General features: G+C 30.4%; 43 protein-coding genes and 2 other annotated features (1 of these 45 only partly in view). Of the genes, 8 read left to right on the top strand and 35 right to left on the bottom strand.

Annotated features, from left to right (window positions below; genetic code table 11):
• From RR561_RS06815 to RR561_RS06780, 8 genes are all read right to left on the bottom strand, one after another.
• Positions 1-142, bottom strand: the 5' portion of a protein-coding gene (locus RR561_RS06815) for a YebC/PmpR family DNA-binding transcriptional regulator (RefSeq protein WP_332506807.1). Its footprint begins 581 nt before the window's first position; only the first 142 of its 723 coding nucleotides appear in the window; the start codon lies at positions 140-142; the stop codon falls past the left edge of the window.
• 450 nt (positions 143-592) lie between these two features.
• Positions 593-1351: an NAD(+) synthase gene (nadE, locus tag RR561_RS06810; RefSeq protein WP_332506806.1), complete on the bottom strand. Its 759-nt coding sequence runs from the start codon at positions 1349-1351 to the stop codon at positions 593-595.
• 113 nt (positions 1352-1464) lie between these two features.
• On the bottom strand, positions 1465-2109 hold the full coding sequence (locus RR561_RS06805; protein ID WP_332506805.1) for a YigZ family protein: 645 nt from the start codon (positions 2107-2109) through the stop codon (positions 1465-1467).
• A 385-nt stretch (positions 2110-2494) separates the two neighbouring features.
• Positions 2495-2917, bottom strand: a complete 423-nt coding sequence (locus RR561_RS06800; protein ID WP_332506804.1) for an NUDIX hydrolase — start codon at positions 2915-2917, stop codon at positions 2495-2497.
• Between the two features lie 50 nt (positions 2918-2967).
• Positions 2968-3645, bottom strand: coding sequence for a HEAT repeat domain-containing protein (locus tag RR561_RS06795; protein ID WP_332506802.1), 678 nt, complete (start codon positions 3643-3645; stop codon positions 2968-2970).
• A 234-nt stretch (positions 3646-3879) separates the two neighbouring features.
• Positions 3880-4485 carry a 30S ribosomal protein S4 gene (rpsD, locus tag RR561_RS06790; RefSeq protein WP_332506801.1) on the bottom strand — a complete coding sequence of 202 codons (606 nt, stop codon included), beginning with the start codon at positions 4483-4485 and terminating at the stop codon, positions 3880-3882.
• Positions 4486-5025: 540 nt separating this feature from the next.
• Positions 5026-6570, bottom strand: a complete 1545-nt coding sequence (gene cls, locus RR561_RS06785) for a cardiolipin synthase (protein ID WP_332506800.1) — start codon at positions 6568-6570, stop codon at positions 5026-5028.
• A 39-nt stretch (positions 6571-6609) separates the two neighbouring features.
• A complete protein-coding gene (locus RR561_RS06780; RefSeq protein ID WP_332506799.1) occupies positions 6610-6873 on the bottom strand; it encodes a cysteine-rich small domain-containing protein in 264 nt (87 codons plus the stop codon).
• 393 nt (positions 6874-7266) lie between these two features.
• Between RR561_RS06780 and hflX (RR561_RS06775) the strand changes: the two genes are divergently transcribed.
• Both hflX (RR561_RS06775) and hflX (RR561_RS06770) read left to right on the top strand, forming a co-directional pair.
• Positions 7267-8580: a GTPase HflX gene (gene hflX, locus RR561_RS06775; RefSeq protein ID WP_334309597.1), complete on the top strand. Its 1314-nt coding sequence runs from the start codon at positions 7267-7269 to the stop codon at positions 8578-8580.
• A 31-nt stretch (positions 8581-8611) separates the two neighbouring features.
• Positions 8612-9904 carry a GTPase HflX gene (gene hflX / locus RR561_RS06770; protein WP_332506797.1) on the top strand — a complete coding sequence of 431 codons (1293 nt, stop codon included), beginning with the start codon at positions 8612-8614 and terminating at the stop codon, positions 9902-9904.
• Between the two features lie 279 nt (positions 9905-10183).
• Here the strand turns inward: hflX (RR561_RS06770) and RR561_RS06765 are convergent, their stop codons facing one another.
• Positions 10184-10714 (bottom strand): DUF4364 family protein, encoded by a 531-nt coding sequence (locus RR561_RS06765; RefSeq protein WP_332506796.1) that lies wholly within the window; start codon positions 10712-10714, stop codon positions 10184-10186.
• 362 nt (positions 10715-11076) lie between these two features.
• On the opposite strand from RR561_RS06765, the gene RR561_RS06760 reads away from it, so the two are divergent.
• Positions 11077-12315 (top strand): D-alanyl-D-alanine carboxypeptidase family protein, encoded by a 1239-nt coding sequence (locus RR561_RS06760; protein WP_332506795.1) that lies wholly within the window; start codon positions 11077-11079, stop codon positions 12313-12315.
• Between the two features lie 235 nt (positions 12316-12550).
• On the opposite strand, the gene RR561_RS06755 is transcribed toward RR561_RS06760, so the two are convergent.
• The 3 genes from RR561_RS06755 to RR561_RS06745 form a co-directional block, all read right to left on the bottom strand.
• Positions 12551-13159, bottom strand: a complete 609-nt coding sequence (locus RR561_RS06755; protein WP_332506794.1) for a hypothetical protein — start codon at positions 13157-13159, stop codon at positions 12551-12553.
• 378 nt (positions 13160-13537) lie between these two features.
• Positions 13538-15175, bottom strand: a complete 1638-nt coding sequence (gene hcp / locus RR561_RS06750; RefSeq protein WP_332506793.1) for a hydroxylamine reductase — start codon at positions 15173-15175, stop codon at positions 13538-13540.
• Between the two features lie 432 nt (positions 15176-15607).
• Positions 15608-17017, bottom strand: a complete 1410-nt coding sequence (locus tag RR561_RS06745) for a bifunctional folylpolyglutamate synthase/dihydrofolate synthase (RefSeq protein ID WP_332506792.1) — start codon at positions 17015-17017, stop codon at positions 15608-15610.
• 829 nt (positions 17018-17846) lie between these two features.
• Here RR561_RS06745 and RR561_RS06740 point away from each other — a divergent pair.
• Both RR561_RS06740 and RR561_RS06735 read left to right on the top strand, forming a co-directional pair.
• Positions 17847-18473 carry a GntR family transcriptional regulator gene (locus RR561_RS06740; RefSeq protein ID WP_332506791.1) on the top strand — a complete coding sequence of 209 codons (627 nt, stop codon included), beginning with the start codon at positions 17847-17849 and terminating at the stop codon, positions 18471-18473.
• A gap of 400 nt (positions 18474-18873) precedes the next feature.
• Entirely contained in the window at positions 18874-20304 is a 1431-nt protein-coding gene (locus tag RR561_RS06735; protein ID WP_332506790.1) for an aminoacyl-histidine dipeptidase, read from the top strand.
• Positions 20305-20425: 121 nt separating this feature from the next.
• On the opposite strand, the gene RR561_RS06730 is transcribed toward RR561_RS06735, so the two are convergent.
• The 3 genes from RR561_RS06730 to RR561_RS06720 form a co-directional block, all read right to left on the bottom strand.
• Complete coding sequence (locus tag RR561_RS06730; RefSeq protein ID WP_332506789.1) at positions 20426-20617, bottom strand: helix-turn-helix transcriptional regulator; 192 nt, start codon at positions 20615-20617, stop codon at positions 20426-20428.
• A complete protein-coding gene (locus tag RR561_RS06725) occupies positions 20617-21156 on the bottom strand; it encodes a DUF6442 family protein (RefSeq protein ID WP_332506788.1) in 540 nt (179 codons plus the stop codon). Before RR561_RS06725 ends, RR561_RS06730 begins: the two co-directional genes overlap by 1 nt.
• A gap of 314 nt (positions 21157-21470) precedes the next feature.
• Complete coding sequence (locus RR561_RS06720) at positions 21471-23003, bottom strand: cell wall-binding repeat-containing protein (RefSeq protein ID WP_332506787.1); 1533 nt, start codon at positions 23001-23003, stop codon at positions 21471-21473.
• A 272-nt stretch (positions 23004-23275) separates the two neighbouring features.
• Here RR561_RS06720 and RR561_RS06715 point away from each other — a divergent pair, with 272 nt between their 5' ends.
• The gene (locus RR561_RS06715; RefSeq protein ID WP_332506786.1) at positions 23276-23482 is read left to right on the top strand and encodes a hypothetical protein; all 207 of its coding nucleotides are present in this window, start codon (positions 23276-23278) and stop codon (positions 23480-23482) included.
• A 167-nt stretch (positions 23483-23649) separates the two neighbouring features.
• On the opposite strand, the gene RR561_RS06710 is transcribed toward RR561_RS06715, so the two are convergent.
• The 6 genes from RR561_RS06710 to RR561_RS06685 all read right to left on the bottom strand — a co-directional run bounded on the left by RR561_RS06710 (position 23650) and on the right by RR561_RS06685 (position 33015).
• Positions 23650-26304 carry a valine--tRNA ligase gene (locus tag RR561_RS06710; protein ID WP_332506785.1) on the bottom strand — a complete coding sequence of 885 codons (2655 nt, stop codon included), beginning with the start codon at positions 26302-26304 and terminating at the stop codon, positions 23650-23652.
• 117 nt (positions 26305-26421) lie between these two features.
• Positions 26422-26634: a binding site (T-box leader), on the bottom strand.
• A gap of 281 nt (positions 26635-26915) precedes the next feature.
• Positions 26916-27917, bottom strand: a complete 1002-nt coding sequence (locus tag RR561_RS06705; RefSeq protein ID WP_332506784.1) for a nucleoside hydrolase — start codon at positions 27915-27917, stop codon at positions 26916-26918.
• 662 nt (positions 27918-28579) lie between these two features.
• Positions 28580-29758, bottom strand: coding sequence for an ABC transporter ATP-binding protein (locus RR561_RS06700; protein WP_332506783.1), 1179 nt, complete (start codon positions 29756-29758; stop codon positions 28580-28582).
• A 130-nt stretch (positions 29759-29888) separates the two neighbouring features.
• A complete protein-coding gene (locus tag RR561_RS06695; RefSeq protein ID WP_332506782.1) occupies positions 29889-30704 on the bottom strand; it encodes an ABC transporter permease in 816 nt (271 codons plus the stop codon).
• Between the two features lie 147 nt (positions 30705-30851).
• Complete coding sequence (locus tag RR561_RS06690) at positions 30852-31751, bottom strand: ABC transporter permease (protein ID WP_332506781.1); 900 nt, start codon at positions 31749-31751, stop codon at positions 30852-30854.
• A 10-nt stretch (positions 31752-31761) separates the two neighbouring features.
• Positions 31762-33015, bottom strand: coding sequence for an ABC transporter substrate-binding protein (locus RR561_RS06685; RefSeq protein ID WP_332506780.1), 1254 nt, complete (start codon positions 33013-33015; stop codon positions 31762-31764).
• Between the two features lie 459 nt (positions 33016-33474).
• On the opposite strand from RR561_RS06685, the gene RR561_RS06680 reads away from it, so the two are divergent.
• Entirely contained in the window at positions 33475-35022 is a 1548-nt protein-coding gene (locus RR561_RS06680) for a 4Fe-4S dicluster domain-containing protein (protein ID WP_332506779.1), read from the top strand.
• 384 nt (positions 35023-35406) lie between these two features.
• Here RR561_RS06680 and RR561_RS06675 read toward each other — a convergent pair whose 3' ends face one another.
• Entirely contained in the window at positions 35407-36957 is a 1551-nt protein-coding gene (locus RR561_RS06675) for an ABC-F family ATP-binding cassette domain-containing protein (RefSeq protein WP_332506778.1), read from the bottom strand.
• 443 nt (positions 36958-37400) lie between these two features.
• On the opposite strand from RR561_RS06675, the gene RR561_RS06670 reads away from it, so the two are divergent.
• Entirely contained in the window at positions 37401-40214 is a 2814-nt protein-coding gene (locus tag RR561_RS06670) for a transglycosylase domain-containing protein (protein WP_332506777.1), read from the top strand.
• A gap of 185 nt (positions 40215-40399) precedes the next feature.
• Here the strand turns inward: RR561_RS06670 and RR561_RS06665 are convergent, their stop codons facing one another.
• From RR561_RS06665 to RR561_RS06605, 13 genes are all read right to left on the bottom strand, one after another.
• A complete protein-coding gene (locus RR561_RS06665; RefSeq protein ID WP_332506776.1) occupies positions 40400-42028 on the bottom strand; it encodes a DEAD/DEAH box helicase in 1629 nt (542 codons plus the stop codon).
• A gap of 370 nt (positions 42029-42398) precedes the next feature.
• On the bottom strand, positions 42399-43277 hold the full coding sequence (locus tag RR561_RS06660; RefSeq protein ID WP_332506775.1) for a patatin-like phospholipase family protein: 879 nt from the start codon (positions 43275-43277) through the stop codon (positions 42399-42401).
• 77 nt (positions 43278-43354) lie between these two features.
• Positions 43355-44533, bottom strand: coding sequence for a tRNA uracil 4-sulfurtransferase ThiI (gene thiI / locus RR561_RS06655; RefSeq protein ID WP_332506774.1), 1179 nt, complete (start codon positions 44531-44533; stop codon positions 43355-43357).
• 57 nt (positions 44534-44590) lie between these two features.
• The gene (locus tag RR561_RS06650; RefSeq protein WP_332506773.1) at positions 44591-45751 is read right to left on the bottom strand and encodes a cysteine desulfurase family protein; all 1161 of its coding nucleotides are present in this window, start codon (positions 45749-45751) and stop codon (positions 44591-44593) included.
• 201 nt (positions 45752-45952) lie between these two features.
• On the bottom strand, positions 45953-47011 hold the full coding sequence (locus RR561_RS06645) for an AEC family transporter (protein WP_334309596.1): 1059 nt from the start codon (positions 47009-47011) through the stop codon (positions 45953-45955).
• Positions 47012-47096: 85 nt separating this feature from the next.
• Positions 47097-47702, bottom strand: coding sequence for a hypothetical protein (locus RR561_RS06640; RefSeq protein ID WP_332506771.1), 606 nt, complete (start codon positions 47700-47702; stop codon positions 47097-47099).
• Positions 47703-48092: 390 nt separating this feature from the next.
• On the bottom strand, positions 48093-48833 hold the full coding sequence (locus RR561_RS06635) for an amino acid ABC transporter ATP-binding protein (protein WP_332506770.1): 741 nt from the start codon (positions 48831-48833) through the stop codon (positions 48093-48095).
• A 29-nt stretch (positions 48834-48862) separates the two neighbouring features.
• Complete coding sequence (locus RR561_RS06630; protein WP_332506769.1) at positions 48863-49528, bottom strand: amino acid ABC transporter permease; 666 nt, start codon at positions 49526-49528, stop codon at positions 48863-48865.
• A 157-nt stretch (positions 49529-49685) separates the two neighbouring features.
• A complete protein-coding gene (locus tag RR561_RS06625; protein WP_332506768.1) occupies positions 49686-50519 on the bottom strand; it encodes a transporter substrate-binding domain-containing protein in 834 nt (277 codons plus the stop codon).
• 286 nt (positions 50520-50805) lie between these two features.
• Positions 50806-51009: a binding site (T-box leader), on the bottom strand.
• 165 nt (positions 51010-51174) lie between these two features.
• The gene (locus tag RR561_RS06620; RefSeq protein ID WP_332506767.1) at positions 51175-53100 is read right to left on the bottom strand and encodes an ATP-dependent helicase; all 1926 of its coding nucleotides are present in this window, start codon (positions 53098-53100) and stop codon (positions 51175-51177) included.
• 380 nt (positions 53101-53480) lie between these two features.
• Entirely contained in the window at positions 53481-55067 is a 1587-nt protein-coding gene (locus RR561_RS06615; protein ID WP_332506766.1) for a ClC family H(+)/Cl(-) exchange transporter, read from the bottom strand.
• A 398-nt stretch (positions 55068-55465) separates the two neighbouring features.
• Complete coding sequence (locus tag RR561_RS06610; RefSeq protein ID WP_332506765.1) at positions 55466-56326, bottom strand: bifunctional 5,10-methylenetetrahydrofolate dehydrogenase/5,10-methenyltetrahydrofolate cyclohydrolase; 861 nt, start codon at positions 56324-56326, stop codon at positions 55466-55468.
• Positions 56316-56951, bottom strand: coding sequence for a cyclodeaminase/cyclohydrolase family protein (locus RR561_RS06605; protein WP_332506764.1), 636 nt, complete (start codon positions 56949-56951; stop codon positions 56316-56318). Before RR561_RS06605 ends, RR561_RS06610 begins: the two co-directional genes overlap by 11 nt.
• Positions 56952-57671: the final 720 nt, after the last annotated feature.

Below are 57671 nucleotides of genomic sequence, written 5' to 3'. Positions count from 1 at the left end.
CCTTCAATGCTGCGTTATATTCAGGATCTCCGCCACCTTCTCTTGCTGCTACTGTGATAGCTCTTGCATGCTTTGTAAACACATTTGCTCTAGCTGCATCCTGCTTACCTTTTCTTCCTTCAATATTGTGTATACGACCCATTATTTTCACTCCTTAATATTTTAATCATCTAGTGACTTTTGCACCGTTTCTTAAATATTTAATACTCTATGCATATCATACATATTTAAATAGACTATGTAAATAATTTTTCTCAAAATTAGTCTCTAATCTCCCTGTGACTTTAATTTTGACGTCACAACAGTATATTTTATCATATATCCATTTATAAGTAAATATTCAAGGATATTCAGTTGCAACTTTTTATTCATTTTTTAAGCTTTAATATTTCTTTTTAAAATTCCATTATTTTTTTAAACTTTTTGTTATTTTTTTAAACTCACTATAAATTTTATCATTTAGTAAATTTTGTCAAAAGTACTAATAAATTCAAAAGTACTAACAGATATAGTTATTTAAAATCTACCTTTAAGTAACTATACCTAACTTATGTATATTTACTATAATGAATATATTTTCATATTCATAAACTTACTTAAATATAGGAGGCTTTGGTACTGGCACTCTCTTGTGCTCACTCACTCTATGAAGTCTTTCTATAATTTCTAAATCTTTTTCTGGTACATTTTCTCTATTACCTGACACTACCATATCTATATAATTATATGTTGTTCCCATTTCATTTTCATCTGTTTGACCTTCCCACAGGCCTGCTGATGGTGCTTTATTTATTAGGTCATCATGTATTCCTAGCTCTTTTGCCCACTCATAGACTTCACTCTTAGGAAGGTTTGCTATAGGAAGCATATCTACTCCACCATCTCCATATTTAGTAAAGTAACCTGTATACATTTCAGCTGCATTATCAGTTCCAGCTACTAGGTAGCCAAGATTGTTAGCCACTGCATATAAAGCTCCCATTCTTACTCTTGCTCTTAGATTGGCATCTGTCATCTTAAGTGAATCTTCGCTGTATATATTTTTTTCTTTTAACTGATCTGTTACTTGATCTAATATTAATTTTTCTGGTTCATCCAGTGTAAGCTCCAAATGTTCTATATTACATCCATTTATAACTTTCATTCCGTCTTCTTTATCCTGAGGGTTACTCTTAATATTCATTATTACTCCAACAGAGTTATCTGGAAATGCTTCTTTTATCAAGTAAGCAACTACAGCAGAATCTATTCCTCCTGACACACCTACAGCTACACCTTTACAGTGAGCTTTTGCTGTCATTTCCTTTATCCATTCTATAGTTTTATCGATCTGTTCTCTTCTAGTCAACATCTAGTTTCCCCTTTTCTTATTGTATTACTAAATTATTTTTATATCTCTACCTTAATTCTAAGACATGCTTATGTCTAGCATTATATCATAGTATTTATGATTTGAATTATCTTCTATAGCAGTATCTCACCATCTAATACAGATAAATAGAACTCTTCCCCTTCTACTATTTCTGCACTTCCACTGCTAAACTCTGTAGCCAGTGACTTTAAATCGTCTATTCTCTCTTCTTCACAATATACAATTATTTTTACATCATCTGTATATTCTATATCCTTGACTTTGTAGGACCTATTTGCTAGTTCGTTTTGCATTTTTCCTAAAAGTGTATATTCTATAGAAATATCAATTTCTATAAATGGTTTTTTTTCAACAATTTTGCCCGCCTCTAGACCTATTTTTGCTCCCTTTGTGTATGCTCTGACCAATCCTCCCGCGCCAAGTTTTGTTCCACCAAAATATCTAGTGACTACTAGCACTACATTTCTTAGGTCTTCTTTTTTTATAATCTCTAGGCTTGGTATCCCCGCAGTACCCTGTGGCTCTCCATCATCACTATACCTTTGAATATTCATATTTTCCCCAACAGTATATGCCCATACATTATGAGTTGCATCCTTATATTTGGACTTCATTTCATCTATAAAGGCTCTTGCCTCTTCTTCACTTTCTATAGGTTTCGCTTGACCTATAAAAACTGACTTTTCTATCGTGAATTCATCTATACCGTATTTATGGAGCGTTCTATATGGCTTCACAAATTCACCTCCATTTCCATATTTATGTCAATTCATTATTTACTGGCAAATATCTTTTCCTCATATATTATTTTACATTATATATACACAGCTTTGCAACTTTATCACCGATATTATACATATTATCTGCAATAGTTTTCCTATAATATAGATTATGAAAAGATTTCATTTTATTTTTTTATTTATTCTAATATATTTTTTTACCAGTCTTTAGTTTTTTATTTTATTTTTATGTTTACGTTCCATCTATTTTTTTTAATTATAAACTATATTTTATATCCAAGCTTTTAATTTATAATTTTATTTTCAACTTATATTTTATGAAAATAAAAAACATGGTGCTATTAAAGCACCATGTATATAAACTTAATTCATATCTTCTTATTTAACCCTGATCAGCTATCTTATAGTTTTTGTATTTCTTATATGATACATCTACCAAAGATTTTTCTTTACTATGAGTTAACATCTCCAAAGCCTCAGAAATCTTATAGAAGCCACCATCTAAAAATTCACCACTCACATCAGATAAATCAGAATCCGATTCCATTACATACCACATGATAGCATTACAAACTCTCTGATTTCTACTTCTTGAGAAGAATTCATATATAGTGTCACCCGCAATATCTAGTATCCTTGCCTGAGATCCTGTCTCAAGTTTTACTCTCTGAATCGCACTTTCATGAGGAAGACTATCTCCAACTATTTTCCCCTTGGGTAGAGTCCACTCACCTCTATCATTCTTAACTAATAAAACCTTATTTGCATAAAATACAACACCGCCAGAACAACGTCTTACTATCATTTAGAATCCCTCCATTTTCATAAATACTCTTCTCTGCGCACCTACGCGAGTTATTTGTTGATACTGAATTTAGAATAGAGCTTTTCAATGGATGCTTCACATGCCCTAATAACATACTCTTTCTCAAATCCAGCCTTGTTCTTAACAAGATTTTCAAGAATTCTTATACTTTCCCTACTACCGATGTTACCAAGATATTTTGCACAATACTGTCTAACTTGAGGATTTTGATCAGAAAGACCAAGCTCAAGAATGTGACTGCTATCATCTGATCCAATCTTTCCTATTGCTGAATAAGAAATTCTTCTCAGATTAGAGTGATACCTCTCTGTTAATGGATATATTATATTTAAAAATCTATTATCCTTCAACTCTCCAGCTGCCCAAACTAACACCATCAAATCGTCAACATTCTCTATATTTAGAATGCCTCTATAGATTTTTCTTTTAAAATCAATTAGCGCCTTATCCTCTAACTGACTCAAAAATACTAGCCTCTCTTCTTTGGATAAAGATAAAAATAATTCCATCGTATCCTTTTCCTTAGACTGGCTCCCTCTATTGTACTTTCTTATCGATAGCTTTGCTTTTATCAAGTCATCATTGACATCCTCAAGGGATTTATTTCTGATTCTTGATATTTGTGGAACTGTAAGAGACTTCTTATAAAGGAGATATGTAATAAAGTAATCTTCAAGGTTATCTATATTTTCCCATCCTATTACCATCTTTCCCCCCTACAACTATTGTTATAACAAGCTTCATATCAAATGAATTTGCTATATACAAAACCCATAAACAATTTTTTGAATTTTTGTACTTCTTAATCTTATTATATCACTTAACAAGTATAAAATCACCTTTTTTACAAAAAACTATTATTTAAATAATAAAAAAACCGTTGCAAAATTTGCAACGGTTTATAATCTTCTTTAGTTCTAATTTTACAATTAGAGTTTTTATTAAAGAGATGACTTAGAGTAGAATTCGACTACTAGTGCATCATTAATTTCGATTGGCACTTCTTCTCTTTCAGGCATTCTTGTTAATACAGCTGAGAAATTATCCTGATTCTTAGTTATATAAGAATATTCATTTAAAGCTGCAGCTTCAAAGTTAGCCTTGAAAAGTTCATTTGTTCTGTACTTTTCTCTTAGTGATATTTCGTCTCCAACACTTACTATAAATGATGGTATATCAACTTTCTTTCCGTTTACATGAACGTGTCCGTGTCCTACCATCTGTCTAGCCTGTCTTACTGAGTTAGCTAGTCCCATTCTGTATACTAGGTTGTCTAGTCTACATTCTAAAGTAGTAACAAGTGCTGTACCAGTAGGTCCCTGAACCTTCTGAGCCTTTCTTACGTAGATTCTCATCTGCTTTTCACCTACACCATAGTAAGCTCTTAGTCTTTGCTTTTCAAGTAACTGCTGTCCATATGGTGAAAGCTTCTTATCACTTCTTGCAGTTCCTCTTCCAGCTCTATCCATAGCCTTTGGATGGCCACATACGTTTAGTCCTAGTCTTCTAGATAACTTGAACTTTGGTCCTCTTGTAATTGATGACATAATTCTTCTCCTTTTTAATTTAAAAATATTTTGTGGATGTGCACATGCACATTGTCCGCTTTAAGATGGATGTGTGAAGCAAACAACCCATATAAAAAATTCATCATTTCTTATATACACACCTTGCTTTACTACATTGTCCATTTAAAGGATTTTGTCATATTGGGTTTATACGACTGTTCTATTATACTATCTGTTTTTGATTTTGTAAAGTCTTTTTAAATTTTAATAATATCTTTTATATATTTTTCTATCAATAATATGTAATATATTCTATCTATCAAAACACATCAATCTATATTATATGTGTAGCTGTTTACCCTATATCTGCATATAAAAAAATATATAAATATGATTTTCTTCATAAAAGTTTGACAGTCGCTATATTTATTTTTTCTTGTCCATTTATATTTTCTCTGTAATGTTTATTATCAACTTCTTAAATACTTTATTCTTTATAAGCTACTTCATAATCTTTGTTTCTTAATAGTTGATATAGTTGATTTATAATATGGTTTATAAAAAATCAGAAATTCACTCCTATAAAAGTGGTGCAAAGAATCTCAATAAACACTGAATAATTCTTTTAGACAAGCTTCTCTTATCGTTAAGATAATCTTTAGTGACTTCTTTACTTTCAGATAGAACATCATCAAAATCTTCTTTTATTTTAGCAATTTCTCCCATATTATACATCAAGACACCATTTTCAAAATGAAGATACAAACTTCTGTAGTCCATATTTATAGTACCCAAAGCTGCCACACTATCATCACATATATACTGTTTAGCATGCATAAATCCAGGAGTATACTCATATATTTTGACTCCTCCACGTGCTAAGGCATTGTAATAAGATCTAGTCATTTTGTATATAAGTTTCTTGTCTGGTATACCTGGCGTAATAATTCTTACGTCTACACCCCTTTTGGCTGCAAGTACAAGTTCATCATTTGTACTATCATCTATTAATAGATATGGAGTCATAATATATAAATATTTTTTTGCATTTTTTGCCATGTTTAAATATACATTTTCTGCCAAGAGTTCTTCTATCAAAGGATTCTCTCCATATGGCTGTACAATACCACCATTGTCTGCATAATTTTCTTTTGTTATATTTATATAATCTCTTATATTTTCTTCTTCCATTTCTTGTGGATTTATTGCATACCACATTTCTAGAAACATCACTGTAAAGCTATCAACCGCTCTACCCTTGATCATCATTCCAGTATCTTTCCAATAGCCATATGGACTATCTATGTTGAAGTATCTATCGGCTAGGTTATATCCACCTGTAAAACCAACTTTACCATCTATTACAGTTATTTTTCTGTGATCTCTATTGTTCATAAATACATTTAAAAACGGAAGCATAGGATTAAATACCAAACACTTTATACCCTTTTCCTTAAGTCTTTGTCTAAAGCTTTTTCCGATAAACCCAACACTGCCCATATCGTCATATATAATTCTTACATCTACACCCTCTTTAACCTTTTTTTCAAGTATGTCCTCTATATTACGAAATGATACTGAGTCTTCTATCGCATGATATTCCATAAATATGAAATTTTTTGCTTTCTTTAACTCCCTTTTCTGTGCTTCTATTCCTATATCTGCATCTTTATGATACTCAACTTGACATCCCCTATATGCAGGATATCCTCCTGTTTTTGATATGTAATGACTCTGCCCATACAAGCTTAGATCCATATTATATATATCATCTAGAAGTTCATCATCAGATTCTAGATTGCTTCCCAACTTACCAACAATTGACCTAAATTTTTTCTTTGTAAAATACAAGGATGCATTTCCTTGAAATAATATATAAAATACTAATCCAGCAACTGGAAACACCAATAATAATACCATCCATGGAATTTTAATGTCAGACTTGGTATGTTTTCCATATATTCTAAGAACTACCAATATTGCTATTGCCTTGGTTATACCTGCAGTAACAGGATAGTAATCATGTATCTTATGCACCTGAAACAAAATCCAAACTACCTGAAGTAAAAAACCTAGGGCGGCTATCGCAGCACGTCCAATACTATTTCTGCCTCTCTCTTCCAAGCTAATCACTCCCTTCGTACAGTATAATCTAACACCTTACTATTTATTTTGTCTAGCTATTTCTGATATTTCTCCAAATTTTTTTATTATATATTCATAATTTTCCCTCTTATGTGGCAAAATACAATCTGTACAGTCTTTTACCCCCTTTTCATTGTATTTATATTTTCCACCACATTTACTTCCTAGAGCATATAATGGACAATAACAAAATAGACAATTAAAATTATCTATATCCTCTGTCTCGTGACATGGAAAATATTCGCATTTTTTATGACTAAAAAACTTATACTCCTTATTCATATAATCACTTCCTTTAAATTATTTTTGTTAAAAATACCTCATAAGTTTGTGTTCATTATTATTAAAAAATTTTCTATTTTTTAATAATTTGCTTTGCACTTTATAAAAAACGCATAAATTGCTTAAAAAACTCTATTTTCTTTATAAATTATTTTATTCTATCATTTTTATCATTTTATTATACCATACAAAGTAGTTCACAAACAGCATATATGTGTTGAATTTAGATTATTATTTGTCAAAGTATGTTTATTTAACTGCTAATAAAAACATTGAAAATATGATATAATTATAGTATATAGAAAGAAAATAACGAATTTTTAGAAAGGAGATATTCTATATTGAGATAGGTGTAGGTTTTATCTTGATACTAAGAATAAATTTTATAATTTAATGAGTGATTTGAATATTAGTAATGAAGAGCTTATGAATCTTCGAGAGAAAGCACTCTGTGTAGGTCTAAACCTTACATCATCAAGCAGAGACACTGAACGAATATCTATAGAAGAATCTATGGATGAGTTAAAGGAGCTTGTAAGAGCTGCTGGTGCCCAAGTTGTAGGTGAAATAGTACAAAACCGTTCGTCTGTAGATACTGCTACCTATCTGGGTAGTGGTAAAATTGATGAAATAAAAAACTATGCTGAAGGATTAGATGCTACAATGGTAGTGTTTAACGATGAATTATCTGGAGCTCAAATAAAAAACATAGAAAATATTGTCGGTAAAAAAATAATCGACAGAACTACTTTAATACTAGACATATTTGCACAAAGAGCTAGAAGTAAAGAGGGTAAATTACAAGTAGAGCTTGCTCAATTAAAATATAGACTTCCTAGACTATATGGTATGGGAGGACAGATGAGCAAAACCGGAGCTGGTATAGGTACTAGAGGTCCTGGTGAACAAAAGCTTGAAAAAGATAAAAGGCACATTCTAAACCGTGCAAACAATATTAGAAGAGAATTAAAAGAAGTTGCCAAAAATAGAGAGGTTCAAAGAGCACAAAGACAAAAAAATCAAATTCCAATAGTAGCATTAGTCGGCTATACAAATTCTGGCAAGTCTACTCTACTAAATGAACTGATAAAAACTCATCCTGATTACGAAAATGAAAAAGAAGTTTTTGTTAAGGATATGCTTTTTGCGACACTTGATGTAACTCTAAGAAAGGCACTACTTCCAAATAAAAAGGAATTCTTACTTGTAGATACTGTTGGTTTTGTCAGTAAGTTACCTCATGATTTGATAGAAGCTTTTAAGGCTACTTTAGAAGAGGTTCAATACGCTGATTTAATAATCCACGTAATAGATGCTACTAACGAAAGTTCTGATATACAGAAGTTCACAACAGAGAGCGTTTTAAAAGATTTAAAAGCAGATGAAAAAAAGACAATAACAGTCTACAATAAGATTGATCAATTAAACTTAGATGTCTACCCAAAGAATCAAGATGATGTTGTATATATTTCCGCAAAAAAAGGAATCAACATGGACAAACTAGTCAATCAGATTCAAAACTTTCTTATGGAAGACAGCTATGAAGTCAACCTATTAATACCTTTTGATAAGGGATATATCTTTAGCAATATTAAGGATAAATACCCTATTGATACATTTGAATATACAGACCAAGGAATTGATTTGGTCGTATCTCTTGATGAAGTTGACTACAATATATATAAAGAATATGTTAAAGAAATTTAGTATAAGTGTACAGTTTATTTAGGAGGTTAATATGGAAAGACTAATAATATCAAATAAAAATGTAAATAGCTTTGATGAGGTGGCAGTGACAATAGCTGTGGCTGAAGGCGAAAAAATACATGCTACAAGCGTTGAAGACTCTATGATTGAACTGAAAGAATTGGTTCAAGCTGCTGGAGCAGAAGTAAAAGCTGAAATTACACTTCACCAAAAAATAGATAAGGACTACTATTTAGATAAAGAAGCACTAGACTATTTAATGGTTGAAATAGAAAACCTAGATGTTAATATGCTAGTATTCATAGACGAGCTAACAGGAAGTCAAATTAAAAACCTTGAAGATTTAACAGGTAAGAAAATTGTAGACAGAACAATGCTTCTACTAGATATCTTATCTACTAGATCAAACAGAAGAGAAACTAAGCTTGAAATTGAAAAGGCTCAGCTAAGATATCGTCTTACTAGACTTGAAGGATTCCAAGGAATTTATAAATATGGAAATGGAATCTGTGTCAATAATCCAAATGGCAGAAGACTTCTTACAGATGAAGAAAAAATCAGAGAAAAATTGGATTCACTGGAAGTTGAACTTGCTATCACTGTTAAAAATAGATTCGTACAAAGATCAAAGAAAGTTGGAAATGAACTTCCTTTAGTTGCTTTCATAGGATATACAAATTCAGGTAAGTCTTCAATTATGAATAAACTTCTTGAGTTAGATCCTGATCATACAGAAGAAAGTGCTGTTATTGTAAAAGATAAGATGCTTTCTACACTTGATATGTCTTTGAGAAAGTCTACTCTACCAAATGGTAAAGAATATTTACTTGTGGATACAGTTGGATTTGTGAGTGATCTACCAGGTATTATGAGAGCTGCTTTTAGATCTACATTTGAAGAGTTAAGCTACGCAGACCTTATACTTACTGTATACGATGCGAGCTCATATGACTTAGACATTCAGAAAAATATTATGAATTATACAATGCAAAGAATAGGAATAACAAAGAAGAAAAATGTCAGCGTACTAAATAAAGTTGATAGAATCGAAAATATTCCTGAAAGCAGCGATGAAAAGATATATGTTTCTGCCAAATCTGGATACAACTTTGATCGTTTAATAAATGTTATTGAGCAAAACCTTTTTGAAAGTGAAGAAGAAGTTACTCTTTTGATACCATATTCAAGATTTGATGTATTTAATGAAATAAAAGAAAAAAGAGTTATAGAAATAGAAGATTTTGTTTTAAATGATATCGGTGTAGAACTTAATATTGTTTTAAACAATGGTGAGTTTGAAAAGTACAGAGATTTTATAAAATAGTATAAAACTAATTTATAAGATAATTTAATATAATATAAAAATGTGATGGCCAATTTGACCATCACATTTTTATTGGATAACACAGCAAATAGCAATATAAACAATAGTGTTTAAATCACCAAGTAAATAAATACTTTGCTATTAGCTTACTTTATAATCTATATTTTTGAAAATATAATCTTTATATATTAGCTTAGAAAAGCTTTCTTTTATTTTGTATAAAGATTCACCACTATGTAAGTTGCTAAAAGCAATTTTATAGTCTAGTATAACACAAGTTTAAGAATTAAGTATATCTAATATCATAGAATATCTATCTATGTAAGAGTGATTCCATTTTCTACATAATTCTTTTGCCTCTACTTCTGTTTCTACATTTAGATTTAGAGTCATGATATTTTTACGACCCTCTGTAACAATCAAAGTCACTACATAGGATGAATCTCCTTGAACAGAATAACTTGATTGTCTCTTTATTTCAGATGAAAATAATTCATCACTATTATCTCTAAGGTACTCATCTATTTTCTCTATGAAGAATTCTGGTATTCTATTTTGAAAGTTTATAAGAACCTCCAAACCACTTTGAGTTACTGCGTAAAGTGATGTATTATTTTTATTGTACTTCATTATCAGCTTTGATTCTATCATCTTTGGTAATAATGCCATAAGAGTAAAATAATTCATTACATCATTTTTCAGTATTATATGTGTAAGTTGCGACTCTGTAACATCTCTTTCCAGATTATTTAAAGTGTACAATACAACTAGTTTTTCAAGTATCAAATCATCTGTACCGTTTTCAAACATAGCTTTCTCCCATCTATATTATAAATAATGTATCTCTCCAACACAAAGTAAGAGATTTTATTTTATATTCCAATAATAATTTTAGATGAAATTTCTAAATATGTCAAAGTTTTTAAAATTAATTTTTTTTAATGATAGCTTCTCTTTTTCCAAACAATTAATGACAAATAGTTCATTTTCAACATCAAAACATTAACAAATTATAACAATAACGCAAAATAAATTGAAGTTTCATAAAAAAGTGCTAAAATAAGAGTGGGCGTTGAGAAAAAATTAAAATTAAATATGTACTAAAAATATGAACTACTAGGATAATTTTAATTTAAAATTTTAATATATTATATTTTAAGGAGTTATTTGTGATGATTATTAAATTTATAAAAAAGGTAATTGCTATAGGACTTTCTGTGGTTATGCTTTTACCAAATGTTGCATTCGGAGCTTCCCAAAGATTTAGTGATGGATTTTCAAAGTCTTCTATCATTTCTGACTTTGACACAGGAAGAGTTATATACGAAAAGAATCCAGACGAAAAATCAGCCATGGCAAGTATGTCAAAGATTATGACCTTACTTTTGACATTTGATGCTATAAAAGATAAAAAAGTTAGCCCAGATGATGTAATTACTATCAAAGCTAGTGATGTAAACAGAGAAGGTACAAACATAAAGCTAGAAGAAGGGGAAAAAATTACATTAAAAAATTTGATGGACGGTATGATGATTGTATCTGCAAATGATGCAGCACTTGCTATAGCTGGTCATGTTGGCGGTAGTTACAAAAATTTCAACGACATGATGAATAAAAAAGCAAAAGATATTGGAATGAAAAATACTACTTTTTACAATCCAAATGGACTTCCATATAAGATAAATCCAGATGGCAGTTCTGTAGAGAACACTACTACAGCTAGAGATGTCTTGACTCTTTCTAGATGGATGTATACTCACTATCCAGAAGAACTAACACAAATTACAGATCAAGAAAAATTAGTAGACACTAAAAAACATATAGATGAAAAAAGTACCAATCCCCTACTTCCTTTGATCAAAAATGTCGATGGCCTAAAAACAGGCTTCACAAGCAAGGCTGGCTATTGTCTTGCCTATTCAATGAAAGTTGATAAGGGTAACGGTAATGACGCCGCAAACAGGCTATTAGGCGTTACTATGGGTGCTGGAACAGAGAAAGATAGAGAAAAATCTGCATACAACTCTCTTATCTTTATAAATCAATATTATAAGACTAAAATTCTTTATGCAAAAGATAAGGAAATCACTACTGCGAAGATTAATAATTCCGATGCACTTAGCACAAAAGTATTTGCAAAAGAGGATGTTAAGACTTTAAAAAGAGTAGATGAGAATTTTAAAGAATCAATAAAGTATAAAAAAATAAGCATAAAAGATGCTAAGAAAAAACCAATAGGAGAATTAACAGTAACAGATAAGTATGATAATATAGTTACAAAATCCGACATATATATGAATATATCAGACCTATCTTTTACTTCTAAGATTAAACTGTATCTTGGTGCCTTTAAAAATCAAATTAAAAAACCAACCTACACTGGCGAATACCCAGTATTTACATTGAAATAAAGTATTTATAAATTTGAAAAGAAAAATGGTCGTTAGCATAAGCTAACGACCATTTTAAAATATCATAACATAACACTCTTTTTAATGAGATAATCTATAATAAAAAATTTATAGTTATTAAAAATTTCTACAAATTCTCCATCGCTATTTCTAAATACTCAAATCTATCAATAATTCCCCTACAAAATTATTAACAAAAACTTACTTTGAATACTGATGTACAATATTGGAAATATTATCTTCTAGCAAGTACAAAAATTGTATCATCTAATGTGCTAAACTTTATATCTGTTTTTTCTAATAATCCATATATAAAACTTCTTCTTAAAGGTATGTAATATTTGTTAAAATCTACATCTAGATAAGTCCAGTATTTCTGTGTTGTTGGTCTATTTCTTGTCCAAACTACCTCATCAAAGCTTTCACTCATTATTTTATTGAACTCTTCAGTAACCCCACCATCCAATAATAAGTTTCTGATTACATAATACATATAAATTACTGGGCGATTTTCATATTCTATGTTAATCTCTTTGCCCAGCTTATATAGTTCTTCTTTTAAATGATCCAGTAGGCCTTCATCCGCTCCAACTACCACCTTTACTGAATAGGCAAATCTATTTTCTACCTTACCTAAAGTCTTTTCCCACCACTTAATATCGCCATCGTGAGTTATTGCCACACTACAATCTTCTATTTTGCCATATTTTTCATCAATAACTTCGCCTAAATTCATATCTGGTAATTGTTCATTTGCCACCTTTACTACCGCCTGAACAAACTGTTCTTGTTGAAGTATTCTTCTATAGCTCTTTTTGAATTCATTGTTGTTTTTCTCTGTCATTTAATCCACACCCCTATATCTCAATATTTCAAACTGCATTTTTTACCTACATCAGTTTGTACACGATAATATCTTCACAACCTTTATATTCCTATACTTTATTATTAAAATCATTAGACTTTTTAAAAATTAATTTATATATCATAATACTGTTTTTTACAAATGTTTTATGTATTTATTTTTTCTAATTCGCATTGTATGTGAAAATATTTTCTCTTCTTAATTCTATTATACAATATTTAACAATATTTTTATAGCCTTTTATTGAATATTTTCAAAACTTTTTTACTATTCTTTTTTTTACTTTACTTTTTAAATAAAGAAAGGCGACCAATGGCCGCCTACTTTATTTAAAAATAAAATCTTTTTATCAACTTGTTATTTTATTAATAATTCTATATCATCTTCCACAGTACCGATTCCTGCTATACCGAAGTTTTCTACCAAAACATTTACAACGTTTGGAGATAAAAATGCTGGTAAAGTTGGTCCAAGGTGAATATTTTTTACACCTAGAGCTAGTAAAGCTAACAATACTATTACTGCTTTTTGTTCATACCAAGCTATATTATAAACTATTGGAAGATCATTTATATCATCTAGTCCAAATACTTCCTGAAGCTTCATAGCTATTACAGCTAGAGAATATGAGTCATTACACTGTCCAGCATCAAGTACTCTTGGTATTCCACCTATATCTCCTAGATTTAATTTGTTATATCTATATTTTGCACATCCTGCAGTAAGTATTACTGTATCAGATGGAAGAGCCTCTGCAAATTCAGTATAATAGTTTCTACCCTTCTGTCTACCGTCACATCCTGCCATTACTACAAACTTCTTGATGTCTCCATTTTCTACAGCTTCTACAATCTTGTCTGCTAGTGAGATTACCTGATTATGAGCAAATCCACCAACTATGCTTCCGTCTTCAATCTGAGTTGGAGACTGACATTTCTTTGCGTGTTCAATTATTTCACTAAAATCTTTTTCTGTTCCTATTGAACCTTCTATATGCTTACATCCAGGGAAACCTGCTGATCCTGTAGTATATATCTTATCCTTATAACTATCCTTTGGAGGAACTATACAGTTTGTAGTCATAAGTATTGGTCCATTAAAACTTTCAAACTCTTCTTTTTGCTTCCACCAAGCATTTCCGTAGTTACCTACTAGATTGTCATACTTCTTAAGTTCTGGATAATAGTTTGCTGGTAACATTTCAGAATGAGTATATATATCCACTCCTGTTCCCTTAGTTTGTTCTAGTAACTGCTTTAAATCACATAGGTCATGACCTGATATTAATATTCCAGGATTATTTCTTACGCCTATATTTACTTCTGTTATTTCAGGATTTCCGTATGTTGAAGTATTGGCATTATCTAATAATTCCATGCCCTTAACCCCTGCAGCACCTGTATCTAATACAAGAGCAATCAATTCATCTACACTCAAAGCAAGTGTTGTCTTGTACATTGCTTCTTGTAAGAATATATCTACTTCTTCATTATCAAAACCTAAAACATTTGCATGCTTAGAATATGCTGATAATCCTTTTAATCCATATATTACTAACTCTCTAAGACTTCTTACATCCTCATTTTCAGTTGCAAGAACTCCTACTATTCTAGATTTTTCGTCCATCTTATCTAGATCTCTCTCGTCCCAAAGAACAGCTTCTCCAAGATTTTCTTTATTATCAAGTCTAACCAACAAATCCTTCTTTATGTCTAGTGTCTGATACACTCTATTTACAAATATATCAAAATCGAAGTTTGCATTTGTTATAGTAGTAAATAAATTTAGAGTGATGTGATGATTTATTTCCTTAGGAACTTCTTTTCCCTCTGCTCTTAGCTTAGTTGTAACTTCTGAAAGTCCCTTTGTTACAAACATTAATAAATCCTGCATTCTTGCAACCTCTGAAGGTTTTCCACATACTCCCTTTACTGTACATCCTGAATTTCCTGCTGTTTCCTGACATTGAAAACAAAACATATTTAAATCTTTCATAACCATTCTCCTTTTCTTTTTTATATTTTCTAGTCACCATTTTGACTAATTGAATCATGAATACATTACTATTTATAGGCTTACAAATAGTTTTTTCTAAATTTTCCATATATTCTTATAATATACCATTTATGCTTTTTCTAAACATTAATAGATCTTTTTTCACATAAAATTCAATTAGCAACTTAAGTGTTTACTTCATTTCTTTATCTTGATTATTATTATATTCTATATAATTAAAAAAGTCCGTTGCAGATGCAACGAACTTAATGTTTTTTTCAAAATAACTTAATTAAATTTTTTATTGAGTTTTTAGCTATAATTTTTAAAATCTAGATTTATAAAAAAATATTCTCTAGAAAATTTTTATTAAAATATCACTAAATATTTAAGTAATTAAAATTTAAAAATAGCCTAGACCTGTAATTAATTTTATTTTAAGTCATCATTATTTTTTATGAATGTTCTTATATGTCCTACTAGGTATAGTGAACCTGCAGCAAATATTGCTTTTTTCTTTGCCTTAATGTTTTTTGCTTCTTTAGAACCTTTTTTGCTTCCCTTTTTCTTCGCTTTCAGCTTAGTATTTGTTTTTTCCTCATTAGATAGACTAACTATCTTATCTAATGAATGCTGCACTGCAGAATCAACATTTTCTATACAAACTATATCATCACAGTACATTCCTACCCTATATGCAAGTTCATCCACCTTCATAGCCCTTGGATTATCTGGCAAAGTAATAACTACTCTATCAAATTTTGGAACTAATATTTTTACTATAGCATCTACTTCCTTATCAGCCAAAACTCCTAAAATAAGAGTTTTATCCCATTCTTCGTCAAATAGCCTATCTATTTCGTCAGCTAAAAGTTGTGCAGCTTCAACATTATGTGCCCCATCTATCACAAATACTGGCTTTTCAGATATTAATTCCAATCTACCTGCCCATCGAGTATCTAACAAACCCTTTCTTAAACTTTCATCAGTGATATTAGAAAATATTGAATGCTCTCTCAAATACGATATCGTATTTACTGCCAAAACAGCATTTCTTATCTGATGTTCACCGATCATTCTAATCTTTATATCTTCAAAATTATTACCTAAATAATCTGTAAAACTAAATACCTGATTATTTAAGTTTGATTTCTTTATCTCTATTTTGTTATTATCAGTAACTATTACATTGGCATTTCTTTCATTGGCAATATTTTTAATTACTTCTTCTATATTTTTTTCCTGACCATATAGTATTACTTGACCATTTTCTTTTATAATTCCTGCTTTCTCAAATGCAATCTTTTCAACTGTATCTCCCAAAACTCCTATATGATCCTTGCTAATAGAGGCAATTACACTTAATAGTGATTTTTCAATGACATTTGTAGCATCAAATCTTCCTCCAAGGCCAACTTCTAGTACTAAAGCATCTACCTTTTCTCTATTATAGAAATAAAATGCTGTAGCAGTTACAATTTCAAACTCAGTTGGATGATTACAACCATCTTCCAGCATTTCATCTACCTTTTCTCTAACTTCACTAACACATTCAGCCAGATCTTCATCTTTGATTTCTTCACCGTCAATCCTTATTCTTTCGTTAAAACGCTCCAAAAAAGGAGATGTATAAAGACCAGTTTTATAACCACTTTCTACTAGCACACTTGATATAAAAGATGCTGTTGATCCCTTACCATTTGTACCTGCTATATGAATAATATTTAAATTATCCTGAGGATTATCTAATCTCCTCAAGAGTTCTCTAATACTATCTAATCCCAAAATCATTCCAAATCTATCTACACCATGTATATAATTTATTGCTTCTGTATAATTCATTTAAAAACAGATAAAAATCTGTACTCCCTTCAATTTATTTATACTTATATTATACATGTAATATACAATATTAAAAGTTTATTATTTCTTACAAAATCTATACTTTTATAGTTTTCTATTGCAAACTATACGGGCTATACTTTTGCTTAATAATAATGCATATCAAAAAATACACAAAAGTTGATTTTTATTTATAGATATGTTTTATAGTCTAGTCATATTTCCATATTAAAATCTATAGATATTTTAATATGCTTTTTTACCTTAAAAAAAAACTTGTTTTTGATATTTTATTTTGATTTTTGAACACATTTTTTGAATTGATTTAATAAATAATTCGCTAGACAATAGTATTTACATAATATTCCTTATAATTGAATGATTTTTTATCATTATTTCATTCTTGTGTTGTATTTTAGTGAAAAACTGGGTATAATCATAATGTTAGATATAATATATTAATTTTAATTGAATAACTATTAAAGTTTTTTTACTAAATATAAATACATCTACAATCATAATATTATTCTAAAATTGTATAAAAGATATATATTTTGTATCTTATTATTGATATTTTAAAATGTTGCTATGTTTTTCTAATGATTGTTTATGTTTATTTTTATAAATATTAATAAAATACAATTTTATATCTATATGAAGTTATTATAACTTTAAAATAGCTTTAATAATTGCTTCAATATAAACAAACTGCTAGTGCTCTGTGATAATGATTCTATATCTACTTTGAAGTTTCGAATCAAGTATCTATGTGCACAATTACAAATAAATTTAAACACTTTAATTGACAGATTAACGGTAGGAGGTAGAAATGAAAAAAATTGATATTTACGAAGAATTGAAGAAAAGAATAGTTAGAAATGAATATAAGCCTGGAGATGTTTTAAATGAAATAGAGATTTCTAAAGAATTTAATATCAGTAGAACTCCTGTCAGAAGCGCATTCCAAAGATTAGAGATGGACAAATTATTGAATATTGTCCCTAGATATGGAGTACAGGTATCATTTATAGATTTTACAAATATGAAAGCTCTCTTTGAGCTTACAAGTGTACTTGATCCTATGGCTACAAAACTAGCTGTAAAAAATATTACACCAAAAAAACTCGAAAGATTAAAAGAAGTTACGGCAGAGCTTGAAACTTTCTGTGCAGCGGACAATTACCAAAAGGCAATAGATCTTGATGAAGAGTTCCACTCTATTATTATGGATGCCTGTGGTAATTCTTGGCTAACATCAACACTTCAATCCCTTCATCTTCATACAGAAAGACTATGGCACTACTGTAATGAATATTTTACAGATATGACAATATTTACCAAAAGATTTAACGGAATTATAACTGCTATAGAAAACCAAGATGAACTTGCTGCAGAAGAAAGTTCTCGTCAACATATAAATGATTTTGTTTCAAAGGTAAAAGAGGCTCTTTTTTAGAGAGTAAGCTTTTATTTTATATAAAATATTAAAAGATAAAATAATAAATATAAAATAAGAAAATTAAAATTTTAAAGTATCAAAAATATTTTTAATTTTATATACTAAGAAGTTTTTACAATATTTATAACTTTTTTTATTTATATACATTTATTTTTATTCTTTTTTTGTTAATAGATAATATAAACCATTATTACTTATATATAGTAATTTATTAAAAAGCTGCAATTAAAAAAATAATAAATTAATTCAATATTATTGTAATTTTTGCACAAATATTGTATGATAAATAAGGGACAAAGTATATTTTAGTCCTTTAATATAAAATAAAGCCTTAATATTTTTGGGCTATACAGTATTAAGATTTTTTTAATCTTATTTATTTTAGGAGGTTTGGAAAATGAACAATATTAGCAATCTTGAACCTAAGGAAGTTTTTAAGTGGTTTTATGAAATAAACCAACATCCAAGAAGTTCAGGCAACGAAAAAGAAGTAAGTGATTTCTTAGTAAAATTTGCAAAGGATAGAGGACTTGAAGTTTATCAGGACGATATCTTAAATGTAATAATAAAGAAACCAGGTACTCCAGGATATGAAAACTCTGAAACACTTATAATTCAGGGACATATGGACATGGTTTGTGTTAAGACTGATGATTCTAATCATAACTTTGACACAGATCCTATAGAAATGGTAGTTAATGGCGATATAATGACAGCTAACAACACTACATTAGGTGGAGATGACGGTATTGCTGTTGCTTACGGACTAGCAATATTAGATGCTGACGATATTCCACATCCTCCACTAGAATTATTGATTACAACAAACGAAGAAACTGGTATGGATGGTGCTATGGCTCTAACTGCTGATCACCTAACTGGTACTCGTTTAATAAACATCGATACTGAAGAAGAGAAGGAATTCCTAGTAAGTTGCTCAGGTGGCTCTAACATAGATATGGTATTTGACGTTAAGAGAGAAGCTGCTAGCGGAAAGGCTTATGAAATAGTTGTTTCTGGCCTTAAGGGTGGACACTCAGGTGGAGAAATACATAAGCAAAGAGCAAATGCTATAAAGATGGCTACAAGAGTATTAAATTCTGTAAAGAATGATATTGTTTTAGCTTCTATAGAAGGTGGAATCAAGCACAATGCTGTTCCTAGTTATGCAAAGGCTGTAATATTTACTGATGATTTTGCAAAGATAGAAGGAACTATCAATTCTATAATTGCTGATCTTAAGGAAGAATACAGAGTTGAAGATCCAGGTCTTACAATAGCTGTAAAAGAAACTGAAGCAAAGGATGCTTATGAAAAGAATTTAAGTAATGATATTATTGAATTCTTAATGGCTCTTCCTGATGGTGTTCAGTATATGAGTAAGGATATAGAAAACCTTGTTCAGACATCTCTAAACAACGCTATAATAGGAGAAGAAAATGGTAAGCTTAAGCTTATAACTTCTGTTCGTTCTGCATCTACTAGTTCTCTAAGAGAAATATTAGATCAACTTGCTATAATAGCAAATAGATTTGGTGCTACTTCTAGAGAATATGCAGCTTACCCAGCTTGGCAGTATGAAGCTGACTCTAAGTTAAGAGACATAGCTGTTGAAACTTTTGTTAAGCAGTATGGTGAAGAACCTAAGGTTCATTCAATACATGCAGGACTTGAGTGTGGATTACTTAAGGGTATCCTTCCAAACACTGATATGTTAAGCTACGGACCTCAGATAAGAGATGCTCATACTCCTAAGGAAAACATGAGTATATCTTCTGTTCAGAGAGTTTGGGAATTTACAAAGAGCTTACTTGCTAACTTAAAGTAATAAAGTAATAAAATAATATATTTATAAATAAAAAGGTTGCTACAGAGTAGCAACCTTTTTGTATATTTGTATTTATTCTAAATTAATAGTTTTAAACTTATACATTTAATTTTCTTCTAGATTAAATCCAAAATAGCTCATCGAGGGTTTTATCCAAAACCTTACATATTGATACACAAAGATTAATAGTGGGATTATAATCGCCCTTTTCAATAGCAATAATTGTCTGTCTAGATACCCCTACCAAGTCCGCTAATGCTTTCTGAGACAAGCCTTTTGCTGCCCTAGCTGACTTCATCTTTAGATTTTTCATTAATCTTCATCCTCTCTTTTAGCAAGTTGAGCATCAATTTTTGCCCTGAAATTGATGGCAGCTATTACAACTAAAAGCATCAAGGTAACAAAAATATTTATTGATTTCACAGTCAGTATCCCATTTGTAATCACACCGCCACTAATTATCATTAATACCGCACAGACTAGATTAATAACCGCTGCAATCATTAAAATTGTTATATATTTTTTTCTGTCCATAGATATATAGAAATATGCATCAAATACAATTGTATATACAACAAATACACTTGATCCCACTATTATAATTATAAGTGAATACATCCACTTGTCCAGAAACGGTCTTCCAAATAAGAACTCTGCAAAAAGTAATAAAATAATTGTTATAAGCATAGATTTAAATCCATGCTTATATGCTCTTCCTCTAATTAATTCTTGGCGTTCATCGTATTTTTTAACTTCCCCTCTCGAAAACTTTTTTCTAAAGAGTAATCCAAATACTACAACTATAAATATACCTAAAAACATACCCACATTAAAAGCATTATTATCTCCCATATTACACCTCCATTTATTATAGCAGTTAATTAAACGTATTTTTTTATTATTAAAAATATCTGCTATATTCAAATCTATATAATATATAGTAATTTATAACTTGCTCTTTGTCAACTATATTTTACATTCATATTTTAATTATGCTTTTTATTATAAATTTTTAGATTCTTCATAGAAAATATTCATAGGAAATATTTATAAAATAAAAAAACACCCATTAGTCAACAGGTGCTTTTTCAAACTTATAGCTTTAAAGAGAAGTGGCAAATTTTATTTAAAGGTTTTGATTTATTTTTTAATTATATTTACATAGATTATTTATTCCAAGTTTCTTTTTTTACTTCACCACTATATACATTTATAGCAAAACTCATCAGAGGATTTGTTGAGCTACCTTCTGCTCCATTTTCATCTTCCTTAAACTTCGTATAATCTTTCGTTTTGGATATATAGAATCTATCGAAGAATCCAGCATGTCCATATCCAGCACCAAACATAGTATATTCATTTGTCTTTATTTTTTGGTAAACTTCAGATTCATTTTTTTCTATATATTCTAAGACCTTTTTTCTTCCAACTTCTCTATCCACCAATACGGATACACCATCTTCAGTTGTACCCCAATCACCCTCTATATGCCATTGAGGTGCCAAAGTTCCATCTTTTAATACAAAGTATCTACTATCGTGAATTCTTCCCCCACCGTCTCCAAAATATTTGTCATAAATCCAACCTGTTTGCATGACACCATCATTATTGAAATAATATCTATTACCATCTATATTATTCCAACCTTTTTTCTTATTTCCATTTACAAAATAATATCTATTAGAGTTTGATTCTATCCAACCATTTACTGAGCTATCTATATTTTCTTCTATGTTTTTTCCAGATAGTTCCTTCTCAACCGATTTGGATATAGAGTTTTGTCCACCTACTATTATTACATTTTTTATATTATTTTCTTTTATGTATTTTTCTGTATGCTCATTTAGTTTTTCTGACTCGCTAAGAAGTATTGCTGCATTATTCATTGTTGATACAAGAGCCGAAGATAGGGCATCTGGATAGTCTTGACCATTTACTAATATTACAGTGTCTATATTTTTGCCCAGTATATTTTTATACTGATCTGCTACTTTTACAGCTGTTTCATATCTATCTTCTCCTGATATTCTCAAAGTATAATCTTTTTCTTCTATATTCACGGATGATTTACCGCCAAACACCAAAGCTACAGGTGAGCTATATGAATAATTAGGATCATTTCTAGCAAATTCAACCTTAGAATGTCTATTCACTATCATAGGAGTAGCTACTAAGGCATCAGCAAATACTTTAGAACTCACTACTGATGTTACATTTGATATTGGATAATAAATATCACCATAACTTAGATCTAGCCTTTTTCCTTGAACTTTTTCTGCTGTTTCAAATCTATCTTTTCCTGAGATTCTCTCTACTGAAATCCCCATATTTGATAAGCTGGATTCTACATTGCTAGATATACTGTTTTTTCCACCTAATAAAAATATTTGTTTGACATTTATACGTTTTAGTTCTTCTTTAAGCTCTGCTTTTACAGAGTTTTTAGATACAAGATACAAGGGAAACTCACCTTGAGCTGACAAAGTTCCTCCCATAAGTGCATCCGCAAAACTTTCTCCACTAGCTACTATAGCTATATCTGATTGATTAAAGTACTCTTGACTAATCTTGATAGGAGTTTGATATCTATCTGCTCCTGAGATCCTTCTAACGCTCAAATCCTCACTTGCCGATGATATCAATGTTGCTGAAGATACCATTATTGCCAACGATAAAAATAGAGCAAATAACCTTCTCATAATATCCCTCCTTTTAATTTGAATTTTAGTTTATATTTTAATTGTACCATAGTAAGAGCTAAATTATTGATTTTTCTAAAAATTCGATATATTATTCTCCACATATGAGCGCCTTTTCTAAAAATATATATATTATTCTATACCCATAAAAGTGACAATTTATTTTTTAAATTATATGTTAATATAGTATAATAGTCATTAATTGGATATTTAAATCTACTTAATATAGTTTTATTACTTGTAAAATATAATTGGTTTTTCGGAGGTAAATTATGGACAGTACTATTTTATTTGGAATTGTATTATTTATTATAGGCTTTATTTTTTTAGCAAAATCTAATAACTTTTTCAAAGCTAAAGACTCAAAAGATAAAGAATCTTGGAATGGAGTACCAATTCCAAAAACAATAATATCTAGTTTTTTTATTTTTATAGGGCTTTTAATTATAGTTTATAGAATTTATCTAAATATTCATTAAGAATATTTAGGATTTAGATAAAAAATTAGACAAAAAATACTGCCACTAATGTAGCAGTATTTTTATTTATTTGCTATTAATTAATATCTAATATCTAATATCTAATATCTAATATCTAATATCTAATATCTAATATCTAGATTTTAACCTCTACAAATACAAAGTGATTAGTTAAATTTAGCTAATCTTTCTTCTATCGTCTTTAGAATCTCTTCATATTTTTCTTTCTTTTGCTTTTCTTCTTCAACTAATTTATCTGGAGCCTTATTCATAAATCCAGGATTGTTTAGCTTTCCTTCAACCCTCTTGATTTCAGAAATAGCCTTCTTCTTTTCTTTATTTAATCTTTCTTTTTCCTTCTCAAAATCAACTAATTCGTCAAGTGGTATAAATATCTCTACTCCATCTATTACTACTGATACAGCGTCTTCAGGTATACCTATCTTGTCATCTTTGATCTCTACGTCTGAAGCTGATGCAAGAGATTTGAAGTATTCTTTTCCATCTTCCATAGCTTGCTTTTTATCAACAGTTGGAACTATTATTGTCTTTGCTTTCTTTGATGGAGGAACATTCATTTCAGTTCTTACATTTCTTACACTTCTGATACCATTCATTATTAGGTCCATTTTTTCTTCTTCTATCTGCATATTGTCATTTTCATCATAATGAGGATATTCTGCCCTTATAATATATCCTTCAACAGTTGGAAGATATGAATATATTTCTTCTGTGATAAATGGTATAAATGGATGAAGAAGCTTTAATATCTTTTCAAGAACATAAGTTAGAGTATAAAGTGCAGCTCTTTTTGCATCCCTATCTTCACCGTATAATCTAGGTTTTACCATTTCTATATACCAGTCACAATACTCTGACCAAGTAAATTCATACGCCTTTTGAAGTGCCATTCCAAGCTCAAACTTGTCCATATTGTGAGTTACTTCTTTTACAACTCCATTTGCTCTAGATATTATCCACTTATCTGCAAGAGTGAAATCTTTTTCTACAGCTTCTCTTGTCAAGTTTTCTAACAAGGATTCATCTTCAAGATTCATAAATACAAATCTAGATGCATTCCATAATTTATTATTGAAGTTACGAGCAAACTCTACTCTTTCTGTATAGAATCTCATATCATTTCCCGGTGAGTTTCCTGTTGCAAGAGTAAATCTAAGCGCATCTGCTCCATACTGATCTATTATTACTAGTGGGTCGATACCATTTCCTAGAGATTTTGACATCTTTTTACCCTCTGCATCTCTCACCAAACCATGAACTAGTACATGACTAAATGGCTTTTCATTCATACAGAACATAGCACTAAACACCATTCTTACTACCCAGAAAAATATTATGTCATAACCTGTTACCAAAACACTTGTTGGGTAATAATAATCTAGTTCTTCAGTTTTTTCTGGCCATCCTAGAGTTTCAAAAGGCCATAGTCCTGATGAAAACCAAGTATCCAAAACATCTTCGTCTTGCTCAATATTTGTAGAGTTACACTTACTACAATGAGTAGGTGCCTTCTCCGCTACTATTATTTCTCCACAGTCCTGGCAGTAATATGCTGGTATTTGATGTCCCCACCATAACTGTCTAGATATACACCAATCTCTAATATTTTCAAGCCACTGAAGATAAGTCTTGTCAAATTTATCAGGAACAAATTCAAGATCTCCTTTTTTTAATACATCTATAGCAGGCTTTGAAAGTTCATCCATCTTTACAAACCACTGAAGTGATAGTCTAGGTTCTACAACAGAATGACATCTGTAGCAAGTACCTACAGCATGATCATGCTTTTTGATGTGCATTAGATAGCCTTCTTCTCTTAGATCATCTACAATAGCTTTTCTGCACTCATATCTGTCCATACCTTCATATTTTCCAGCCAAAGAATTCATTGTTGCATCATCATTCATTACATTTATTTCTTCAAGATTATGTCTTTTTCCTACCTCAAAGTCATTAGGATCATGTGCTGGAGTCATCTTTACGGCACCAGTTCCAAAGTCTTTGTCAACATAATCATCTGCTACTATTATCAACTCTCTGCCTACTAGAGGTAGTATTGCCGTCTTACCTACAAGGTGAGCGTATCTTTCATCTTCTGGATGTACAGCTACACCAGAATCTCCTAGCATTGTTTCTGGTCTAGTTGTGGCAATTTCCAAAAACTCATCACTATCCTTGATAGGATATTTAATATGCCAAAAATTTCCTTCTTGATCTTCATGCTCTACCTCAGCATCAGAAAGTGTAGTCTTACAGTCTGGACACCAGTTTATTATTCTATTTCCTCTATATATATGACCTTGATTATAAAGTTCTACAAAGAATTTAGTTACTGCCTTGTTGCAGCCTGCATCCATTGTAAATCTTTCCTTTTCCCAGTCACATGATGCTCCAAGTTTTTTTACTTGATTAACTATCTTGCCACCAAACTCATCTTTCCAGTCCCAAGCACGTCTTAGGAACTCTTCTCTTCCTACTTCATACTTAGTCTTTCCTGTTTCGCTCTTTATTCTATCTACTACCTTTACTTCTGTAGCTATAGATGCATGGTCTGTTCCAGGTATCCAAAGAGCTTCGAATCCATCCATTCTCTTCCATCTAATCAATATATCTTGTAGTGTATCATCAAGTGCATGCCCCATATGAAGCTGACCTGTGATATTTGGAGGAGGCATTACTATTGTAAATGACTCTTTATCTTTGTTTACTTCTGATTTAAAGCAATCATTATCCTGCCACTCCTGATACAGTCTGTCTTCAAAATCTTTCGGATCGTAATTTTTTGGTAAATTTCTTTCCATAATTTCCTCCTTGTAAAATACTCTTAAATATTACATATAATATTTACTAATCAATTTAAATTTTTTATAGATTTAAATCTATAACTTTTTATTATATAAAAAAAGAGCCTTTCATCCACAAAGGACGAAAAGCTCGCGTTACCACCTTAATTCCAGACGAATCTGGCTCTTTGAAGTCTTTAACGAAACTACCCGTATCGCACTACACATCTGGACTTCATGCGACAAACTACAAAGCTACCTTCAAAATACATTCATTGAAAATCTCGCACCTTCGATTTTCTCTCTGAAAAATCCTGTAAATTTACTCCTCTTTGTCTGAGTCTTTAAATTTAAACTTGTTCAATGTATAGATTATATAATAAAAGTATTAAGTTTGCAATATCTATGTATAATATAATTTATAGCAATTCAAAATCAAGGTAAAATATTTCATCTATTATATTATTTTTCTCCTTTATTTAATATCAAAAATATCTTGTCTAATTAAAGATATAATTTTTTATTATAAATAAACTGTACATATCATATTCTCTATAGATACATATAAAATAAAAGCAAATAATAATATTAAATTGCATTTACCTATATATTTTCTAATTTGCTATATTTTAACCATGAACAATTTCTATCATTTTTTTATTTATTTTACTAGCATCAAGTGCACTTGGTATGCTAATCACATTACTTCTTATTTCTTCAAATGAATTATCCTGTATTTCTATCATTTTGAATATATCTTCACTTGTTATTCTCTTATTTTCTATTATCTTTTCAGCAATATTTATAAAACCACTATCAAAATCACTTAGCTTTGACTTGATTCCAACAAAATGGTCGTCAAATAACTCTGGATTTGTAAGATAGATTGCAGCTATTACATCCCAGAGAACTATTGAGTCTTGATTATATTCTGTTTTAAATTCATTCATCCATTTTTCTATTTTTTTGATTACAAATTCATTTTTAAGATTATGATTTTCTACAGTAAATTTTTGCTTCAAATCACTCAGCTCATCAAAAGAAAACTCTATTTCCATACACCTGTTTCCTGTTAAAACAGAAACATTTGAATACTGTGTCAAAACTTCAAAAGCTCCTTCTGGACAAACTGAAAAATTTAATTCTTTCATTATTTTATCCCCAAATTCAAGAGGCCCTGTAATACCGCCCATCAAGACAACTTGCTTTATATGCGCTATTATACTAGTGTCTATTATTCCAGCGTCCAATATATTTTGCATAGATCCAGTAGCTAGGACATGTACCTCACCTGGATACTTGTTTACCATTGATACTATAAAGTTAGCGGCATCATTTTTCTTTACTTCTTCTTTTTCCATGCTGGTATTATTTTCATATTTTGAAGCATAATAATCTTGCATAAGATATCCGCCTCTACCCTTATATACATCTACATCCGCCCCTATTTCTTTGATCAAATCGACTGTTTGATTATAAACATAATCTAATTTCTCATTTCCATAAGTACAAGTTACTCCCAAAAGCTCTACATCTGGATTATTGATGAGATAAAGCAATGCTAGACCATCATCAATATCTCTATTGTCTATACCCATTGTATTATCACAATCAAATATTACTTTTTTCATTTTTACACCTTTCTATGTATAAACACCTATCTATCATATAGGCTCATATTTTATTTTATTCTGATATATTATTCATATTTTCATAATTAATATATTAATTAAATATATTAAGCTATTTACTCATTATATTTAATATATTTTTGCCTCTTATTTTTAAGTACATATAAATTTTTATAAGTATAAAATTAATCTTATAATTTATATCTTTAAGACTAAGCTTACACTTAAAAATCAACATATCAAAATTATCTATAGCCTTAAATACGTTAAAATTTTTATTTAAATTAAAAATTAAATTCCTTATAGTAACGTATTCCCCTATATATTATATATTATTTATAAATAAATCTCCACAAAGTTTCTAATTAACATATTATATTTCAAAATTTGTTTGTAATCTATATATTTATATCTTTTTACGACTTTAAAACCTTGTTTTTTTAATAATATAAAGTGCTTTATTTTCACTTTGCGAATGATAATTTATTTAATTATATTTTTTAATTTAAATTTTTATGTTTTATTCTTTCAATTTTTATGTTTTTTTATTCTTAAATAGTGTGTTTTTTTATATAATTTTATAAATACTAAGCTTTTCAATATCTCTAAAAAAAGATAAGTATAAAAGTTTATACTTATCTCAAGTCAAATATCATAAATATTTAATATACAATGAAATCCTTTATTTTCAATACTATCTTTGATCCATTTTCATATATTTTTTTGGAGAAATCTTCTACCTTTAACCTTATAAACTCATCTAACAAATACTCATCCTTATTTGAATCCTCTGGATTGTCAATTACTATATCACTGAAAGCATTATTTATATCTTTGTACAACAATCTAGATAAATCTTTTCTTTTTACCTTTATAATATGTTTTATACTTACTCCTGAATAATTTGAACTCTCCATTATTCCCTCAATATATTCAATATTTCTATACTTATTTTTATCTGTATTTCCATACTGATTTATGTCTATATTTTCTTGTTTTTTTATTTTCTCAGATTCTAGCACTCTATCTAAAACTTCTGATTTTTTTTCGTCATTTTTTCTATTTTTTTCAAGTATTTCAACCTGCTCAGGTTTAATAAAAAGAACCCGATCTTTTATATCTATAAAATTATCATCTAACATAAATTTGGCGATATCAACATTATTTGGCTTCTCGTAAATATTTTGTGGAGTATCAATTTGTTTGATCTCTCCATCCAACATTACTCCCACTCTATTACTAAAAAGAAGTGCCTCTTGCTTGTCATGAGTAACTAATATTGTTGTAATACTGTGTTTTTTCTGGAGTTTTATTGTTAGATCTCTCATTTTTTCACGTAAATGTGTATCTAGACTTGAATAAGCTTCGTCCAATAGCAATATTTCTGGCTCTACTGCCAATGCCCTAGCCAATGCCACTCTTTGTTTTTCTCCACCTGAGAGTTTGTTTACTTTCTTATTTTCGTAACCCTTTAAACCGATTTCTTCAAGCAATACTTTTACTTTTTTTTCTACAAAACTCTTTTCTTTCTTTCTAACTTTAAGCCCAAAACCTATATTATCATACACATTCATATGTGGAAATAAGAGATTTTCTTGACTTACAATTACTATATTTCTCTTATTACTGGGAAGATTACTTATATTGATTCCATCTAGAAAAATATCACCTTCAAAATCATCTACAATACCTGCCATTATTCCCAACATTGTACTCTTTCCGCATCCAGAAGGTCCCAATATACTCAATCTTTCTCCACTAGTTACTGATATGTTCATTTTATTCAACACTATATTGTTTCTATATTTTTTATTTATTGATTTCATCTCTAACTTATACACTATTTTCTCCTTTACCCACACCTAAACACACGGTTTTAGCTCTTTTTAAACATATATGTAGCCCTATATATATCCAAACACCTAGTCTTAGCTCTTTTTAAACCCTAACGCCAAGCACTAACTCCTAGACCTACATAAACATGTAGTCTTCTAACTCTTTTTTGTAAATTTTCTTTAAGAGTACTTCCATAATAAACAACAATAACACCGTAGTTGACACAAATATTACTCCATATACAGATCCCATCATTCTATCACCGGACTGTATAAATGGAAACATATCCATGGTAAATGTTATAATTTTTCCTCCACCTATTAAGTACACCAAGAAATACTGACTAAAAGAAACTATATAGCACATTATTGCTGCTGATATTACACCCGGCAAGATCATTGGAAATACTATAGATTTTGTGATTTCTAGACTACTTGCTCCAAGAGTGTGGGCTTGATCTATGTATCCTCTTCCAGTTATTAAAAATACATCCTTTATCATATTAACAGCATAGGGTATACACGGAACTATACTTACGAGAATTACTCCTAGATATGTTCTGGCAAGACCCAACTTTATAAACTCAATATTTAATCCCATTCCAATAGATACCGCTGGAATTATTATTGGAGAATATACCATATACTCAACTATTTTTTTACCTCTAAAATTATTAAAAGCCAACGCTTTGGCACAAGGTATAGAGATTAGTATAGTAATCAATGTAGTTGTAATAGATATAAATATACTATTTTTTAAAGAATTTAGAACTCTAGAATTGTTTAAAAAAACATACTCCCATCCCCTTAAACCAAAATTTGTAGGTAAAAGATCTGGCCATCTATAGTTATTTGTAAAAGACCATACAATCATAGTTATGATAGGTATTAATATTGTAGCTACGGATATAACTATTATTGCTTTCATCAAAATCACTTTTAATTTATTCATTATTATTCTGCCTTTCACCTTAATTCATAGCCGTGATTATACTTACATTCTCAATCATCGCTATATTTTTACTTGCTAGATAACTTTTTAGTATATATCTAAAATTACTAGCTGAAGCTTATATATTATATAAGCTTTTTTTCAACTTTATTCTCCATAACTTTTGCCCAATATTGCTCTTTTAATAATATAATTAAATAGTATTACAAATAAAACGCAAAAGGCAACTATCACCATATTCATAGCCATTGCATGAGGCCTATTTGACATTATAGGATTTTGATACTCTATAAATGCCTTTATCGGTAAAGTTTTGGGTACTGTACTACCCAGCAGCATCGGAAGTTCATATGCTCCAAATGAAAACGAGAAAATTATTGTGAATGTAGACAAAATAGTTGGTAGCAACATAGGCAGTGTAACCTTCATAAAAGCATACATTTTGCTCGCTCCTAAATTAACTGCTGCCATTTCATGTTTTGAGCTTATTCTTCTCATTACTGCCAAACATGTTAATAATATATAAGGTACTTCTTTCCATACATATGATACTATTATTCCAATTCCATTTGAACTAAAAAGCACGTTTGAAAATATTTCTTGAGAATTGCTTAGCCCTAGTTTATACAATATCCTTGCTATTATTCCCGAATCAGATAAAAATGTAATCGCAAATAAAGCTACTATTATATGTGGCACTACAATTGGTAGCTTGTAAAAAGTGTCAAAACTAAGCTTTTTTCTTCCTTTTTGTGAGCTTCCTCTCTCCAAAGATAATAATATTTTAGCAAGTAAAATACCAAGAGCAACACTTATAATAGATGAAACCGTCGTAATATAAAGAGTAAATAGTAAGCTTTCAATAAAAGAACTATCTCTAAATATCTCTGTATAGTATCTAAATGTTATATCATTCATCCCTATAATAGGAAAATATCCGAGACTCTGAACTAGAGCCCCGAATATGCCTACTACCAAGACAAATAATAAAATAAACATAACTGGAAATATTTCCAGGTATACTTTATAATTTTTTTTATTTGCCATATATATTCTCCTATTTACCAGGTATCTCTTCTGCCCATATCTTTTCAATTACTGGAACGATATCTGCTGGAAGTTCTGGTTGTCTCTTCTTTAGAAGTTCTTCCTGAGGAAGAGTTGCACTACCTAGCTTTACACTTTCTATTTTTTTCTTTTCCGCATCATTTAGCTTAGAGTTATCTATTACAGGTAGATCTCCCCAAACATCTGGCTTATATTTTTCATTTTGTGACTCAAAATTAATTATTTCATTTATTACTACCATTGCTCCACCCTTATTAGGTGCATTCTTTGCTATTGCCAAGAAATGAGTATTGCCTATTGTTCCCTTATCAAATACACATGTCTTTGTACTCTTTGGGAAAGTTCCCTTTTCTACCATATTAGATGCAAAGTTTGGATTATAGCTTACATCAAAATAAACTGTCCCATCTGCAAACATATTATCTAGCTGAGTAGAATCTGTTGGATATGTTTTTCCTTCTTTCCAAAGATAAGGCTTCAGCTCCTTTAAGTAGTCCATTGCAGGCTTAACTGCTTCTCTTACAGCTTTTTCGTCCTTTGGATCAATATCCTTTAGCTTGTCATAACCTACTTTTTCATATACTATATTTCTTACAAATGCTGATCCTGTGAAATCTGGTAAAGCCGGATATGTTATCTTACCTGGATTTTCCTTTGCTGCCTTTAGAAGGTCATCTGCATTTTTAATAGCTTGCAACTTATCAGAGTTATATATCATAACCAGCTGTGCCTTTCCAAATGGAGCTTCATAGCCTTCAGTTTCATATCCAAAATCATACTTTACTTCATCTGAATTTTTATCTACATACTTATCCATGTTAGGAAGCTTGTCTACAAATGGACCAAATAAAAGATTATTTTCTTTTGCAGTATAGAAATTCTCACCATTTATCCATACAACATCAATATTACCCTTTTCTTCTTTAGCCTGTACGCTATTTTGCATATTGTTTAGTACTTCATCAATATCCATTCCTACACGCTTTACAGTAATATCGTAATCTTTCTTCATCTTATCTCCTAGATAGTGATCTATCCAATTATTAGTTTGGTCCGATCCTCCCCATCCATAGATAGTGACTGTAGTTCCCCTTGCACCCTTTAAACTGTCATCAAATGACTGTTCCATTATTTTTTGCTCGCCAGCATCACTAGTTTTTTTCTCATTATTGCCTGATCCACAGCCAGTAAGTAATACTGTTGCTGTCAAAAATAATGCCGAAATCTTTCCTAAATACTTCATAAAACACCTCCGTTGTTTTTTATAAATATCTATACGATAATAGATTGATATCAAATATCATTATACCATTTAATCGTTACAATTTGCTATATACAGCTTATTTTTAACTTTTTTAAATCGATTCATTTTTTTAATAGAAAAACCTTTTACTATTAGTTTTGTCTATAATTAATTTTAAAGTAAAAAAATATTTTTTTACTTCCTTATTTATCTCTTTTAGATACTTCTTATGTTTTTGCGTTCTTTTTTGAATAAAGTAAAGCGTTTTCCTTGTTTTTGAAAACAATATAAACAGTTTTCAAAAGTATGCCATTGTTATTTATTATCATTCTTTAAAAAATATTTCAAAAACATATTTTCCATATTTATTTTATCGGTATTCTATGATATACTGAAATACGGTTGTGATGAATAATGTTTGAAATACGGTTTATAAGGTAAATTTTAGGAGGTATTTGAATGAGCTTAAAGGGTATTTTTACCGCGATTGCAAAGGTTCGCCGTGATGTATTTACAGAGGTCGCTAGATTCGCATATGAAGGGGAAGAAGACTACAATAAATTGGAAGAAATTCCATATAATATTGTCCCTGGTGAAATAGCATCTTTTAGAGAAAGTATATTTCTAGAAAGAGCTATAGTAGGAGAAAGGGTAAGACTCGCAATGGGAATGCCCCTTAGAACGGTGAATGAACACGCACCACTATCTACTGATATAGACGAAAGTTCTGTAAAAAATACAATATATAAGGCTCCTTTTGTAAACATTATAAAGTTTGCATGTAACTCATGCCCAGATAATGTTTATAAGACTACAGATATATGTAGAGGATGCTTGGCAAGACCTTGCATGGAAGTCTGTCCAAAAGATGCTATTTCCATGGTTGATGGAAAATCATTTATTGATCAGTCAAAATGTATTAAATGTGGTAGATGTAAATCTGTCTGTCCATATTCAGCTATTGTTAAAATGGAAAGACCTTGTGCTGCTTCATGCGGAATGGATGCAATATCATCTGATGAGTTTGGCAGAGCTACAATAGATTACGACAAGTGCGTATCTTGTGGTGTATGTATATCATCTTGTCCATTTGGAGCTATAGCAGATAAAACACAAATATTCCAGATTATAGAATCTATAAAATCAGGTGAAAAAGTAATTGCAGAAATAGCACCAGCTTTTGCAGGTCAATTTGGAGCTAAGGTTACACCTGAAAAATTAAAGTCCGCTCTTCTTGAGTTAGGATTCCACGATGTAGTAGAAGTTGCAATTGGTGCAGACTTATGTACTATAGAAGAAGCAGAAGATTACTTGTCAAAGGTTCCAGATAAGCTAGACTTTATGGCAACATCATGCTGTCCAGCGTGGTCTGTAATGGCAAAGAAACTTTTCCCAGAGTTTAAAGATAATATTTCAATGGCAATGACTCCAATGGTGTTTACTGCCAGATTTATCAAGCAAGAACATAAGGATGCAAAGGTTGTATTTATAGGACCTTGCGTATCAAAGAAGCAAGAAGCTACTAGAAACTCTGTAAAGAGTCATGTTGATTATGTTCTTACTTTTGAAGAAGTAATGGGTATGTTCCAAGCAAAGAATATAGACCTTGAGGCTATAGAGCCATCTGAAGAAGTAAACTTAGGTACAGGTGCAGGTAGAGGTTTCGCTGTTTCTGGCGGAGTTGCAAATGCAGTTGTCGATGTTATAAAGAAGATAGATCCAGATAGAGAAATGAAAATAGATAGTGCTGATGGTCTTAAAGATTGTAGAAAAATGCTACTTATGGCCAAAGCAGGTAAGAGAGATGGATACCTATTAGAAGGTATGGCATGTCCAGGAGGATGTGTTGCTGGTACAGGTACAATACAGCCAGTAAATAAAAGTACAGCTACAGTAAATCTTTATAAGAAAAATGCAGATTTAAAGGTAGCAAATGAAAGCCAGTTCTCAGAAGTATTATCAGAACTTGATTCTACATGGTTTGATGATTGGTCAATAGAAAAATAATAAACTATTTAGGCATGGATTTCCATGCCTTTTTCTGTGCAATTTTTTACTTACTAGATTCATGACTTTTTACTCACTCTAATAATTGAATATTATTCTTTAATTATTAAATCTAGAACAAATTATTTTTTTAGCATTTAATTTTTATTATTAACTCAAAAAAAGAGAGGATAAGCCCCTCTTTTTATAATTTTTTAATCCATAAATCAATATTTAAAATATGGATTAAAACTCTAGATTATATACTTTTATAACATTTATATACTCAATATAATTTGTAGATATGCTTCTTATTCCTTGCTTTTTAATTCTCATTTCTTATTCTTCATTTCTTATTCTTCATTTCTTATTCTTCATTTCTTATTCTTCATTTCTTCTACTATTCTAAACAATTTTTGTTGTAAAGTCCTCTATATTCCACACATCATTTACTATATCCATGAAAAATTCTGGTTCGTGGCTTACTAACAAAACTGTTCCCTTAAATTTTTGTATAGCCTTTTTCAGCTCATCCTTTGCCTCTACATCCAAGTGGTTTGTGGGCTCATCTAACACCAAAAAGTTTATTTCTTTTAGCATTATTTTACACAATCTTACTTTAGCTGCTTCCCCACCTGATAATACTCTCATCTGACTAGTTATATGATCATTTGTCAATCCACACTTGGCTAGTGCTCTTCTTACTTCTACATTATCAAGACCAGGAAATTCATTCCATACTTCTTGAAGAGCCGTATTAGTATTTTCATGAGAACTTTCTTGTTCAAAATATCCTAGCTCTAAGTAATCTCCCAAATGAACTTCCCCTTCAAAAGGCTTAACAATACCTAATAAAGTCTTCAAAAGTGTAGACTTACCTATACCATTCATTCCCTTTAGAGCTATTTTATTGCCTCTTTCTAATCTAAAGTTTAAAGGCTTTGTTAGAGCTTCATCATATCCAAGTACCAAATCTTTAGTTTCAAACACTACTTTACCTGAAGTTCGTGCACTTTTAAAGCTAAACTCTGGCTTTATCTTCTCTCTAGGTCTTTCTAATACTTCCATTTTATCCAATACCTTTTGTCTTGAATTTGCCATTCCTCTAGTTGCTACTCTAGCCTTATTTCTTGCTATAAAATCTTCGAGCCTCTTTCTTTCTTCTATTTGCTTATCATATGCCTGCTCTTCTTGGCGTTTTTTTATCTCATTTAGCCTTTCAAACTCATCATAATTTCCCTTGTATCTATTTAGTTCTCCATTTTCAAGATGATAAATTACATTACAAGTATCATTTATAAAAGGTATGTCATGTGATACAAGAACAAACGCATTTTCATAATCTTGTAAGTAATTTCTTAACCAATTTATATGTTCTTCATCTAAATAGTTTGTAGGCTCGTCTAATACTAGTATAGTTGGGTTTTCCAACAAAAGCTTAGTTAAAAGTACCTTTGTTCTCTGTCCACCAGATAGGTCAGATACATCCTTATCCAAACCAATGTCTCCTAGTCCCAGACCATTTGCTACTTCTTGAATCTTTGCATCAATAGTATAAAATCCACTGTGTTCTAACATAGTCTGTATATCTGCAGTATCCTCCATATATTTTGCCATCTCTTCTTCTGTCGCATCTGCCATCTTATCATATATTTCTAGCATCTCTTTTTCAAGCTCATACATATTATTGAAGGCGCCTCTAAGTATATCTCTTATTGTATTGCCCTTTTCCAATACCGTATGTTGGTCTAAATAACCAACCGTTACCCTGTTTGACCATTTTATACTACCTGCATCTGGCATCAATTTCATAGTAATTATATTTAGAAAGCTTGACTTACCTTCTCCATTTGGACCTACAAGTGCTATATGTTCACCTTTTCTTATTCTAAAAGACACATCTTCTAATATTGTTCTCGAGCCAAATCCATGACTCACTTTTTCTACTACTAACATCTTTCCCTCCATTTTACACTTTCTTCTACTATATATCATATTTAATGTTTATTATATCATTGTAAATATATGCCAAAGAATATATATTTTCATCATAATATATATTCTTTTATTATACTATCTATTTATTTATATATATAGTATAATCTCTCCATAATATTATACATATATAAGAGTTTTTCTGTAAAATACAAACATTTAACTTTAAATCAAACAAGTCTGTTTATACAGAATATACAAAGCATTTTTTTAAAATTATATGCACTAAAATATTATAGCATATTATAGGTAAATTACATTATTATTTTTTAATATAGGCAATTAATTATGGCTATTTCTCCCAATCTCTCAATTTTGTAAGATAGGTCTTTTTATCAGCTTAATTATTGTAATATACACATTTTTAATGTATAATTAAAAACAGTAAGGAGGTAAAAAATGAAATGAAAAAAGATAATCCTGAAGCTAAAAATAAAATAAGAAGAAAATCGGCTAGTTCTAATAGCAGATCTCCCCGTAATTCTTCAGATTCTAGATCAAGTGGTAGAAAAAACTTGACACTTCCTTCTGAGAGGAAAAAACCGAGTTCTAACCCACAAAGAAAGTCTAGACCTACATCAACTTCAAGGAAATCTTCTACATCTACGAACCCTTCATCGAAAACTAGGGCTGTAAGTGTTTCAAAAAATAAAAAACAAGACTCTAGTAAAGTAAATCGAAATGATAAAAATAGCAAGAGAAATAATAATTCCTCTGCTACTAGAGGCAGTTCAAAGGCTTTACAGAAAAAAGTCAGAAGTAGAAGAAAGAGAAAAGTTGTCGGTGGCATAATAGCTGCCTTAATAGTATGTTTTGCACTAGGTTTGGGGTTTGTTTTTGCGTCTTTAAAAGACATCAAACCCGTCAATGAAGCTCTATTAGATAAATTGACTCATCAAACAACTACTATTAAATACTCAAACGGTGAGACAATGTCTACTGCACCTACTCTTTATAAAAAGACTCCTATTCCACTAAGCGATATGTCACCTTATCTAAGGAAAGCTATCGTATCTATAGAGGATGAGCGTTTTTATTCACATAGTGGTGTCGATTATTGGGGACTAGGACGTTCCGTAGTCAAAACATTACTAGGTAAGAGACAGGGTGGTAGTACAATTCCAATGCAGGTTTCTAAGGTTCTACTTACAAGTAGTGACCAGACACTTAGCCGTAAAATCAAAGATATATATTATGCTCTTGAAATGAGCAAGACAGTCAGCAAAGATAAAATTTTAGAGACTTATCTAAATAATTATTTCGTCGGTAAGGGTCTTTGCGGTGCCGAAGCTGGTTCCATGGGATACTTCAATAAACACAATAAGGATCTAACACTTGGAGAAGCTGCAATGCTTGCTGGTGTAACAAGAAACCCTTCAAAATATGCACCATATACAACTGCTAGAATAACAGGTGACGAAACAAAAGCAGACTTAAACCATAAGTTGCTATTTTTCCTACCTACTGAAGGTTTAGCAGAGGCAAATAAAGCCGAAAAAGATATGTATGAAAGTTTATATGAATGGGATTTAGTCGATGAAGATACCTACAAGCAACTTAAAAGTGGTGAACTTCTGGTAAGAAAGGCTATTAACAACCCAGACGCAAAAGTTAGACAAGAAACTGTTCTTAAGAAGATGAGAGAACTAAATGTTATTACTGAGAAACAGTATGTAGAAGCGGTAAACGAGCCTATAAATATTCAGTTCCCAGACTCAAAAGAAAAAGTTGCAAACTCAGTGGAAAGTTTAATTGAATACGATGTAATAGATGCTCTAATGGAACAAGGTAAGACTGAAGAAGAAGCTAGAAATATGTATTATAATGGTGGTTTGATTATAAATTCAACTGTAGATCCAAAAATACAGGAATCCATAGAAAAGCAGTATGAAGACGGAAGTAATTTCCCTAACGATACTATAGCAGATAATGGATTAAGTCAGCCTCAGTCCGCTTCGGTGGTAATAGATTATAAGACTGGAAATATCAAGGGATTAATTGGTGGGCGTAATATTAAGGCTAGAAAGACTCTAAACAGAGCTCTAACACCTTATCAGCCAGGTTCTACTATTAAGCCTCTATCTGTATACATCCCAGCTATCGACACTGGAAAGGTTACTCAATCTACTCTTATGTCAGATACAAGAGGTGGCTATAGATTTAAGGAAAATAGAGAAGATAATCCTAATACCACTACCCAAGGATATGGATCTATGTCTTTAAGACATGGTATGGCCTTATCTTCAAATACTATAGCTTATAAGACAGCTGAATTATTGGGACCTACATATGAAGATTGTATAGACGTAATGATAGACTATCTAAGAAACTTTGGTATTACAACTATACTTGACTTTAAGGAAGAAAATAAAGCTGGTATGCAAAGAAGTGATAGACATTTCAACTCATTGGTACTTGGTGGTTTGACTAAGGGTATTACACCTCTTCAAATGGCCGCAGCATTTGGTACAATAGCCAATGGTGGTGTATATGTGGAACCTGAAATTTTCACTACTATCACTACATACAATGGAGAACTTATTGTTAAGAACACTCCACAAACTCATAGAGTTGTAGACCCTGCAGTAGCCTATGTTATGACAGATATGCTACAAGCAGTTATCACAGAAGGTATCGGTAAGAACGCAGCACTAGATTCTGGAATGCCAGTAGCTGGTAAGACTGGTTCTACTAATAGTTATCTAGATACTTGGTTCGTTGGATATACTCCATATTATGTTGGAAGTGTATACATCGGTGATGATGCTGGTATCAAAAATGACGATGGTTCAACTATGCAAAGAAGATCTATAGAAGGTGGTGGATCTATGTCATCTTCAAGACTTTGGTCAAAGATTATGAACCCAGTGCATGAAAACTTAGAATACAAGAAATTTAATAAACCAGATGGTGTTTATATGACTGGTATCAACCCTATAGATGGAGGACGTGCCTCATATGGAGTTATGGCTGCATTTTTAGATGATACTTCTCCTGATAGATATAGTTCAGGTGCTGGATATTATCAAAAGAAGAGCACAACTACTAACTATAGAAGAAATACAGGAACTACTAGAAGGTCATACAATAACAACAACTACAATCAAGGTGCTAATACTGGTGCAGCAGGTAATACTGGAGCTGCTACTGGTGGAACTGCTACCGGTGGGGCTGCTACTGGTGGAACTGGTAATGCTCAACAAGGGCAAGGCTATTAGCATTAAAGAATTTTATTAATACTTAAATTAAAAGACGACACAATGTGTCGTCTTTTTTATTTTATATCTTTTATTATATTTTTATAATTGCTTAAATATTTTTGCAAAAAAAAGACAGCAGTTAAAGAATACTTCCTTCATATGCTGTCATCTCATTCATATTTATAATTTATAAATATACGCTATTACTTAGATTTTCTGTTGGCTCTTTCTATATTAAGTTTATTACCCTTAATCTTTCTATTTTTCATCTTAGTTATTATTGTCTTGGCCATATCTTTGTCAACATCTACGAATGTATACTTGTCATACACATCTATGTTTCCAATTTGACTACCTTTGACACCAGTTTCTCCAGCTATTGAACCTAATATATCTTTAGCCTGAACCTTTTGCTTTCTACCAACGTTTAAGAATAATCTAGTCATATCTGCAGCACTATGGTTTTTTCTTCTATTATTTCTACCATTATTATCTCTATTGTTATCTCTAGATCTTTCTTCTTTTATTTCTATTTTTTCTTCATCGCCAATGCTATTTTTAACAATCGCCGCACAAATTTCTACCAAAGAATAATCTTCTTTTTCGCAAAATTCTTCTACCCACTGTACTTGCTTAGTCATTTTTCCTTCTTCTAAAGTTTCCTTTATAGAATCAAAGAACTGGCTAATCTTCTTACCTTCTACATCTGCTACTGTTGGTATTGGATGCTTCTCTATTTTAGACTTTGTATATCTTTCAATATCTCTTAATCTTCTCATATCTCTTCCGAATGCAAAAGAAAATGCTATACCTTCTCTACCAGCTCTACCTGTTCTACCTATTCTATGAACATAGTATTCTTCATCCTGAGGTAGATCATAGTTGATAACACATTCTACATCATCGATATCAATACCTCTAGCTGCAACATCTGTAGCAACAAGTATCTCTATAGTTGACGCTCTGAACTTTTCCATTACGATGTCTCTTTGTGCCTGCTTCATATCTCCATGAAGAGAATCTGCAGAGTATCCTCTAGCTTGAAGGTTTGAGACCAACTCGTCTGCACCCTTCTTCGTATTTGTAAATATAACTGTTAGCTTTGGATCGTATACATCTACTACTCTTGTCAAAACTTCTAATCTGTTTGAATTTCTAGTCTCTACATAGAACTGTTTGATATTTGAAACTGTAAGTTCTTTTCTTACTACCTTGATATGAATTGGATCATTTTGATACTTCTTAGTTAAATCTAAGATTGACTTTGGCATAGTCGCTGAGAATAATGCAGTCTGTCTTTCATCTGGAACATTAGTTAATATAGTCTCTATATCTTCTCTAAAGCCCATGTCCAACATTTCATCTGCTTCATCTAAAACTACCATTTTTATATTAGACAACTTTAATGTCTTTCTATTTATATGGTCTATTACTCTACCTGGAGTACCTATTACTACCTGAACTCCACTCTTTAAAGCCTTAATCTGTCTCTGTATCGGCTGTCCGCCATATACTGGAAGTGTTCTTAACCCACGCATGTGTGTAGTTAGCTTCTTGATTTCTTCTGAAACCTGAATAGCTAATTCTCTTGTAGGGCATAAAATTATCGCCTGAACGCTTTTGTCCTTTACATCGATTTTTTCAAGAATCGGAATACTAAATGCTGCTGTCTTTCCTGTTCCTGTCTGAGCCTGACCGATGACATCATTTCCTTCTAACATAGTAGGAATAGCTCTTGCCTGTATTGGAGATGGTTTCTCGTAACCTAAATCCTCAATAGCCATTTTTATTTCTTTCTTTATCTCTAATTCATTAAAATTATTTATTTCCATAAAACATCCTTTCTTTACAATACCTATTTATTATACTTGCAAAATACATTTTTTGCAAACTATTTTTTTAAAGATTTTATAATCTTTTATTTAACACTATAAAAAAAATCCAAGAAAATCTTTTCATTCTATTTAAAATACTTTGATATACTCTATAAATGCATATTTTTATATTTTGCAGAAAATTGCCTTTATTCCTTCGACTTATTTTTGATTTGCTTACATTCTATATTCACTATAACATATATAGTACTTTATACTATATACCCTAAATCTTCTCATAAATGCATATTTGAAAAATTGAAAAAATCAAAAAGCATCTAGATTAGTAAAATTGTCTAAATGCTTCTAAAAATTATTCTTCAAAAATTTATTTAAATAAAAATTCTTTCCATTTATCTATATCACGCGTCCCTATATCATGACCTTGTTGGTATATAGATGCTAATTTTTCTTTATTTGTTTCTCTATTTGTTATATCCATCTGTTCTGGATATACTACATATGCCTTACCCTGTCTTTCAAGTTCTTCAACTCTATCACATTGATTATTGTAGACCTGAGGTCTTTCTATAAGAGCTTCAGCTACCCCAGGATAGTCTTTGAAGTGTCTTTTAAAAAATCTTGTATGCTTTACCGGTCCTTTTCTGTATTCTTTTTCTTGAGTTCTAACAATAAAGAATTTATCGAAACCATCCTCTATTGCAATATCTAAAGCAATACCACCAGTAAGACCTCCATCATAGTATATTTTATCATTAATAATTGTAGAAGGCATCAAAATTGGTAGAGATGAAGATGCTCTAGCGATTTTCATCAAATCTTCAAGAGAACTTACATCTGAGTTCGTAAAATTTCTAGCTCTATTCTCTTCAACATCATATGCTACTATTCTATACTTTGCTGGATTAGCTGAAAATGTCTCATAGTCAAACTCCAACCATTCTCCTGGTCTTCCAATCTCTTCATATATATACTCGCTATTAAAGAATCCATTTCCCTTAAAAAAAGATTTCCATCCACCAAAGTTGGGATCATCAACCAACTCTACAAAAGAATCCCAAGTTCTTTTCTTATCTCTAGATAGATAGTTTAATGTTGCACTCGTACCTGCTGAAATTCCTGATACATAATCGAAATATATTTCATTTTCTAGAAGTGTATTTACAATACCCGCTGTAAATGCACCTCTCATGCCTCCACCTTCAAATATTAAAGCTATATTTTTAACGTTATTTTCTAGCTCCATACAAACACCTCCATACAAATTAAAATTGTGCACTATAATCTTTAATTATAGTGCACAATCCTTAATTTAAAATAAATTTATTCGTATGATATAGTCTCCATAACTGATTTTTCTATTGCTGAATCTATTAATGCTTCTACATCTAATTTTTCTTCTGATTTTTCTATTCTTTCTAATCTAGGTTTTGTAACTGGTTTTTTAGGTGAAAATAATGAGCAACAATCCGCTTCAGGTATTATTGAAGTTTCATATGTTCCTATTTCTTCAGCTACTTTTATTATATCTATCTTATCCATTGCTATAAGTGGTCTAAATACAGGTACCGATACAGATGCATTTGTACAAACCAATCCTTGCATTGTTTGAGATGCTACCTGACCTATACTTTCTCCTGTCACTAGGGCATCACAATATCTACTTTGACCTATTTTTTCAGCTATTCTCATCATAAATCTTCTAGACAGTATTGTTGTTTCTTCTTCATTACAATTTTCTGCTATAGCCTTTTGAATATCTAAAGTATTTACCATATGAAGCTTGATTGGCCCACAGTATTTAGAAAGTATCTTTGCAAGTTCTCTCACTTTTTCTTGAGATCTTTCATTTGTAAATGGGTAAGAATGGAAGTGTACGGCTTCTATATCTACACCTCTTTTAGCAACCAACCAAGATGCCACTGGACTGTCTATCCCTCCAGATAAAAGAGTCATTGCCTTTCCATTTGTTCCAATAGGCAATCCACCATATCCTTCAACTGAATCTGCATATACCAAAGTATGTTCATTTCTATATTCGCAAGTGATCTTTACTTCTGGATTTCTTACGTCTACGCTTACATCTGGATTATTTAGATTTGTAAGAACGTAACCACCTATATCTATACTCATCTCTTGAGAAGTCATAGGGAAGCTCTTATCTCCTCTTTTTGATTGAACCTTAAAAGTTTTAGCTCCTTCTTCTACCTTCTTTTCAAGCATTAATAAAGCTGTATCTTTTAATATTTGATAGTCCTTTTCTCTCTTCATAGCAGGACAAACCCCTACCACTCCGAACACCTTTCTTACTTCATTCATTACCTCTTTATAATTGCTATCATCTACATCTATGTATATTCTTCCATATTCTTTGTAAACATTAAATTTTCCCATAGATTTTAGCATATTTCTAATGTTTCTTATCAACTTATTTTCAAATATATATCTATTTTTTCCTTTAACTCCTATTTCACCATACTTGGCTATTAATATATTGTACATTTCTCATTCCCTTTCAACTATAATATGTAATTAAATATTTTTAAACTTATAACTTCACTATCTTCTTTTTCTTTTTGATATAAGTCTAATCATTTCAATATGAGACTTGATTTTTTCAACAGTGTAATCAATTTCTTCTTTTGTATTCATATCACAAAGGCTAAATCTAACTGCTCCTTCTATTTCACTTGGTTTTAACCCAATTGCATTTAAAACATGACTTCCTTTTTTCTTAGCAGAACAAGCTGACCCTGTAGATACAGATATATCATCACCTTCTAGATAATGAAGAAGAACTTCTCCCTTTACTCCATCAAATGATACATTTAACACGTGACATACTCCATTTTCTATATCTGAGTTAAGCTTTATATCCTCTATATTTCCTGATAACTTTTCCCATAGGTAGTTTTTTAGATCTCTTATATAGGATATATTATCCTCTAGATTAGAAAAAACTATCTCTACAGCCTTACCCATTCCATATATGCCTGGCACATTTTCTGTTCCCGATCTAAGGTTAGACTCCTGTCCACCTCCCTCTAAAAGAGCTTTAAACTTACTTGTATCTTTGATATACATAAATCCAATTCCCTTTGGACCATGAATCTTATGGGCACTAACGCTCATAAAATCAACATTTAGATCATTCAACTTAAAGTCAATTTTTCCATATCCTTGAACTGCATCTACATGAAAAAAGACTTTATTTTTTTGTTTTTTAAGCATTTCCCCGATTTCTTTGATCGGTTCAACACAACCTATCTCGTTATTTACAAACATAACACTTATTAGACATGTTTTATCTGTAATAGCATTTTCTAAGTCCTCAATATCAATATATCCCTTGCTATTTACATCCAAAATAGTTACATCAAATCCATCATTTTCTAAGTCTTTTACTGTATTTAAAACTGCAGGATGTTCAATTGCTGTAGTTATAATATGATTTTTTCTCTTTTTATTCAAATATGCAACGCTTCTAATTATCGCATTATTACTTTCTGTACCTCCAGAAGTAAATATTATAGATTTATCTTCAACGCCAATAGTTTTGGCTATATTATTTCTTATTTGCTTTATTTTTTTCTCTACTTCAAACCCATCTCTGTAAGCAGCAGAAGGATTTGCAAAATCATCTGTCAATGAAACTATCATTTCCTCTACAACCTCTTTATATGGCTTTGTAGTTGCGCTATTGTCTAAATAGACCTTCATCAGATCAACCCCTTTACAAAACTTTATTATACCACAGATATTAAAAGTATTAAATATTTAAATAAAATTATATTTCAGCAAGTCATAGATATCTTATACAGCAAATAAATATGGCAGTACTAGAAATAATTTCCAATACTGCCATATTTATTGATCTTAGTTTTAAACAAAGTAAATAATATAATATTTTTAAATTTAGCCTTATATTAAGTTTAGACACTTTAGCCCAAATATCCAAAATGTAAATGTCACCGCTGAAAATAAAGTTGTCATTACAATTGTATTTGACATAAGTATATAGTCATTGTTCATACTTTTAGACATTACATATCCCGATATAGCGGCTGGTGAAGCAAGCATAATAAGTATTGCAACTAAAGCACCATTTCTAAAGCCCATAGATACTGCTATTGGCATAAATATCAAAGGCAGTATCACTAGCTTAATAGATGTAGAAATTAAAGAATGCTTAAATTTAGATGTCAAATCTTTAAGTTCAAATCCTGCACCTATTGATATTAGCATTAGAGCTGTTGCAGTATCTCCAATCTGACATAGAGATTGATGTAGAATAAAAGGTATTTTTAGTTGAAAGATACAAAATGGAAATCCCAATGCTATCCCCACTATCAAAGGATTTGTTACGATGGATTTTAACACTTTTCCACAGCTCAATTTTACCCCTTGATCACTAATACTATCATTTACTTTTTTCTTTGAATCACTAAGTTTATTATCTTTTGAATACTGTCCTATACTTATTTCCGTAATATTTTTTTTCTTAGTTTTATTTCTAAAATTTGATGAAACAGCCAATATAATTACCGAATAGGCATTAAATAACGGAACTACCGCCAATATCATCAGAGGTACCATACCAGCTCTTCCATATATATTCATTGCAAAAGGAATACCTAATATAGCTGCACTCCCTCTCACTGACCCCTGAGTGAATGAGCCTACCATGGTTTTATCCTTTAAGAATATATATGCCAGTAACCACGTCACAAAAAACATTATAGTGGTCACCACCATACAAAATATTACCAACCTCAAGTTACTGCTGGGATCTATATTCATGTCTGCAATATCTAGAAATAGGGTAATGGGAAGAGCTACCTTAAAAGCAAATTTATCGGTAACTTTAGTCCATTTTTCTGTTATTATACCCTTTTTCATTAAAAACTTTCCTAAAACAATAATTAGAAAAACTGGCATGGTTGCATTTAATGCAAATATAAAGTTTTCCAAAATCAACACCTCTTATCCTCTTTGTCTAATGTATACACAATAAGACACATCTATCAGTTTTTTTCTGATAGATGTATTCATAAATTTATTTAATTTATTTCATCATGTTTTTATAATCCATAACTCTAACTGCATCTGTTTTTAGATCTTTAATCAAATCGCTATAAATCATATACTTATTTGACTTGTTAAAAAACAACATGAAGTTATCTTTTTCTCTTATATCTTCTTTCCACTTTGAATAATCTATGCTATCAAAGTTGTTTCTATTAAAATATGCATATATTGCATTTTCAACATTTGTACCATTACCCATACTCACTTCCTGAGTAAATTCAATTGATTCAATTTTAGGATTTTTTCTCAAGTTCTCTAAAATATCCGAACTTTGGTACGCAAAATTTCTTAATTCAGTTTGTCCTTCTGTATGAGAAGTACTATAATACACTATTCTTAGTATTCCTTTTTCTTCATTAAACACGACTCTTCTTACTGAACCATGCTTATCTTTTAGATGCTCTGAATATTTAATAGAATCTGGTGATATTGTCTCGCTATCCACATTTTTAGCCAAATTATCTTGATTTAGAATATCTACCGGATCATTTTTCATTCTAGAAAATGGATCTATCTTTATAAATGCAAATATAAGTACCGTCAGAAAGACTACAAATTTTATTAACGGATAAAATTTTTTCATACTATATAAGTAGCTCTCCCTTTCTTAATAATAAAAATAAGTCACAAAACAAATGGTGACATTGGCGGTATAATTTATTTGGAAACTTCTCTATCCAAGCGTAAAATTTCTAATTTAAATATGATATATTTAATATTAAAATTATATATTTCATAATTTTCATTATAATTAAAAACAACAAATCTTTAAAAAATATTTACATTAAATATTTATTTTCAAGTAAATAACACACTTCTAGTCATTTTTTTCCAAAAAAGTCAACTACCACTATTATATACGATTTTGTCTAAATTAGAAACACCAAATATTAATTTATATACATATATATATAACAATAAAAAAACAAGCGACTATAAATAATATTTATAGTCGCTTGCTTTTACATTTAATTTATAATATTTTATTAAAGAAGTCTTTTGCTCTGTCACTCTTAGAGTGATTAAACACCTCATCTGGTGTACCATCTTCTACTATTATTCCTTCATCGATAAATACAACTCTATCTGCCACTTCTTTTGCAAACCCCATCTCATGAGTTACAATTGCCATAGTCATACCTTCATTTGCAAGTTCTTTTATTACATCCAAAACTTCATTTACCATCTCAGGATCAAGAGCTGATGTAGGCTCATCAAATAGCATTACATCAGGCTCCATAGCTAATGCTCTAGCAATGGCTATACGCTGTTGCTGGCCTCCTGAAAGCTGTGTTGGATAGGCATTTTTCTTATCTATTAAGCCAACTCTATTTAAAAGTTCTTCTGCCTTTTTTGTAGCTTCTTCCTTGCTCTTTCCTTTTACCTTCATAGGTGCTAGGATTATATTATCTATTATTGTTTTATTAGGAAATAGATTGAAATTTTGAAATACCATTCCTATCTTTTCCCTTACTTTATCTATCGCTTTTTTATTATTTACTATACTTTCACCTTCAAATATTATATCTCCAGATGTTGGATTTTCCAATAAATTCATACATCTTAGTACTGTACTTTTACCAGAACCAGAAGGCCCTACTATTACTAATATATCACCTTTATCTATTTCAAGATCTACTCCTTTTATTACATCCAAATTTCCGAATGATTTATGTAAATCTTTTATTTCCAACAATGCATTATTTTCACTCATTTTCTTCCTCCTTAATCAAGCTTGTAACTCTATTTATCTACTGTCATTTTCTTTTCTAATAGCCCAATCAGCTTAGATAAAGTAAATGTTATTATAAAGTATATCAAAGCTGCAAATATATATGGACCAAATGCTTTATATGTAGAATTTTTTACTGTATTTGCAACAAACATAATATCTGCTATACCTACAAATGATACAATCGCTGATTCTTTTACCAAAGTAACGAATTCATTTGCAAGTGCAGGAAGTATATTTTTTATAGCTTGTGGAACTATGATAAATCTCATTGCCTGCCAGTAATTAAAACCTAAAGAACGACTTGCTTCCATCTGACCTTTATTTATAGATTGAATTCCTGATCTCATAATTTCTGCTATGTAAGCTCCAGAGTTTAATGTAAGGGCGACTAATCCGCCTGTGAACTCTGTGCCCATGCCGAGTATACTTGGAAATTGAACTCCTACCTGTGGAAGTGCATATGCTATAATCATTATCTGCACTAGTAAAGGTGTACCTCTCACTACCTCTATATATATTCCTGATATTACCTTTAGTATCTTTGAATTAGATATTCTCGCTATACATACTACTAATCCCAATATAAAACCCGCTACTAGAGCTAGTAAAGATATTAATATTGTTACGCCCGCACCTGATAGGTAAGAGCCAAAATAATCAACTATATATCCCATTTTATTCTCCTCTTTCTTTAATTAATATTTTAATTTCTATTAAATACTGCAAAAATAATTATCTAGTAATAGTTATTTTTGTAGTATTTAATAAACTTAATTTATATACGCCACTCGGTTTTTACAAGTGGCGTATAGTTTTTCAATTACTCTTTTATTACTTTTCTTCTTTTGATACTAGATCTACTGCATTAGAAAGAATTTTATCGTATTCGCCATTAGAATTTAATTCTTTTATTTCTGCATTTAATAAATCTATAAATGTCTTGTTATTACCCTTTTTTACTGCAATAGCCATAGCTTCTTCATCGCCACCGCTTGTTAATTTAAGACCTTCTAACATCTTGACTCCATCATACTTACCTTCATTTATCTTTGCTACCTTATTGTTTAAAACAACTGCATCTATATTTCCATTTTTCATATCTGTAATTAAATCTGGCACTGCTGTTAGAGCCTTATAGTCATCTTTCTTTAATCCATCTCTTACATATGTTTCTTGAGTAGATCCTTTTTGAACTCCAAGTTTTAGCTTCTTTAATTCATCTTCTGTCTTTATTTTGTCCTTATCTTCAGCCTTTACTAATACTCCATTTTCTCCCTTAAAATACACATCTGAGAAATCTACTGATTTTTCACGAGTAGGGTCTGGAGACATACCAGTAATTACCATATCTACCTTATCTGCCTGTAAAGCTGGAATTAATGCATCGAAATCCATTGCTTTAACCTCTAGCTTAACTCCCATTTTATCTGCCATTTTCTGTGCAAGATCTATATCAGCACCTACTATTTTACTCTTACCATTTTCTGATATAGCAAATTCGAAAGGGGGATAGTCTGGAGATGTACCTACCACAACTGTTCCTTTTTCTTTAATCTCATCTAAGACTGCCTTATCAGAATCTTTACTATTGCCACATCCTACAACTCCTACTGCCATAACTGCTACTAAACCTAATGCTAATAATTTCTTTAATCCAAATTTCATTTTTATTCTCCTTCTCTTTAAAATATTATAATTTTTGTACAAAAAAAGTCTCTTGGTTTAAAAACCAAGAGACGAAAATTCCGCGTTACCACTCTTATTGACAATAGCAAAATACTACTCTTCAAAACAGTATCTTTAAATACTATTTATCGAGTTCACTGAACATCTAAATGCGAAAATTATAAATCAGAAAATATCATTCTGTATTTTTATTTACTTTAGATAATCAATTTTATATTGTATCAATGAGAATTTTTGTATAAAAAAAGTCCCTTGGTCCAAAAGACCAAGAGACGAATAATTCCGCGTTACCACTCTCATTGACAGCTATACTGTCCTCTCAAACCCTTAAGGCGGGAAACCTACTAAAATACTTTATTCTTCTAGTAACCTCCAAAGCTCTCTTCACTATAAAATCCAATGTCAGGCTCACACCAACCCCAACTCGCTGTAAATTCATTTAAGTTACTCTCTTCTTCATCGGTTCATATTTATGTTGTAACACTAATTATACGAGCAGATATTTTAAATGTCAAGTGATTTTTAAGATATATTTTAAAATTACTTTTATACAGTATTAATTTCTATTCAAATATTAATACTGTATAAATATACTTATCTATATTTTGATTTAGAATTTTGCTTTAGAAATAATTTATCTAGGCTTTTTATTTTTTGTTTCATTTAAAAATCTGGATTTAGATATCTTTTTGCCATATCTTTTTAATGGACTAGAAATTACAAGATTATTCTTTGCACGAGTTATGCCTACATACAAAAGTCTTCTCTCTTCTTCATAATTTTTATCCTTTGCATCTTCTTCATCTGAAGCTATATAGGGAATTACAGAGTCATTAACTCCACTAATATACACATTATCAAATTCTAAACCTTTAGCACTATGCATAGTAGATAACACAACTCCTTCTTTCATCATATCTTCTGCCGAGCCTGATTTTTTATCAGTTCTTTTTTTCATTTCTTCTCTAACCGCTTCAATATGCTTAAAAAAGTCAAACAAAGTTTTGTACGATTTTGCAGATGTCTCTAATTCATCTAGTATATCGACTATTTGTTTTGCCTTTATTTTTCTATTGTGACAGTACTCTAGTATATATCGATCATAATCTAAAGTTGTTCTAATGTATGATATAGCATATTCTGGAGCAAGGCTTCTGATATAATATAGATCATCATTCAAAGCCTCTAAATCTTTTTTTTGAAAAGATTTTATATCATCATTGTCCATCAAAGACTCAAAGAAACCTTTGGAGCTATTGGCCTCTTTAATGGCATGCTTTGATATATATCTGAACGGTTTGTTAATTATTCTAGACCAATCATCATTTGTAGCTATGTTTGCAGCTATCTTTAAATAAGAAATTATGTCTAGACTAACCCAATGATCATATATACTTTTTGCCAAGTCCTTTAATACAAATGGTATTCTATAATCCATAAAAACATCTACAAATGCTCTTGCCTGCCTGTTTGTCCTATATATAACTGCAAAGTCACTATATTCAAAATCTGTTTTATCATCAATTTTTTTAGTACTTTTTTTTGTTTGTGTATTTTTTGATTCAACCATAGACTTAATTTCTTTGGCAATTACTAGAGCCTCATCATCTGTGTCTTTTGGAGAAATATATCTTATCTCACCATCTTTATTTGAGTTTGAATTTATTGATTTTTCATATCTATTTTTATTATTTTTAATTAAACTTTGAGAAGTTTCTACTATATTTTGCTTTGACCTATAGTTGATATCCAAAGTAACCCTTTTGGCACCTTCAAAATGCTTTTCAAAATCCATCATAAAGTCAGGTCTTGCTCCTCTAAATCCATATATGCTTTGATCTTCATCCCCAACAACGAATACATTATTATTTGGATCTGATATTAGTTTTATTACCTCAAACTGCACTCTATTTATATCTTGAAACTCATCGATTAAAATATACTTAAATACTTGCCTTACTATATTTAATACGGGTGCTTGTTTTTTAAGTAAGGAGTATGTCAATATCAACATGTCATCAAAATCAATTTTATTTGCAGATTTTTTTGCCTTTTCATAAAGTCTAAAAATATCTTGAAATTCCTCATTTGAAAATACCTGTGATTCAAATTCTAATGGATTCATCAACTCATTTTTGACTAGAGATATTTCCGATAAAACATCAGCCACATCATCATCATTAAAATTTTCTACCTTCAAATGTTTTAAAATGCTCTTTATTAGTCCAAATCTATCAGACTCTGATATTAAATCCTCTATTCTAACACCAGCGTATCTTCTTAAAATCCTGAAAAATGATGAGTGAAATGTTCCAAAATTAACTTTTTTTATCCTATCATCATTTGATATTTCCAAAGTTTTCTTTCTCATTTCTATAGAAGATGCCTTTGTAAAACTAATTGCTAATATTCTAGTAGGTGCTATATTATAATTTTCTATCATATTCACTATTCTATGAGCTATGACCCTAGTCTTGCCAGATCCTGGTCCTGCCAAGACTAGGCACGGCCCGTTTATATAGTTTATAGCTAATTTTTGATTTTCATTTAATTCTTCCACGATATCTCCCTTCTTGATTTTTTATTTAAATATACCTTTATAGATTCTTTTATTTTATATTTTTTATAAATACATTTTTTTATTTATTATCTATTTTGTACATCATTTATTTTTATGATATATACTTTTACATTTTATTTCGATTTTTTATTTTAATTCTAAGCTATTTTTAGCTTAAGTTTCATTTTAGATAAGTGTTTTTTTTAATAAAATGCCCTATAAAAATATTAAGCTAATTAATATTTTAAATGATATAACGTATTCTATTTTATCACATCTAATCTCACTATTGACAAGAAAAAATTCAAATTATACTTTACGCTATAAAAATATATAAATACTATAATAAATAAGACCAAGGAATCCCTTGGTCTTATTTATTATCCTAAAGAGGAAGAAGTTATTCCAGTTAAATAATCCAACATCTCAGCTGATTCAGTCTGATTAACCATTATTAAAAGTAAATCTCCATCTAATATCATTGTATTTCCTCTAGGTATTATTTCTTTTTCACCTCTATACAAAGCTACCACCAAGCAATTTTGTGGCCACTTAATTTCCACAAGTCTTTTGCCATCTACCTCACTTCCAAGATGGACTGAAAGCTCCACCAAAGTTTTTTTATTTTCATTTCCCTTGTATTCAAGATGTTCCTTATCCAATAGATCATCTAACAAATCATCATACACAGGTGTCACTCCTAATATATCAGATACCAACATTGCTATAAATACTACTAACGATAATGGTAATAACTGTTCAAAAGAACCCGTCATTTCAAATATAAGTATAATTCCTGTAATTGGTGCCTTTACTATCGCTGCAAAATGACCTGCCATAGCAAGTATTGCAAAATTAATTAAAAACTCTTCTGGAATGCCTAGATATTTGATACATATAGTACCACAAATACCCCCTATCAAAGCTCCTAATGCTAACAAAGGAAAAAATATCCCCCCTGGAACACCTGATCCAAATGATATAAATGTAAATAAGTACTTAATAAGTAGTGCTAAAAGCATCATCAAAATACTCATATGAACTGTTCCTAAACTCATTATAAGAGTATGACCACCACCTATTAAAATTGGAAATGTCATCCCTATAATTCCAGAACATATAAATGGTATCATTATTTTAAACTCAGTTCTGATTGGTAAATCTCTGTATTTATGCTTGGTATACAGCAAACCTTTATTGAATATATAACTACTTAAGCCAACTAATATTCCAAGTAATATCAGTGACCAGTAATATTTTATTGGCATTTTACTAAGCATATTAAATCTAAGAGAAGGGTTAATTCCAAGTATAAATTTGCTTACTACATCTGCACTCAGAGCTGAAATCATAGCAGACATAAGTACTATTGGTGAAAAATTCTTATGAATCTCTTCCAATGCAAACATTACTCCTGCCAAGGGTGCATTAAATGCTGCAGACAAACCTGCAGATGCCCCGCTAGTGATTAAATACTTGTGTTCATAATCCATTTGATTAGTCTTCTTTGAAATCCCTTCGCCTATTGCTGCCCCCATTTGTACAGACGGACCTTCTCGACCTACAGATAAGCCAGCTGCCAAACACATTATTCCACCAAAAAATTTATATATGAGAACTTTCAGCCAATTAACTTCAATTTTTCGGGTCATTATTCCCTTCACCTGAGGAATACCTGATCCCGAAATATTTGGTTCTTGCTTTATACAAAATGCCACGAACATGGACATTAAAATTAAAATAATAAAAATTCCTAATATTATAAGTGGTTTACCTTGAGCATAGGCATACATATTGACAAAGTGCCCCAATAAGTATTGCCCCAAGACTCTATACAATACTATAATTGCACCAGTCACTATTCCTATAACAAAAGAATATACTATCATCTTGTATTTAAGTCCATCAGTAGCCTTAAGCATATTTGAAATATTTTCATCCTTACTATTTTTCAACCACGAAAACATACTACCTCCTTAAACAAGACTTGACTAATATATTATAGTCAAGTTTTAATAAAATTATCTAAATATAGCGATTTTCAAATATAGTTTTAAACAAACTTTAAGTAAATTCTTTAAAACACATGCAAATACAACTATATAAATAAATTGTTATATTTATTCATATAGTTGATATCACTTTATTTTTAAGCATTTTAAATTTTTATTGTTACAAATACTTACAAATTTAACTTTATATATGTAAGCATAAATTATGTATACTTTAATTTAAATTTATCAACAATGCCACTTATCTAATCATATAAATTATATCTGTTGACAATCATTTGAAACTACTATTTAAATATTATATAAAAAACATATTTTACCATCATGCTTTTGACTCTGATAGCAGTATATTTTTATAAATTATTTAGTTTTTTACATGCCTTTACCAGATGCTTTGCCAGTACAGATGTCGTTACTGAACCTACACCCCTTGGTACTGGTGTGATTTTGTCAACTTTTTCGATAACAGAATCAAAATCAACATCTCCACACATATTTCCATCTTCATCAAAATTGATGCCTACATCTATTAATACTGCGCCTTTTTTGACAAATTTTTCATTCACCATTTTCGCTCTTCCCATACAAGAAATCAAAATATCACTGTCTTGAGATATTTTTTCAATGTCTCTAGTCTTAGAATGACATACTCTCACCGTCGCATTTCGATTTATAAGAAGCATAGCTAGTGGTCTTCCAACTACTAAAGATCTTCCTAATACAGAAATATTTTCACCTTCTATATTAATATTATAATAATCTAAAATTTCTATTACTGCCTTTGGAGTACATGGAGCATAACCAGTACTATCATTTGATATTATCTTCGCCATATTAATTGGAGAGAAACAGTCTATATCTTTAATTGGATCAATTACATCCTCAACTACTTCTTCTCTAATTTGTTTAGGCAAAGGTCTAAAACAAAGTATTCCATGTACAGAACTGTCTTCATTTAGAGACTTTAGTTGCTTTATATATTCTTCTTCAGAACAATCTTCTTCAAGTTCTATAATTTTAGGTTCTATACCACACTTGATACATCTACTGTTTGCACCTCTTTGATATGCAGAATCTTCTTCTCTATTTCCTACCTTTAGCATTGCAAGAGTTGGATTTACACCTTCATTTTTTAAATATTCTACATCTTTAATGATATTTTCTGTCAGGGAATCAGCAACTGCCTTACCCAGAAGTAATTTTTTATCTAACATCTTCCAACACCTCACTATATATTTTATCGCATCTTTGACAAATATCTTCTAACAATTTATTCATTTCTTTTGAAATATTATCCACAAATTCACAGTCCTTTATGTCTTTTATGTTGATAAGAACATTTATTTTTGCACTTAAGGCCGCTGATTTCACCATTTGAACACCTACACCAACATCACTTATCAACATTTTTGAACCTTTTGTTGATAACTCTTCATGAATATCCAATACTTGACTGCATTTTCTTATAGTATTTATTGGCACCATAGAAGCAACTTTTAAACATTTTTGCATCTCAATATCCTTTAATATTTTTTGCTCATCAGTTTCTTTTGGCATCTTATAGGCTGCTGCTAATGGTAAAAATGCTTCAGCATCTTCATCTACCATAGATATAATTTCTAAAGACAATTCATCCGTTCTCTTCAATATTTTTTGTATATCATTTTCATATTTTAAGTACTTCTTTTTGCCCGTAGTAAAATTAGCAACCATAGATGCTAGAGAGTTTGCAAGAGTAAGTGCATAAGCGGCTGCACTTCCACCACCAGGCATACTCTTATTCGACGCAAGCTCATTTGCATAATTTTGCATAGTCATATCTATATATTTTGTTTTCATATTTGCCTCCTCATATTAAAGTAAAAAATAGTCAGTAACTAAAAGTATACCATTTTTTGAATCAAAATTAAAGGAAGCCAACAAATTTGTTAGCTTCCCTACCTAAAATTTAGATGTTGTACTCATAATAAGATTTCCGTTCTCCATAAAATTTTCTCTAATATCAACATCGTTCGCTAAATTTTACATCGCAACCACCATGCTTTCTCGTATGCCTATATTCTCCAAGCAATACGTATTAAGTTTCAACAAATATTTCTAATTGCAACAACTACACTATAACCTTAAAATAGCACTCATATTTCCTATATAAACTATACATATTATTTTCTTCTATTTATTTATAATATACCCATCTTTTGACCTTAACTAACATTTAGTCGCAATTTTCAGTCTTTCACGCTCTTTATTATTTTTAATATGTTTGGATTCCACTTATTATATATTTATCTCTTTCATTTTTTCAGCTCTTTATTTAAAAAGGGCTAACAGATTATATTTGATCCATTAGCCCTTTAATACTGAGTTTTAAATTTTCTCACCATTACTTTCTCTTTTTACACTTCATCTTTTTACTTTTTGCCATCTATAAATTAACGCAATAATTTTTTCGTGATTTTTTGACTGTTTTGATGTTTTTATATCTAATATTTATATCCTACATCACAAACACCCCTTTCGTATTAAGCTTTTTCTTTCTCTTTTCTTGAGTTTTCACAA

It is taken from the genome of Peptostreptococcus sp., assembly GCF_036639115.1.
In the GTDB taxonomy this organism is placed as follows: domain Bacteria; phylum Bacillota; class Clostridia; order Peptostreptococcales; family Peptostreptococcaceae; genus Peptostreptococcus.
The sequence above is the reverse complement of the archived record's forward strand: the minus strand, read 5'-3'. Positions and strand labels throughout refer to the sequence as shown.

Excerpts from the sequence above, each read along its gene's own strand:
- nadE (WP_332506806.1), bottom strand. The coding sequence starts at position 1,351 with ATGTTGACTAGAAGAGAACAGATCGATAAAACTATAGAATGGATAAAG.
- RR561_RS06800 (WP_332506804.1), bottom strand. The coding sequence starts at position 2,917 with ATGATAGTAAGACGTTGTTCTGGCGGTGTTGTATTTTATGCAAATAAG.
- RR561_RS06795 (WP_332506802.1), bottom strand. The coding sequence starts at position 3,645 with ATGGTAATAGGATGGGAAAATATAGATAACCTTGAAGATTACTTTATT.
- rpsD (WP_332506801.1), bottom strand. The coding sequence starts at position 4,485 with ATGTCATCAATTACAAGAGGACCAAAGTTCAAGTTATCTAGAAGACTA.
- RR561_RS06780 (WP_332506799.1), bottom strand. The coding sequence starts at position 6,873 with ATGAATAAGGAGTATAAGTTTTTTAGTCATAAAAAATGCGAATATTTT.
- hflX (WP_334309597.1), top strand. The coding sequence starts at position 7,267 with ATGAGTGATTTGAATATTAGTAATGAAGAGCTTATGAATCTTCGAGAG.
- hflX (WP_332506797.1), top strand. The coding sequence starts at position 8,612 with ATGGAAAGACTAATAATATCAAATAAAAATGTAAATAGCTTTGATGAG.
- RR561_RS06765 (WP_332506796.1), bottom strand. The coding sequence starts at position 10,714 with ATGTTTGAAAACGGTACAGATGATTTGATACTTGAAAAACTAGTTGTA.
- RR561_RS06760 (WP_332506795.1), top strand. The coding sequence starts at position 11,077 with ATGATTATTAAATTTATAAAAAAGGTAATTGCTATAGGACTTTCTGTG.
- RR561_RS06755 (WP_332506794.1), bottom strand. The coding sequence starts at position 13,159 with ATGACAGAGAAAAACAACAATGAATTCAAAAAGAGCTATAGAAGAATA.
- hcp (WP_332506793.1), bottom strand. The coding sequence starts at position 15,175 with ATGAAAGATTTAAATATGTTTTGTTTTCAATGTCAGGAAACAGCAGGA.
- RR561_RS06745 (WP_332506792.1), bottom strand. The coding sequence starts at position 17,017 with ATGAATTATACAGAAGCAATAAATTATATACATGGTGTAGATAGATTT.
- RR561_RS06740 (WP_332506791.1), top strand. The coding sequence starts at position 17,847 with ATGAAAAAAATTGATATTTACGAAGAATTGAAGAAAAGAATAGTTAGA.
- RR561_RS06735 (WP_332506790.1), top strand. The coding sequence starts at position 18,874 with ATGAACAATATTAGCAATCTTGAACCTAAGGAAGTTTTTAAGTGGTTT.
- RR561_RS06730 (WP_332506789.1), bottom strand. The coding sequence starts at position 20,617 with ATGAAAAATCTAAAGATGAAGTCAGCTAGGGCAGCAAAAGGCTTGTCT.
- RR561_RS06725 (WP_332506788.1), bottom strand. The coding sequence starts at position 21,156 with ATGGGAGATAATAATGCTTTTAATGTGGGTATGTTTTTAGGTATATTT.
- RR561_RS06720 (WP_332506787.1), bottom strand. The coding sequence starts at position 23,003 with ATGAGAAGGTTATTTGCTCTATTTTTATCGTTGGCAATAATGGTATCT.
- RR561_RS06715 (WP_332506786.1), top strand. The coding sequence starts at position 23,276 with ATGGACAGTACTATTTTATTTGGAATTGTATTATTTATTATAGGCTTT.
- RR561_RS06710 (WP_332506785.1), bottom strand. The coding sequence starts at position 26,304 with ATGGAAAGAAATTTACCAAAAAATTACGATCCGAAAGATTTTGAAGAC.
- RR561_RS06705 (WP_332506784.1), bottom strand. The coding sequence starts at position 27,917 with ATGAAAAAAGTAATATTTGATTGTGATAATACAATGGGTATAGACAAT.
- RR561_RS06695 (WP_332506782.1), bottom strand. The coding sequence starts at position 30,704 with ATGAATAAATTAAAAGTGATTTTGATGAAAGCAATAATAGTTATATCC.
- RR561_RS06690 (WP_332506781.1), bottom strand. The coding sequence starts at position 31,751 with ATGGCAAATAAAAAAAATTATAAAGTATACCTGGAAATATTTCCAGTT.
- RR561_RS06685 (WP_332506780.1), bottom strand. The coding sequence starts at position 33,015 with ATGAAGTATTTAGGAAAGATTTCGGCATTATTTTTGACAGCAACAGTA.
- RR561_RS06680 (WP_332506779.1), top strand. The coding sequence starts at position 33,475 with ATGAGCTTAAAGGGTATTTTTACCGCGATTGCAAAGGTTCGCCGTGAT.
- RR561_RS06675 (WP_332506778.1), bottom strand. The coding sequence starts at position 36,957 with ATGTTAGTAGTAGAAAAAGTGAGTCATGGATTTGGCTCGAGAACAATA.
- RR561_RS06670 (WP_332506777.1), top strand. The coding sequence starts at position 37,401 with ATGAAAAAAGATAATCCTGAAGCTAAAAATAAAATAAGAAGAAAATCG.
- RR561_RS06665 (WP_332506776.1), bottom strand. The coding sequence starts at position 42,028 with ATGGAAATAAATAATTTTAATGAATTAGAGATAAAGAAAGAAATAAAA.
- RR561_RS06660 (WP_332506775.1), bottom strand. The coding sequence starts at position 43,277 with ATGGAGCTAGAAAATAACGTTAAAAATATAGCTTTAATATTTGAAGGT.
- thiI (WP_332506774.1), bottom strand. The coding sequence starts at position 44,533 with ATGTACAATATATTAATAGCCAAGTATGGTGAAATAGGAGTTAAAGGA.
- RR561_RS06650 (WP_332506773.1), bottom strand. The coding sequence starts at position 45,751 with ATGAAGGTCTATTTAGACAATAGCGCAACTACAAAGCCATATAAAGAG.
- RR561_RS06640 (WP_332506771.1), bottom strand. The coding sequence starts at position 47,702 with ATGAAAAAATTTTATCCGTTAATAAAATTTGTAGTCTTTCTGACGGTA.
- RR561_RS06635 (WP_332506770.1), bottom strand. The coding sequence starts at position 48,833 with ATGAGTGAAAATAATGCATTGTTGGAAATAAAAGATTTACATAAATCA.
- RR561_RS06630 (WP_332506769.1), bottom strand. The coding sequence starts at position 49,528 with ATGGGATATATAGTTGATTATTTTGGCTCTTACCTATCAGGTGCGGGC.
- RR561_RS06625 (WP_332506768.1), bottom strand. The coding sequence starts at position 50,519 with ATGAAATTTGGATTAAAGAAATTATTAGCATTAGGTTTAGTAGCAGTT.
- RR561_RS06615 (WP_332506766.1), bottom strand. The coding sequence starts at position 55,067 with ATGTTTTCGTGGTTGAAAAATAGTAAGGATGAAAATATTTCAAATATG.
- RR561_RS06610 (WP_332506765.1), bottom strand. The coding sequence starts at position 56,326 with ATGTTAGATAAAAAATTACTTCTGGGTAAGGCAGTTGCTGATTCCCTG.
- RR561_RS06605 (WP_332506764.1), bottom strand. The coding sequence starts at position 56,951 with ATGAAAACAAAATATATAGATATGACTATGCAAAATTATGCAAATGAG.